This is a genomic window from Psychrobacter communis (genome assembly GCF_014836505.1).
Classification (GTDB): Bacteria; Pseudomonadota; Gammaproteobacteria; order Pseudomonadales; family Moraxellaceae; genus Psychrobacter; species Psychrobacter faecalis.
In genome coordinates, this window is sequence record NZ_JACSQR010000012.1 from 1 (window position 1) to 57,671 (window position 57,671).

Sequence of the window (57,671 nt, forward strand, 5' to 3'; positions counted from 1 at the left end):
TGCTCAGCCAGTTTCTTGATGTCAGATTGGTTAGTCATTGCTTATTCTCCTGTTAGTGGATTATAAGCAGTTACACAGAGTTTGGGAAACTCCCAAAGAATAAGCTAGAACGCTTGTTATGCTTACCCTAGCCAGCTTTCCTAACTATCTAATCACTAGGCAAGTGAGGAAAGTGAATGGCTATAGAGCTGCTAACTTTCCTTGATTGCCTTTCTACCCTTGAAAGGGTAAAGCGCTATAAGTCACATATATCATGACTTGCATAACTTACTTTCCTATTTTCCCTATTTTCCTAAATGATTAGATTTGGGTTCTACAAATGCTAAACAGAAAACATTACTGCACTCCAGGTTCCTCACGATTAAACCATAAATCATTCCCTTCAATACCATTCTCAGTCAATGTATAAAACCCACTAAAAACCAATCTCCCGAAGAAGTTAGAAACACTTCCTGTAAATAGCTGTTTCTCACCACCTACTAGCCAAATAAGTTGTAGATCGTTCTCTTCTAGCCACTCGAACAATATATTAGTTTGGATCAATGCAGACGGAGAACCTTTTTCATTCATGCTTGGATCAAAAAATACTAACTCTTTATTACCGTTAATCCAATGACCATATTGTTCTAAATTCGGAGAAAGACTTAACCCTGTCACGATCTCTTTAGCGGGTGCATAAATTGATATTGAATCTGATAAGGACTGCTCCCTACCACCCATTTCCCACTCGTATTCTGAAATAGGCATCAGATACTTAAGATTTGAAGTAATTTCATCATCAATTGTAGCTTTCCAGTTATTAAAATCATTATAAACGCAATGCCACGGATACTCTCTGAAGAACGATTGATGTGACGAGTCATGTTCTAGTATGGAGGGACTGCATAAAAGCCTATTACTCATCATTTCTCTAAATTTTTTGACGTCAGTTTTTTTGACGATACAGCTGTTAATCCTATACCATACGTCCTGATAAGGAATCGTATTGTTGTCTTCAAGTGGATCCCTACGTTGATGCGTTTCGTTTTTCAAAACTAACCACTGTATATTACTAAAATCTGTAACTTCCAATAAATTTTTAAAATCAGGTAGATTATTATCAGACCACAACCAATCTTGCAGTTCATCTAAGTTGCCACCTTTCAATCTAAAATTATTAGGTTCCCACCAACTGGTGGTCTCTTCATCATTCCAAGTATGCCGATTAGTTTGACGAGGAATAAAAGTTGGGTCGATATCACGTTTGTACAGTTGCCAAGGTCCATAGTATTGAGAATCATCTACATCAGCATAACCCGTACCAATATAGAGACAATTATCAGCTAAATGAGCCAAAAACTCATATAATGCTATCCATTGGTACTTCTTACCAATTCGTTCTACCTTAGACTCCATACGACTACTGTAACCAATATTATCACGCTCAAAATCATCAAAAAGATCCGCTGCCCAACCTAGTTCAAAAGCTCGTTTACAAACCCATCTTTGTGCTGATTTACGACTAAAAGTACCTGTTTGTTCACTTCTACCAAATCCCATTACCCATCTGAAAACTTCAAAATCTTCATTTGAAAGAGATTCTTTAATTTCAATTTTTAATCTATCTAACTCTGTTGGTTCATTATCAGTTGTCCCTTGATCTTTTAAGTTTTTCTGAAAATTTTCTAAATCAAATACGAATGGCGTTTCATCTTTAGTCTTTTTTTTATCTAAATAACCTAATAATTTTTCTTTAAGAGTGGCGTCTTCTATTTTTTCGGCAAACTGTACTTGAAGCTGATAAGCATTTTGAGGTTCATCTGCATTGATTGGTGTTGGACTCCATTTATGAATATCGCTCATAGTATATTTATTAAAATCACCGCTTAATACAGAGCTTTTAATTCTTGAAAAGCCTTGTCCTAAGTATTCGTCTAATTCTCTTTTAGTAGGAATATTTAATGGCCAACTACTAATATATGGTGGACGAAATACCTCAGGCTGAATACTGGTATCTATCTGACCATTATGTAAAGCAAACTCCATAATCCCACGGGCATAATCTCTCAATAGCAAATGTGGGATTGGTTGACCATTCTCAAATTCATTTTTCCATATCCATTGAGCTATCTCTCGCAAATACTGAATATCACTACTGTTGGTGATCGCCCCATAAGCTATTGCATATAAGCGTTCTATAACGTATAGGTCATCAATTCCTTCAAATTTATCAAATAACCCAACAATAAGCTTTGGATACATAGACAATAACCTAACAGCTGACTTAGTGGCTTGATCACGGATGACTCTATTAGACGTAGATGTCATCCAAATGAGTATGACTGCACATAATCGTATACGCTCTTCATCTACATCTGCTAGAGAACCCGAGTATGCCCATTCTATAAGTGCTCTTAGATTAGACTCTTCTCCACTATCATCGTTTTTATCATCTGCAATAGCAATAAAGGTAGACCAAAACCTATCCCTTTCAGGTAAGCTTTTACTTATCAGATTACGATGAATGAGTTCAGCATTCCAAGGATGTGCTGGCTCCGTCGACAGGGCGAGTAATGTATCTAATTGAATAGAGTCATAGCCATGATTAGGTATTTTATTAAAAACCTCAAACGTTCTATGAGTAAATGATTGGGGACTTCTCCACAAAATCGTACCTATAAAAATATCATTTAAAAATGAATGAACTATCATAGAGTCAGTAGGTAGTATGTCTACCATCTCTATGCCATATTTCTCAGGAATAATTGTTGCTAGCGCATTAAGGAGACCCGCATACGCAAAATAGTTCTTAGGAGCTATAATATGTGCAAAAATACCATTTTCAGAAAAAGCGTGTTTTAAGTCTTGCTTATGTACATCTTCTAATAAACTTTTACTTATGAAATAATCACTAAATCTTTCATAAGTAAATCGTATAACAGGTATATCTGCCTTTTGGCTAACCTCATTAAATATCACATCTTCGGATATGACACCTTCGTGAAGTAGTAAGTCAAAAAGCGTATTGTAAGGGTCAGGTCTTGAATCCATTTCGTTGATCAAAGTCATTGCTTCAATTAGCTCTAAACCAAATTGATGGTCTGGATATAGCTTTAATGCTAGTGCATTGAATGTATTATTGACAATACGTTCACCTTTTCTATATCTCTTCACTCTGCATGCAGTTTGCTCTATATTGTTTATATAGAAATTGAGTAAGTCTGTAATCCCTTTTAAACCTTTAGGGAATGAATCCAGCCCTTGATCTTTAATAGCTTTACAACAGATCTTAAGAAATAATGGATTACTAAACTCTGGTGAAAGAATAGGTGCACTAGGCTTCGATATACCTTGTTTGCTTAAGTAGATAGCAGAAGCTTTATGTTCAAAACCCCTAAATCCTTGATGAGTAATCTTCATCAATGTACTACCTATTAGTCCTTCAGGAATCATCCAGTCCAAATATGTACTTCTACAGCTTAATACAATGTTTATGTTAGGAAACTCTGATATTTTAGTTATTAATACAGCAAGATAATTTGACCAATCCTCTCTATTTCTACCTTCGTTAATAGCATCAATAATAATCAGTGCTTTACCGCTTGCACTTTCGCCTGATGCATCTAACGCACCCAAAAAAATATCATCAGAGATATCCGATAAATCCATGCTCTTTTTAAGTGAGGTTACTGGATCTCCACCCTCATAATGTTGACCTAACATAAATACTGTAGGTAAGTTATTTGCTAAACGCCTTAAAGTTATATCGCAAAGTAAATGAGACTTTCCAATACCCGCCTCACCTGCTAATAACAAAGCATTTTGTAAAGAGGCCTTAAAATCACGAGAATTGAAAAAACTTATCAAAGCATTATTTGTTTCTTGTAAATCAACTACATATTCATTAATTGTTATATCAAGTTCACTAATTGGCATTTTACGCTTATTAATTACATCGAAGTAATCCGTTATTTTTGAATCTAATGCGTTTAACTTATTCAGGCATGGCAATATTTTGGTATCAACAAGACCTTCTTTAAGATGCTGTATTAATTCTGACTTTATCGAAAAATAATCATCAACAAAATCAACTTCGTTCAGTCTATCTTGAGGTATCTCTCGTCTTATTGAATCTAATTCTTCAGAAAAACCTTTAATCCATTTGCTAATATTCTTACTGACTATAGCGTGCCAATACTTAGGTTCACCAAGTGCCTTGAATACTTCAGCAATAGGTAAATCTACATGAAATTCTGGTGTATATCGCTCACCTAAAGACTGCGCTGATAGCCGAGTCAGTCTTTCAAAGTCGTCTCTAGTTAAGACAGGCGTTCCAAACCAGTATCTTGCTCGTCCAGCATACTTTGGTTGATCACGTTGTAATTGTATAGATATTTCATGTTTGCCCCATAGGATAAATTCAACTTGCATATCTTTGCTTGAGGCTAAAACGCCCCATCTCTCTACATGTTCGTTCCATATATCAAGCGAGCTTTTAACGACTTTACTGCCCTTTCCTGTTTTACGACTATCATTTAGATCCCTAGGTATACACACATAGTATTTAGTTAGCTTAGGATGCTTCTCTAGGGCAGTCTCGACTGACTCGTTAATTTGTCCCCATTGATTAGTGGAAAGAGGATCTAGGAAATACTTCGCTTGCCAGCCATGTTCTGAAGCATCTTGCAGTTTCCAAAAACACTCAACCCCAGCGTCACCACCACCTCCGTCTTTGCGAACAAAGTAGTCGGCATTGGATGGTTTCTCTAAATGGGCTAATTGACATACTAACTCTTCAAAGCCATTATCTTGGCTACCATCGTGGTTACGTATTGTTCTAAAATCTAGATCTATCATCCAATTAGCCTATTTCCAATAATAGTTAGCCAAACTCAACATTGTTGTGCCTATAAATGAAGTGAATCATATCATTTTTCTTTGACACATATTATAAAGTGAAAATAGTTTGTCAGATATATAAATCTAGAGCTTGAATGGAAAGTAGGGAAAGTAGGAAAAGCCGAGCTGTAGTGGTTATAATTAAAGGATATCTGACTTTTCCGATAATATGCTTCCATAGGAAAGCTAGGAAAGTTGGACTTTAACTGTTTGTTCTATATGCTTAATTTAAGACCTTAAGTATGCGTTTGATGCTTCTAGTCGTTAATACCATATAATTATTTCTTATTTAAATATTTTTTCTACACAATATAATCAACAAATATCCCAAATATTTAAGCACGCCTGATGAAGCGTAGTAGTAATCGGTAATAGCCAAATTCTTATCAGAGTGTCTATCTTTTTTCTGTACCACTCGTACTTCATAACCATGAAAATTTTGACGAGCCCCAGTTCTTATCTGACTATCTAACCCGAGTTGCTTTTTAATATTACGGACTTTTTGCTCATTACTAGAGCGAATTTGCCAGTGTGAGCTATCTACTAGTCTGCATCCTGTTTCTACAAACATTTTTAACAGCTTTAATTGTGAATCTTTTATTCCGAAATGAATAGAAGACGTCAGAGGGTTTTGTTTAACAGTAAATATTTCTACAAACTCTTGAAGCTCATTAGGCTCCTCAATTGACATCGGATACGCACGATCAAGCGCTTTAACTAAAACCTCTTGGTTTTTATGTCCCGTTGGCGCACTTAAAAGCAACCTATCATCAGTAAAAACCTGACTAGCCCTATCGTAAACCTGTCTAGCTTCATGAATAGGAATGCCATGCCGAAGTGCGACCTCTGCCAACCGCCCTGCTCGTTTATCAGCGATTATTTTTTGTAGCTCTTCTAACAGTGCAATAACATCATAAACTTTCGAATGAATGAATATAGACAGCTGAGTATCTACTGTGTCATTTGGTATGTTTTGCTCATAATCTGTATTAGCTGGTGTTCTGTTATCGATAAACAAAGACTCTTTGTTCGCAACCTTGCTAATTAAATAGCCACGCATCTTATCAAGATAAACCTGTTTATTGCTAGGACTATAAGCTCTGCCATCTTGTCTATTCACCGTCTGATAACCAATACCTGTCACCATCTCAAATAAGGTTATAGGCATAGCAAGCTTGGCTTGACTCATTTGCCAGCCAGCCAGCAAGTGAGCGGTATGGATATAATATTCAAACGTAGTATCTAGCGTTAAATGCCCAGCAAAGCTAGCCAGCCCAAACCACATCCCTTTTTCTTTATTATTAGCAAGCACGGCGCTAGCGATAACGTCGCTATGGGCTATATCATAATCTGTCATCACCTGCGCAAGTGGTGAGCCGCTTAACACCAATGCCAGCTGACTAATAGCAGTATGCCGAAAGCTATGAAAGGTAAAGTCATGGGCAATTAGCAATCTATCCCATATTATTTTCATCATATTACTGAAAAACACAGATGGTAGTGGCTGATCGCCTGAGCCTTGTGAGAATAAATAACGGCGCTTTAACCTTTTTTGTTGATAATAGAATGCGATGAACAGCTTTAACTCATCATCCTTGAAAAGACTATCTAGCGGTATAACCCGTTTGGCACTACTGCTTTTGAGCCTACGATAGCGATTGGGTTTGAGGATTATTTTAGGTACTTCAATCACTTGGCCATTGATGATACCTATATCTGTAATGTCGCTAACCTTAATGCCGATGATTTCATTGATACGCATACCAGTGCGATAAGCGAGTGTTAGTACAATCAGGCAAAGCCGCTTTTGATCAACCTCCAACTCTGATGACTGCACATACTCTTTCATCGCATAATAAATACGAGGTGATATTATATTAGCTTTAATAACTTGCCGATTACTCCCCCATGGGAAATAGACATAAGGCGCATCAAAGTGCATACGCTGGTAATCGTGAAATGCTTTTAGACGACCATAAGTAAATTTCTGGCTGTCTTTTAGGCGATCAAGATAGGAGAGCGGTTGACCAGCATTATTATTATCATTATCTATACCACTAGAAATATCATCATCAAACTCTGATGACTTGCTCAGCACAGATACCCTGCGGCCATCTTTTACCTTACTTTGAATAATCTGCTCGTAAACTTCCTCAAAGTCACTGCCCTCCCACTGATCAACATCCTCATCCACCGTCAGCATCAGCCAGTCGCGGCCAATGCAGCCAATATACTTACTGATGGTATTGAGCCGAATGCTATGATCATCCAGTAATGATAACGCCCAACTAAGCAAGCGTTGTGCATTAGGCTGGCTAGCATCCGTCTTTAATATTGTGATAGTGGAAATAGCGGTGTTTCTAGTCAATTTGAGCGTATCTTGCAGCTCTTTGATTAGATTTTTACTAAAACTAGGATAGTTTATGGTACTACTTTGGCTATTCGACTTTATCGATAATTGATAGCTGGCATCAAATAGGTCAGACCACTCGAGTGGCTCAGGACTTGGATTGATGAGCTCTCGGTTATAACTGACTAGTTTATCAGTAGGCAAACCTGTTGTTTTTATATCGCCTTGCTTCACCACGGCTAGTGCACCATCAATCAGGCTACCCTCTAGCTGTCGCCAGTGGTAGTTGGCATATTTGATAAGCAGTGAGTGCTGCGGGCGAGCGATATCTTTATTGGTGAGTTTAAGCGTTTTTGAGATATCGTTGATTATGGTATTAAATGGCTTTATCTTGGCAGTGTTTAACTCTTTATCCTTTAGAGCATATAAAAAACACAGGCTCATATCATCAGGAATATAATCAATAAAGCGCTGCAATTTATCGCTATCATCTAGTTTGCAGCCATAATTATCATCAGGGACGCTAAGCGATATTACGGCTAACTGCTCTACACGATCTTCTTCATAGTTTTCTTGCATACTAATTTTATGAATCTGGTGCTCACCAAACAGCCAATCGTATAGCGCTCTTAACACCTCAATATCATTAATACCACCATACATTATGCTGCAATACAGCACCCCTTCAACCAAGTCATTCACTGAGAAACGCCGTTTTCTTTGCCAAACATCTATCATCATAGAGCTACTATCTGCCACAGCGCGTCCATTCACAAACCAGTCATAGTTAATGGTCAAGCGCTCACGAGTCGCCAGTATCGGTACCACAGGCTCATTAAGGTATATCTGATGAGCTTTATTATAATCACGAACAAACTCTAAAAACCCGCGCCGCGCCAATTGGAAGTTTTGAGCGGTATCGAACTTCTCCTCTAGTAACTGGTTAATTGCTTCGTAATGATGCTGCAGCTCACAAGGAGGTTGCATAGGATATTGATTGATATATTCTTTAATTAGGGCTTTAGCATCACGCTTAACACTTTTTTTAGATTCTTCTCTATTCAGCTGTCGCAGTTTATGAGCGCTAATATTATCCATATAGACGAACCTCAATTTGTTTTAAGTGAAGGTCTGTAGCAATCACATCTAAATGAGGACTGAGCTGGTGCAGCTGATTGATAGAGCTTGATGACATCGGGTGCATGAACTCCTGGTCAGGATGCTCGTGACCGTAAAGCGCGCAAATCAGATAGTCAGACACGCGCCCTGTGAGCATAGACCTCAGCTGATGACGCAGCCAGTTATCCTGATGACTAAAAAAGTCTTGCAACTGGTAGCGAACTTGGCTTGGCGTAATGCTAGTAAAGCCCTTTGGGTTCTTTTTATAGAGCTGAATTAGAGGACGCTCAGATTGCAAGATGTCATTGATGGGATAAGGCGCTGCTGGACATAATGAATTATAGATAGCGGCAAATTGCTTAATATAAATAATGTAGTTTTGAATAGCCTTTATCAAAAAACTGCTAAGAGGAATGAGCCTGCCATCAGACTGTGCATGACGCTCTTCTTTATCAGATACCCATAGCATGCGCCGCTGAAAGTCAAATTGGTGTAGCAATCCTGGTGCGTGCTTGACTGGGCGAATACCGGTTTGGATCATAACAATATGCCATAGCCAAATGCTATAACTATTGAACTGCGCAATATAGCGATCTATGTGGGATTTTAGCTTGCCATTGAAGCTCTCGGCACTGACAGCCAGTTGATTAAAGAACTGCTGGCACATTGTGGTCTTTAGTGCCATATCACTACCAATGTGGCTTCTATGCCCGTTCAGCGGTACGCTACACTCATTTATTAAAAGTGCTTTTTGCTCATCATTGCAGTATTCAGTTATCAGCTCTACTGCTTTTATATAGGTTTGCTCTAGCTCTACCGTTTTAGTACTAGTGTAATACAGCGCAGAGCTATGCCTTACATCAACGCCTGTGATCAGGTCAGCATGCAAGGGCTTATTAAGTTCGTTTTTGATAAGGATAAATAGCCCTGCTTCAATATACTGGGGACTCAGTGCTGGCAGGTTCAATATATCTTTAGTGTCAGAGATGGCGGCTTTAACAGTATCGGATGAAACGGTAATTTTATCCTCAAGCATAATCTGTAAAGCTTCAGGCAGTGCGCGATAAAAGGTACTGCCATAGCTTTGTCTGTGCGCAAGCAGATGACTTCGAGTATTGGTGGTCACATCAATCGTGATGGCGATACTACTGATTTTACGGATCCGGTCATAGATGAAATACTGACGTTGACTGAGACTGCATTGCCAATCAGCAATGATGCTACCCATACTAAGACCGCTTAGCAGTGATAGCAGTAATACCGCATATCCAGTCCTATCTTCTGTATTTTCGCTAATAAAGCGCTGCCAAAGCGTGGCAAATAGTATCTGGTATCCGGTAATGCTTAGCTGACGATGATTGGTTGGAAAATGAAATTGGTTACGACGGGCGTGTTGATGGTTGTTTTTCAATCGCCATTGCTGCAGCTCAGAAGATTTAGCAATTTGCAGAGCTGGCTTAAAATCATTATCTAGCAATGGTATTTCGTCGTCGTCGGCAATATTTTCAGCAGTTGCTATATTACTATTCTTTTTTGATTGTTTCGTAACAAACACTATTCTTTGTAATGGCTCATTATCAGTATTGACCACTGTCTTGATGACCGCTTGAGCCGACTTTACGCGTTTAGTATTCTCAGTATAGGTTTTACCAATAAAAGCCTTATTATCAATCGCTACCTCATAAGCCAACCTAATTTGACCAATTTTACTACCAAGATATTGGTTCGCTGTTTCACCTGTTGCCTCTTCCTGTTTGACACTTGCTTCATATTGTCTGATATGAGATAAGCATGAGGACAAGCTATCACACTGCGCATGAATACCGATTAACTGGTCAAGAATGTCACGTTGTGGGTCTGCAGATCTTAGCGCCATACGAACACGCACACCAAGCTTATCTATTTTGGCAAAGTGCTTGTCATGGCGTGCTGTGATCATAATTATCACTTTTAAGTAGCCGCTCATAAATCGCCAAGCATTATTATTGATATCAACTTCGCCATACACTTGATAAAAGGCAATCAGCATGTAGCTGACCGCCCACTCTACTGTTTTACCTTGCCGAATGATTTGTTTAATCACACCTTCACAGTCTATCCCAGTAAAGTCTACAGAATTAGATTCTAGTATTGAGTGTAATAAATCAATGTCATCATCTGGCACCAAACTAATCACATCAATCACAAGCTGAGACATTTGTATGTGATGGGGTGAATCTGTTGGGATAAGCTTGTCCAACGCTCGCCTGTCGATCACATCATTAAATAACTTAGTGTGACCCATAAGATGTGTCCATCCAATTCAGGTTTTTGGGCAGCCCCAGCATCGCCTCATCATTGGCTACCTTACACTGCTGATACTCATAAGCACTTTGGCTGATACCAGCGAACTGACAATAACTGGCGACCGTTAAGCGGTTCACGCCCATTAGCTCACAGATAAGCTGCTTTGGCGAATTCTGATATATCGCTTTAAACAGCATGGGATGATCCACACCATTAAACCTAGATAAACTAAGCACCTCACACCAAGCCAAGCGTTTAATGTCTTGTAAGCTTTCAGCCGTAATCAAGCAAGGCTGACGCAAACTAACCTCTTCTGTAAGAATCCTATCAATACGTCTAAATTCATTAAAAAAATAGTAAGCGCCGTTTGGTTTAGATACTAAGCGTAGCGGTGGTCGATAATAATCATCCAAGCTAGCCATATTTATACTAGCTATTCTTGGCCTAAATTGATGCCATATCAACAATGCCTTTTGCGCATCTTGATGAACAACCAAATTATATTTACTGAAAGTTATAAACTTCTGAGTAGGCTTTAGATGAATACTATTCATTTTAATATTACTAATAGTGAATTATACTAATTATGATATGTTATAACTTATCGATTGTAAAGCCTTTAATATTACTGTTATATTTTTATCTCTGGACAACTAAAATACTGATTCATAAATATTTTTTATGATAAAAAAATACTCTTCAGCCCATTTTTATAAAGGCATGAAGAGTATTTAAACATTTCAATTTTAGTTGGGTGAGGAGGTTAATGTATTATATCAGTCGATCTTCCTATCAAGCTTAGTTTTCTTCATTCTCATCGGGAACATACTTTAAAACATCCCCTGGGGTGACTTTCAATACCTGGCATAACTTACTCAGGGTATCGAATTCTATGCGAGTTGTCTCATCGTTATAAATTCTATGAAGCGTTGATTTGCTGATGTCTGTCATTCTTACTAAATCTGCAACTCGCAATCTTCTTTCCGCTAAAAGCACTGGTAGGTTACATGAAATCACAATAAAATCCTTATTGGTAAGTAAAAAATACTTGCCAGTGACTACTTTTCTGTTAAAATAATACTCGTTGGCAATAACTAAGTTTCCGTCAAAAACTATTTTGTGCTGACTAACGCTTTATTATGTCATAGACTCATCTTGCTGCTCAATAGCTGGCTAACTATGATGGGGGCGACTTGTTCGATAGATATAATTACTATAAAAATGTGACACTAATCATAGTAATTCTGCCATTAAAAAGGAGTATATTGTGGGCATCAAGATTGAATGGAGCATGACACAAAATGCTTGGGACAAACGGGTCTGTGAGGATTATTGGGCCTATAATCATAAAATCAGCTATATAGATTATGTCCATCTGCTTTGTCAAAAATATAATATTAGCTCGCAAACATTGTTTGAAACTATAAGCCAATGCTATGCTTGCTTAGATGATGTGTGCTGTGAATATTGCGGGAGCGCCTGTCCCATTGATGTACCTGCTGATATCGCCTATATGCGGGCAAAAGTGAGTTGGTTTTGTGCAGTATGTGAGCATGCCATGTGGAGAGGTGACTTTATTAGCAGATGAGATTCTAAGCTATATAAGCTCAGCTATCCTATATTGATTAGCTTTTATAAAAATACGCAGTTTCGGGGGAGATTCATTAAATATAAAGCCGTAATATAACGTTTGTAGTCAGTAATCCACTAATTACATATATTAAATAAATCTTTCAAAGGAGCTATAACAATGGGTATTTTCATGAATAATGGTCAAGGTGCAGGCTGGCCAAGCCAGACAGGTAATCCATCAGGTGGTGGACGCGATAATAATCCGCCGGGTAAATAATAGTCTTAATTGATGGCACGAAAATCAAGTCATGCGTTCAGTACGTGTGGCTTGTTTTTTTAGATACTCTGGCCACTCAATACGTTCAGCTTTTATACCCTCACTTACCTTAGACTCATAATAGGCAGTCATAGATTCCCATAAGTCGTAGTAATCATCATAGATCACACAGTTTTGTTTTTTATCAATCTTATTTTGCTTATCTGTTTGCTCATAGATGTTCTGAAAAAAAGCATAGATGAACCAGATGATAGCTTCTGCACTAGGCGGTAGTCCTTTTAAATCATTGATATATTCAGTCTTTATATACTTAACAAATGATTGTTGCCAATTAATCAACACTTCATTGGGTTCGTCCTTTGTAGAATTCTCCATACCAACTAGCCAAAAAACGTCTTCAAGACTGAGCCAATTTCTTTTACTGTCGCGCTCACTTTTTTTATAAATAAACTCATCTAGCCTGCCCTCTTCATCTTCTACCTTCCAATCAATTTCATTCCGAATGCCATACAAACTGGTAGGCATTTTCTTATGCTTTTGAAAGTAGAAAACAGTCAGTAATAAGTGAATAAAAGAGCGCGACGTACAAGTAAAAGGGCTGCCATTCTTGTTAATTAAACTATACTTTTTTCTGGCTGAATCATAACGCCATTTATCTGGATGCAGCTTTTGCATAAACAGCCAGCCCAAACTAATAGGTGCAACATCTTTTGAATAGGCAGCATGGTGAATACAAGCATCAAAATGAGCGATAAAGCTCAGAACTAAGTGTAGATAGAACTCGTCTGCTGGCATGTCAGCGCTGAGCGCGTCATCCTCATAATTGAATGTATCAGACAGGTAGTTCTTGAAGTTAATAATAAGCTGAGCATTGAGTGGTTGGCTTAAACATAAATCTATGACCTTGGTGTGTTCAAGTAAATCGTTAGCGGTCTCAGCGCCAAAAGAACGCAATAAAGACTCATAAGGGTGAATGAGCGACTCATCCTCTACAATTTTTATATCTTCTTTAGTAATACTACCTTTTTCCTGTGTAGTAGCTAAATCATCAAAAACACTCGCTACTTGAGCTTGTCGTTTTTTTGGTATCTTAGAGAGTTTTTTAGTTAGCTTTTTAACTAAGTCCTTACCTTCCGGTGTACCTTTTATTAATAACTGAGTCGGTAGCATACCGATAATATACCGTTGTTCTTCAGCTTTAGTCTCATGTAAATTAAGATTGTTATTTGGCATAATCAACTTCTATTTGTTTATAACACTATTGCTATCTTACGCCCTCATCTTAGAATTAAGAAAAAATCGAGTGAATTGATTTAAGCGCTTAGAGTCTGACAGTGATGTTTGACAATTTCTTGATAAGTTTTTTTGGTTGTCGAATCTACCATTTAGCACTACATACTCTCTATTCAATACTTGAATTAAGCTAGACGCCTAATGTTGCGGGTTATTTTACGAGAACTATAGGTATATGTATGTTATATAATAAATAACGAAATAATTTACTTTTGTCTATATTCATAGATTAAGTAAACTCTACTGCTCAGATGACAATATCAGCGTTTTCTTGGGTATACTATTATCAACTTCAATAAAACACAGAACCGTGTATTCAACGCAACCTAACACATGAAAGTGCTGCTAAACGCCTTCTGATATGACTCAGCAGAATTTTTAATATTTTACGGAGTATTAGGTGGCTTTGCAAAAATTGAGGTTTGTTCTTATGGCTTCTAATTACCTTGCTTATTACTTTCCTAATTGTTAACATCATTAACAAATCATAATACTTTAAAGACTATATCTATGAACTTCAAAAACGTATCAACTTTAGTGTTCGCATTACTGCTAAGTAGCCCTGCATTATCTGCTATTTGTCCAGATGGTAGCTATGTATCAGGAAATAGTTGCACTATGGCACCTAATGGTCAATACGTAGGAGGAAGAAATGCCACCTTAGCGCCAAATGGCTCTTATGTTGGAGGCAGTCGCGCTATCTTAGCACCAAACGGTTCTTACGTTGGAAGTGGTAATTCAAACTCTAATAGAACGACCATATGTCCAGATGGTAGTTATGTGGGCGGTAGTTCTTGTCAACTACAACCTGACGGCAGCTATACAGGCAAATAAGTATTACTGAACTCTAAAAGACTCATAGTTTATTTGTGAGTCTTTTTTCTATATACCTCTATAAAAGCAGCTAACGCTATTCAAACATACTCAAAAAGGGATAACATAGTGCCATTACAAACATTTGAGGATGCATTTGACAAATTAGAGCCTGGAGAAAAACCATCTATTTTATTAGCTAATGGCTTTTCTCAAGCGTGGGACCACAATATTTTTAATTACCAGAACTTACTTCAAAAGGCAAGCTTTGGAAGTCGTGACACGCTCATAAAAGAGATTTTCAATAATTTTAGTACCTATGATTTTGAAAAGATAATGCGCGCACTTGAAGCAGCTGAGTCTGTTTGTGTAAGCTATGGATTTGATCAGACTAAGATTGATAATATCAAAGCTGATCAACAAATTTTGAAAGACTCACTGGTTGATGTTATTTCACAAACTCACCCTGCTAGATCTAGCGGGGTAACAACTAAACAATATGAACGCGCAAAGCTCTTTATTAAAAGATTTAAGAATACATTTACTCTAAATTATGACTTATTACTTTACTGGATTGTCAATAAGGATGACGTCAATCCACAGGGATACTTTACAGATGACGGTTTTCGTGGAAAAATCTGGACAAACGAGATAAGTCAAGACGTGTATTTTCTACATGGAGGGCTTCATATTTATGACGATGGATCTTCTATTAATAAGCACACATTCAGAAAAGATGCTGATACCAGCATAGTTGAACAAGTTCGAAGTAATTTGAATCAAGGAAAATTTCCGTTATTTGTCTCGGAGCCTACACATGATAAAAAGCTAGCGCGTATTAAACATAACCCCTATCTGAACTACTGTTTTGGCGCCTTAAAAAACCTAAGAGAGCCGTTATTTATTCATGGACATTCGATGTCCGAAAATGATGCGCATATTTTCGATCAAATAAAAGAAAGCGATGTAAGTAAGGTATTTATCAGCATATTTGGAGATTGCAATTCTTCAGAAAATAGAGAAACCATAGCGAACGCTAGACGATTTATTGAGACAGAAAACATAAGCGTCGAGTTCTATGACGCCTCTAGCGCACCAATTTGGCTTTGAATAATCGAACTGATAAAACCTTTTATCAGGTGTCCTAAGTTAGTTGACCACTACACTTTCAGGCGGTACAACACAGGTAGCACCCCAGCTAAGAGATGGCATCATAAGTAGTACCAGTAGTTTTTTCAGCATATTTTTCCTACTGTGATTATTTTATTGCACACCCAATGCTTTATAAACAGCATCGACTGGGTCCGCATAAAAGCTGATCTGAAACTTTGAAAAAAGCTCTGACGGTACAGTTGGTATATCTGAAGCAGATGCCATTGGTAAGAGTACTTTTTTAGCCCCACTATCCATGGCTAGTTGTAAACTTTCAGCTAAATTCTGTACCGGGTTAATCACCCCACCAAGTGTCATTTCACCCAATACAACCATCTGCTCTTGTATTGATCTTCCCATTAGAATAGAACAAAAAGCAATTAAGGAAGCCAATGATGACTTAGTATTTGGCCCAGTATTATGAAGCTCAACAACATGCAAATGAAATTCATATTCAGAGAATTTTGAAGATGCGCTAATACGCTTTAAATTCCCTTTGAAATAGTCAAAACCAATACGTATAGCCTCTTTTGCAGCCGTGTTAGAGCCCAATCCAGATACGGAATGTTTGCCTGAACCTGGCATCATTTGAGTCTCATAGCGATAAAGCCCTAACTTGTCAGTGCTTCCCTGAGTGACTAAGTGTACGACGCCTGGTCTAGGTACTCCCTCAGCAATTAATTTACTGCCACCTTGTTCGGGAACGTTTACAAAGAACTCTTCTAGAGAATCATTATCAATATAACTAAAGTGAACGTCAAAAAACTCCATGCCGCCTAATTTCTTTAGTTGCTCTTTGATACGACGTCTCGACTCTAAAGCATAAACCAAGCAATCACGCACATCATCCTTTGTGTACTTACTATCAGGATGTAAGAGCTTTAATAATCCTGAAACTGTACGTTTTACAGCAATAACATCTCGTTGATTGAGATTATTACCTAATTTAAAAAACTTATCAATCGCATCGGAAAACCCATACTTACGCATTTCACGCATGTATTCCGCTAGATAGTCAGTGATTAAGCCATAGCTATTGGTAAAAAACTCTGGTCGCATTTTTGGTACTTCCCACCCAGGTATATAGCAGTGGAATCGATCAAAAAATGCTGTATCAATCATTGCTTCAGGAAAGGGAGCTAAAAGATGACTTGTCTTCACAAGAGTTTCAACACTTTGGTTAATATTACCAACGAACACCATAGAAGCCTTAGCCTCGACAGAGTCTCGACCTCGAGCAAAAGAACCAGAGGCCATATAGTCCTTCATGATCTGAATACCGTCTTTATCTTTAAACCTTATACCAGCAACTTCATCAAAAGCGACTAAATCCCACATGCCCACAAGGCCTACCTGTCGTGAACTCATGTTATAAAATAAATTAGCTACTGTGGTTTGACCACCTGACACTAATAGTGAGTTTGGAGAGCACTCTTTATATACATGACTTTTACCCGTACCACGAGGACCAAGCTCACAGACGTTATAATTATTTTCGACAAATGGAATCATTCGAGCGATAAGATGCCACTTAACCCGCTCCTCTAGATTGGTTGGTTCCATCCCTACTGAACGCAGAATAACATCCATCCACTGCTCATTTGTGAAATGCTCTCTTGCAGAGAATATTTCATCCATATTCATTGAAGGCATTTGAATGGGTTTCAGATTCATGATCGAAAAAGGTGACGTCTTTTGCCCCTCTTCGAAGAAGTATTGGACGGTGATAATGGACCAAATACCACCAGTCAGTAGCTTTTCGTTTTCCTTAACTATGTTGGTAGGTACTAACGCATCATTGATACCTAAGTTAGAAAGAAATGCTTCATAGACATCCTTTCTTTGATTTAATTTAACGCTTACTTTGTCAATAATTTTAAATGTGCCACGCTCACGAATTAATGATTTAATTTTTTCAGCTTCATCAGGCCTTACATAGTTTTCAGCAAGAATCTTTTTAACACTTTCAAGACCTCTTAGGACTATCTCATCATCGTTAGAGGCACAGTACATACCTAATAAATATTCGAGCACATAAACCGGTACGTTGGCACCTTCTTTGAGCTTTTTGGTCAAGTCTTTACGAACGACTCTGCCTTTAAAATGCTGGTTTAATAAGTCATCTAAATCCGTACTTTGAACAGCATTATTATCTATATTGCCATTCAGTTCATTATTCACTGTCATATTCTTATCCAAATATATTTAGAAAAACTCATCCTGAATAGCAAGGTCAATGGTCACATCATAACGTGCATACTCTGTATTAGTATCTGCGTCTAATAAAATCAGTGTATATTTATTATTTCTACTAAAGCTTGATCCAATTAAACTTAGTGTCGCCTCTTGCTTACGCTCATCCATATTACTACTTGAGCTGCCAAACACTAATGTTTCTTTGCTAGAGACCTCAAGACCGTTACTATCAACGATATAGATATGAAGTTTTCTTGGATTATATTCAGCATTCACAGCATCTGTTTGGATGAATGAGACTTTATCGATATTATTGACAAACTTAATCGACTGCTTGGCAGAAATAACCCCTACTGGCATCTTCTCATATTTTGCAACCTGCTCTTTTTGTAGCTCACGCACGGTAATAATTGGCACACAAATTTCTTGTAGCATTGCGCCACCATGCACAAACTGAGCACCACCTGAAAAGTGAAACCTTTGAGAAGACTTTGGTATCATAAACTCAACTTCTTTACCCTCACCTGAAATACCGTTCGCTGTATTAGAAATCAAACCCTTCCAGTGCGGATCATTAGAGCTCAAGTCTCTTCCAACAATATAGCGTTTCTTATTTTCATTGGTCATAGTGCTCTTAACATCAATACCCGTTTTATCCGTGGTAGTCAGCTTCTTATTTTGGAATAAAAAGCCATGATCAGCGGTAATAATCACTCGACTACCATTGAGCCTGTTAATAATTCGATTCACTAAGCTCTTAAGCTCATTAATAGCATCACGGCAGGCTTCGAAAGTCTTATGCTCAGAGCCCTGCTTATCTCCTATAGCGTCAATCGTGTCATGATAAATATAAACAACACTAGCGTTACTTACTTTTTCTCTTCCTTCTTCGTTATTCCAGTTCATCAGATCTTTAGAGGTTACGGCAACACCGCCTACGCTTTGCAATATTTTTTGACGCTGCACACTGCCCTGTGACGATACACCATCTACATATACTGCAGAGTTACCTTTGTTGTCATACTCTAGGGTTTTATGTGGTAGTAACGATGCCATACCAAGTTGTGTATAGCTTGGCAAGACGCCCAACTGTGTTGATAAGTCCGACTTGAAGCGTTTTTCATTATTAATGATTGAGTCAAGCTCGTTGGCTATCTCATATCTAAAGGCGTCCGATATAATGACGAAAACCCTTTTAATTTGGGTGCCTGCCAATATTGATTGGACTTGTTGATTATAAAAATCATATTGATTTGGAATATCTTTAATTTTCCAGTTATCTAAAAGCTGCTCTTCACCAAGGTGTTTATCCCACGCCAAACCCAACTGGTGCAGATACCAGTTTATATATAAATTTTCCACTTCTTCTTTTAAGCTTCTAAGAATCTCCCAACCCTTACTCAACGTAAAGTTGACCTTTTCACTAAATAAGCGATAGGCTTGATCAAATTTATATATATTATCCACATATTCGGTATACATCTCTTTGGCACTCTCGAAATGAAAGCCACCCGCATACTTACTACGTAATTGCATTAATTCTTTAGCATTACCAAGTGCACTATAGATTGATTCATAGTCTGTTTTAAGCTTGGCCCAATAGCCATATGAGCGGCGTGACACAATGGCATCAAATTGTGCTGAATCAATATCAGTACTATTTTCGATTAAGCTATTCACTAAGCCAACAATAATGTTTTGCTCTATCTCTTCGAATGTCTGACAATCCACCATTTGGACAGGTTGATAGCTAGAAGTCTTAGCTTTAATATCCAGTTTATGTGCCAATAAGCGTGCAATTTGTTCATAACATTCTGCGTGTTTTCTACTGTCGCGCCAACTACTCATAAAAGCCATGGCATTCGCTTGACCTGACATGGTCTGAAGCAAATTATTATTTAACCAGTTTTTATCATCAGTATTTGTTTGACGCCAAAAATCAGTACAAAAAAGCTTTAAAACGAAGTCTGTTAAGGATGGCTCCTCAGTAATATAACCATAAGCCTTTTCTAATAAAACCCACAATGAATCACTGAGATCGTATTTACTTAAATTTTTCAATAAAGACGACTCATCGATTCCTTCATCAATATTTTGAGCGTATTCATTTAGCAGACTGAGTAACATACTATCCAGCTCCGCAGATTCTGAGCTCACCACAACGGCGATCATCTTACGATCTAGACTTAGCTCATCCTCGTTTTCACTTACCCACTTCTTCAGACTTGCAGTGCGTTTTTTACTTCCAAAAAAAGCATTGCGCTGTCTAATATGCTCACGAAGTGACATTTTTGGAATACCCAACTCATTAAGCAACATAGAGCTACGATCGGCAAAAAATGGCTCACTATATAAACGAATATCTAGCAACCAATCACGCTCTGGCGTTGGTTCAGCTTCAGAGAAATAAAGTAGAAAACTCTGCTGAGGCTCATCGATCTCTATGCGTTTTTTGACTGCTAATACAGATTCATCAGCCATTTTTAACACAGTAATACTATCAGGCAATATATTCGTATTTTTTAGCTTATCGCTATCACTCCCACTCAAAGAAGCAGTAATTTGATCAATATCTTCCTGAAAGCTATGTTCTGGGTCATGCCAAAACACAATTCTACTTTGCCCAAGCTTAGATTTAATGCCTTCAATCAACTCATTAATTTGCATTAATCGTCTCCGGTTTTTTACCTGTTATTTTTTTCACTTCAGCAAGTAGATCGCCAAATTTTCCGTAGTTTTCTTTAACCCCATCATCTAAATCAATCGAAATACGCATGTCGGCATAGTGTTTGAGCTTGTCATCAAACTCACGTAATTCACTTTGCTTCTTATCCATAATTTTCAGCTCTCTTTCAAGTCGCTTTTTATCTTGTGTCGATTCAGCCATTTCGAGCTGTTTGTCTAACTGTTCTGCATAAGCTTGGTACTTACCAAGTAGTGGCGTGACGTATTCGGTACGCATACGAGATAGCGTGCTTTCATTGTAGCGGTGCAAATATACCAAACATTCAAAGGCTTTTTCTTTGCCTGAGCTAAACAGCCAGTAGATAGGTCTGTTCTTATAAGTCTGCATGTGGTCTTTGTAGAACTGCGTCGATAGATAACGACGTATGGTAGCTGCGGCAGATTCTGAATTCCTAGGTTTAATGGCGTCTAGACATAGTGAGTCTGCTATAAACTGCAGGTTCTCAGTTAGATTATCTTCACCCCATACTGTTTTAACGAATTCAACCACTCGGTTGCTAACATCGTCTTTAAACCATTCCTCATCGGTTATTGGGATAATGCCATCACTATCTGCTGGGAAGCTTTTATAGAGACTGGCATCAAATCCTTCGTTGCCTGCATGGGCATACACTAGTCCTTCTTGGTCTAGTGAGTAACGTCCCATCATGCAGCCTATCGTATAAGAAACTAACTCGGTCATGGTGTCTGATCTAAAGCGGGCGTTACGTTCTTGCTCGGTGCGTTTTATGCCGTAGCGATAGGCAGGGTTGACCGTAAGAGTGATTTTTTCAATCGGCACTTCTGGGGTGAGTTCATCTTGCAATCCGTAGGCTTCGATGAAAATTCGGTTATTTTCTTCCTCTAGGTGCTGCATCTCGGCGATGGTGTCTTTATTTTGGTTGATCCAATTGGTGTAACTGGCTTCTAGGGTTTGAGTGAGTTCAGATATATTCGACAACAAGGGAAAGGAATGGAAGTCCCAAGAGCGTTCGTAGGCGTCCCAGTCAATTTTCGACCTATTAACACTTTCCTTGACGCACGAAGTTACATCTTTTAGGTTACCAAAAGCCGGTAACTGAGAGACTGTCCCTGTCGTCATATTAAGCGTTGGGTTAAGAACCTGAAGTGCATAAACCGCCGATTTACTATTGAGGTGACCAAGAAGTTGAAGCGCTTCTCCACCGCTCTTAGCAAAGGCCGACGGGGCTGAGTTATCAAAAATAAAGCCTTCCGGCATTGCTCTGAATGAAGACTCACCAGAAGTGACCATTCCCCATGTAACACCTGGTTGAAAGTAGTATTCGACGTTCTGCGGTCTCGCCCCTGGGCACGCTCGAACTAAACAACCATCGGACTCCCAGTTAACTACATATAAGTAGTTACCAAACCACTTTCTAAAATCACCCGCTTTGTTGCAGGGAAACCATCTTCGACTGTGCAGCAGCCGCCGACTTTCTTTGGGCTTTGCGAGATTTAATTGTCCAACCTCCCACCAACATCGCAAAAACTGGTTTGTATCACCGGTCTGTAATCCATTCTTCAATATGAAGGCTTCTGAAATAGGCGTGCATCCATCGAATGCATTGATGAACTCCTTAGTAACCCAATAAGCAACGGGGCTGCCAGGAATTTTCAGGAACTCTTCGTAACAAGTCTCATATATCGGAAACTCCTCACTACCATTAATCGCAGAAAGTAGCCTACTAGACTGCTCATCACCGCGCCCTAAGTAACCGAGCCCAGTATATTTACCCCGGAGATTCTCTGCGCAGTTGGTGACTATGAATGTCACAAGTGGAACAATTGCAGATTCAAAAAAGCTAGTATACGAAGGTTTGACTAAACTACTGATTGATCTACCAGAGAACAACAAGGACCGGAATGCTTCGTGTGTGGATAAAAACATCCAAGTATACGGTGTAACAAAAGCACATGAACCTGAACTCTTGACCGTCTCGACATACCGCTCAACAAACATTGCATAGGTGTCTGACTTGCTGGTGGGATAGTTGCTTTTTGCAAATTCTCTGACGCTAGGGTTCATGCCCTTGCTCCCCATATAAGGAGGATTAGCCACAACCGTATCATACTGCGCTCCCAGTATTTCAGCCTGCATCACCAAGGGCACTAAATGCTCCAATGTTTCTTTCACAAACATATCTTGGCTGTTTGTTTCACTTAACTGTTTTAGTGCGGGTAGTTTTCCTGCCAATGTTTGCGGTACTTGAATAAGCGAACCAAAGGTTGTGGCGTGTTCAAATAAGTCTTTGAGTGCGGTTAGGTCTTCTACATTTAAATCGTGCTGAGATAGCTTAATGCCGTGTACTAAGGTGTCGACTTCCAAGCTTGTGCTATCGACCATGGCCATCACATTCAGCTTTACGCCTCGTTCGAACAAACGGCGATCGTCTTCTCGGCCTTTCATCATCAAGGCAAAGCCAGTTAGCTGGGCGGCACGTTGGTCGATGTCTAAACCAAATAGATTTTTTTCTAATATTAGCTGGGCAATATCACGCTGGCGGTAACCGCGCTCTAGGTAGATGGCTTTAAATAGATCGTAGGCTTCTACCAATATGTGGCCCGAACCGCTGGCAGGGTCGATGAGGGTGAGTTCTTCTGGGTTCAGGCTTTCTGGGGTAATCGCCTTCAGCTGGGCGTTGACTTCATCGGTTTGCTTGGCAGGCTCGATGTAGTATTCCATCTGCGCTTTTAAGGGTGAATCTGGGTAGGTAGCCAACCATTGTGCGCCAAGGGAGTTTTGCACCATGTATTTTACAATCCAGTTGGGAGTAAATAACTGGGTGGCGGCGGGTATGTCTTCGGTTTTAACCACTTTGCCGATGACTTGGTCTTTTTTCTCGGAGATATAAAACTGATATAACCAACCAATGACTTCTACTTGCTGCCAGTCCTCTTCAGGAATGCTATCGACTAGCCCACGAAGGATAGAGTCGGTACGGGTTAGGTTGTCTGGTAACAGCAGCTCAGTTTCATCATTCAAAGACTCAAATAAGAACGGCATGGCTTCATGCAGCTTATGACACTGACCTAATAGTAGCTCACGGTACAGCTCTTCGTTTTTATCACCCGCGAGCATGAGGTCAATGATGCGGTCTCTATCTAGCCCAAGATCTTCTGCAGCATCTTGCGCATGATCGAGTATTTCAAATCGCTTGTCGCCATTTGGGTGAGAGAGTACTCGAAAACCATGACCCAAATAACCATGTATTTCCATGTAGCGAATGGCACATAGACGGTTAAACCAGGTATAGGCGACTTGCTCTACCAGCTGTGCATAGCCTAGCTGTTCACTTTTTTGAACCAGACGCTGTCTAGCAGGGGCAAGCTTGCTATCAAAGTTATTATCACCAATTTGTAAGACGGATCCTTGTATTATGGCTTCAGTAACTTGGAGCTCCCCTTTTTTATTGGCACTGATACCAAAGGTGTTGAGGCGTTTGGCGACTGCGTCCATAAACTCAAGACGGGCTTTAGGGGCATAACTCTTTATGTTACTGGTTTCCATGAAATATCTTCTTGTCTTTGTTGTTTGTTTGAGGGATTAGATGTGGGAAAAATTATAAGCTAGTAGATATTTATACCCTACTAGCTTACTTAACCGTTTTCCTACTTAAATACCCTGATGCATAGATACTTACAACTATACTTTTTAAATTTATTTAATTCTTATCCTGTCACCAGCTTCTACCGACTTTATTAGCTGCTCTCTTAACAAAGATAAACAGTCATCAATCTCTTGAACCGTTTCGATTATCCCATTTGAGACTGATTTTCTAATTAAGTCACTAGGACTAATAGGAACTGTTTTTCTAGGAATTATAGTATTTTGTTTATTGGTATCTATGTTGGTGTTGGTGGTAGCAGCGTTATCAGTAATATCACTTACAGATTCAGATTCAATAATACTGCTTTTTTTCTCTAACGCTGCCTGCTTATGTTGCTCTTCGACATACGCATTTATCAAATCATAAGCCTTATCTTCAAAGCTCATAGACTCACCTTGCTCACTAAGTATTTGGTGAATGGAGTCTGTATTTTCTATACGCTCACGACACTTTCTTAATGGATATAAGGCTTCGTTACTTATATTAGCGGGAGCAGATGCTACATCCAGAGCTTTTTTCACTCTTTCAACTTTTGAATCCACTTTGCGAAGAGCATCTTCTTTTTTCTCTTTAACAATGCTGTCATTAACAGCTTTTATTTTCTCAATAAGTGGGTTTATGAAGCGAACTTTACTATAAGGATCTTCCATGCTGTGTATGGATTCAAGCTCTTCAAGGGCTTTGGCAGCTTCTGGGCTCTCCATCAACTTTGATTTGTTCGCTTTGAACCTTTGATTCAATGCCACATCAAGCTGCAACCAGGTATCCACTTGATTTTCATAAAAATCTTCTAAATCCTCAAAGTCTTCATAAAAATCTTCCAAGCTTGTTTTTTCTTTCACAAAGCGTTCAATTAGCAAATAGCTAGTACTTTCCTCTAACACTCCACTGACTAAAACCAAACCTGCTTCAATTTTTTGCTTACCAGGAAACTTTCCACTCTGTGATCTATTCTGGAACGCCTTTAAATCATCTCGCCAGCTTTTTAGTTCAGAAACGATCAATGCATACAATTCTTTTTCTTCAGATCCTGTAAAGGTTTTGCCAAATAAATCTTTAACTAATGCAGATGCGTTTTTAATGTCTGACTCACCATGCCGGCGAACGGTACTTATTCGAATATCAGGACGCTTACGCCCATTCGTAAATGAATCATAAGCTTTATTGAGCGGTAGGCTGTCTCTGCCGATATCAAATGAAAGCTTGCCTGCCAGCCCAAGTCTAGCAACCACAAGTAATATTTCATTATCAGGCCAACCATAAGGACGCTTGCTAAAATGTGCCACTACGTCACGTAAGCTGACTGGGATATTACGTTCGAAATTGAGTGAAATATAATTATCCACTTCTTGTAACGCTGCAGGATTATTTTCTTCAGTTTGAAGATCCAAGCCAGCTTGAGCCATATCATCTGCTGTCAGAACAGCCTTGAGCTCTCTTAGAACATCACCCTGCGAAGCTTTAAGCATGTTCAACTTTTCAAAAGTATTTTCAATAACATACTTATAAGACTCTTCTAAAACTGCGATGGGCGTTGAAGGTTTTTTTGGCATTTTTGTACCAATTGCATATACCTCAGCCTCCAAAAACAAGTTCTCAAAATCAGTTTTTAGACGCTTTTCACGCTCAATATTTTCCATTTGCTTTTCTCTTAGCAAATGCTCTTGTTCACGTCGCTGACCTGAATTTTGTTTTAAGAACCTATCTGTTTTAATATAAGTAGTTAATTCCGCCCACAAACGCTGGTTTTCTCCAAGCTTAACTAACATACTACCGTCGTCTTTAAGAGTGTACTCAGTACAATCATAGTCTGTCGAAAAACTATTATAATCTGTGTCCAAAGGTGAGGTGATTTTTAAAACCAAGTCTTCAAGAATAAGTCCATCTTTCGGGTGTCCATTGCAAAATCGGCTAACAGAAAAGTCTTGTTTGTTAACTGGATAACGATAAACCCGGTTGCCTTTTAGAATGTTATCAAACACTATGGAAGATAGCTTGCTAGATAACTCAGATATCTCACAATCTGTATTACGGATCTCGTTTTCTATTTCTTTTTCCTCATTGGTTAGAAATATAAACTCTTCCCCATTTCTAGCAATAAGAAGTTGACGCTCAAGACGCTCAAGACTGTCTTCTATCTTCTTTCGCAACACTATTTTATCTTCATCTATCTTGCTAATAGATAAAGTTACCAGATTGTCTAAAGTGCTTTTGACCGTATCGACATAGCGTATTAGAAATAAGGTTTTTAGAATTTGACCATCAAAATCTGAAAGTGAATCCAACTCTAAAGCTTGATCAATGGTTCTTTTGACCGCTGGTTCCAAGAAACTCTCTATAGGGGCATAAAAGCTATGAAAAGGAACTAAGACATTCAACTCTTCATTTTTAATTTGCTTTGCTGCATTTTGGAACGCGTCTAGCAGCGAGCGCTCTCCCATCGCCAAGTGCTTCCCTGTCGCACCTTTAGTTCTTATAGATTCAAATACTTTTTGAACAAGCAAGTAGTGATAAGGTATAAATGGATAGTTGGCTACAAAGCTTTTGCCATCGGTATAACCTTTTAACTCAGCTGTAGTCGTCTTATCAAATGACAATTGATGTCTAAGAATATCTCCTTCTGCAGAAAATATCTTAAGCAAAGCCTCTTCCGCTTTATCTGTTTTTGCCAACAGCCTTTTTTGAATAACTTCTGACGTATTACTACTCGAGAGAGCCAACCGTGTTTTGAAACGACCTTGAATTTTAGAAAAATCCTGACTCTCTCCTCGATTCATACTACCAATAGCAGCATCAATATCAGCTTGTGATGTAACAATCACCCATGCTCTACCATTACAGTAAGTCCCTAGGTTCTCTGTAATAGTCTGCAACTTCAGCATCATTTGCGTATTTTTGCCTATAAACTGCCCTACTTCATCAACTAAAAAAAGTATGTTCTTATCACCTGATGAGTCTAAATAGTCTTTTACCCAAGTACAAAAATTATGAATATCTAGCGGAAAATTATCTTCCACATTTTCAATCATCTGTTTGGCAGACTCTGCGGACTGTTTAGTAGCATAGCTTAATGCTTCAGCTATCTCGTCTCTATAAAAATCATACGCATCTCTCTCATCTTCCCATGTAGAGTCTGCAAGCTCGGCAAATTTACTCTTAAAAGCCTCGTACTGCTTACGCTCATCCAACTCCCTCTCTAAATGTGCAATATGAGGAAAATCAGCACAATAGCCCAAGCGCTCATTAAATACCTTCAAAAAAACCTTTAGAATCGCATTCTCACGATCTTCAGTGTTGGCCCTTGAATCAATATTAAATAAAATTACATCTGTATTTTTTGATCCAGCATTTTGAATATTGGCCCATAGCTCGTTATCGTTAATTTTATTTTCGAAAAAGTCTACGGCTCTACGACTGTTGCCCTCATACTCGACCACGTTATTTTCTAATAAGTACGACAGGATTTTTAAAAAATGTGACTTACCTGAACCAAAAAAACCCGATATCCAAACACCGTTATTCCCTGATGATGCAACGCCTTGATAGTTCACTGTTGGAGAATATACTTCAAAAAAATCATTGAAATGCTTGTGTAACTCTCGTGTTACTACATACTCATCTAGCTCAACGAATATATTTTCGTTATCTTTTTCTTCTGCTTTTACAACACCATTAATATTACGTGTTAATTTTTTTGAAAAAATACTTTCAATATTCATCTCAATCTCTCTATTTTTTATTAATTATTAATATTTGTTTCGTTACCACTTTCAGGCACTAACTTGAAAGCACGATAATAATTTTGTGAATCGATTAGCCCGAAGGGATGCAGATCCCTACCGCTGTAACCTCCAGGGTAGAATAAAATCAGCGGTGTACTACCCATAACATCCTGTAAGGCACTAAGTAGCTCATGACCTCTTATAAGAGGCCATGCATTGCCTAGACCAGACAAGATTAAAAAGTCTAACTCATCAAGCTTGTATTTACTGGCAATAAACTTTGCAACTTTCTCTTGGCTAAGCGGTCCAGATAGCGTCTTCTTGATAGCCTCTACGCCTACTTTTTTCTCGCGCTGGCATGCACGATCAAAAATTCCACGCTCCTCTAATATAGATATAAGAACTTCAAATATATTTAAGTGCTCAAATTTGTACTTACGACTCTCTAGCTTTCTCGTTATTGACTCTAAATTTTCACGAACCAGTATTTCATGCTTGGCTGGGTAGTCAAAAACCCAAAACCCGATTTCATTACCTAAGCCATCATTCTTTAAAAATTTAGGACTTTCAATCCTATCAAATATCAAATCTAATCGACGTTGTAATGCCTTCATACAGTACACTCCATAACCTCTATCAAATCACCTCTATTGAGGCGTAGAAGCCACTCTTTTACTTCTGGGAGTAGATATACAGGATATATCTCGCGTTTACGACTATCGCTTAGATAGTCACTATCAACTAATATTTTTATTACATTACTACCCAATTTTTTTATAGTTGATTCTGAGTATCTACGCAAATCTGGATACTTTAAAACCTGTGTATCAATAAACTCACTCCAGGCATCGCTGGGTAAGTTTGGTTTATAGGTTCTTTTCGCCTCTGCTAGACTTAATTTCATAAAGTCTTCAACTATTGGAGAGTTGATCATTACAGCAACCAATAACAGTTGAATATAAGCTCTATCTGCCGCAGTCAACAACGACTGCATGAACTCATCACCCAATCCCTCAATTCGCTTTCGGATTGCACTCGCATAGCGGCTAGATGTTTTATCAGACTTCTTCTGTAGAATATTTTGCTCTACTATCAAAGCTCTCAACTCATCTTCAGGTAGTTTTTTAAGAAGAGATTCTGCAATAACTCTTGTTTCTGTAATCAGTAGGCTACCTCCAATCAGGTCGCCTAGATAGTCTTGCATATCTACTGCACGCCTAGCATTATCAGTCATTTTATTAACTGCCTCCAATAAGATCAGTAAATTTTGTAATCATATCAAAATAAGGCGCTACTCTGTCATATGTTTTAAATATGTGACAAGCATTTAATAATACATCTTAAGAAAAAGCATAATCATGGTTGATATACTTCCCTTTTTGATTTTGAAAATCGCTATTATGACAATTTTAAACCATAACTTTATCAGCCTAACTCACGCAAGTTTCTATGCATGGTTGTAATAACTCCACATTAATTATCAACAAGCGATTATTCATAAAATAGATATATTTAAAGTACTACCCCCTTCAATCTGGGTAACAGCTCAGGGTTGATAGTACGTAGCCTCATATTTGACTCTGGTGACCAGACTAGGTCTTCATGCTCTACAGCTATTTGGTAGGCCCATTGACTAATAGTTTCTGAACGCTTCTGATTGCTTATAAAGCCAATACCATCTGTTTCTTGTTCAATAGTCTGCCCATATTGTTGGTTACGCCTCAACCACTTTTCATAAAACTTCTCTTCAGCAAGATAGTCACGTTTACTGTTATTACATTTATGATCAGTCAGTACAAAATTATGAGTCGTATCATTGGGATATTTTGACCAAGGTACAAAATGATCAACTTCGATGTCTTTCTTTAATGGTTTTTGACAGTAGAAGCACTGACCATGCTGTGTATCATTTAGTATAGGTACTAACAAGCTTAGATCTTGGCGTGTTTGGTTAAACAAAAAACCTTGTAAATCAATATCATCACTAAAGTATGGTTGGTTGTGACGATTGTTACGTACAAACTCTGTCCAGTATTGCTGGCAAAGCTTATGGATTATCTGACTAAACCGCGCAAAACAGTAAGCGATCCCAGACTTTAATATGATTGCGTTTTCTCTTGAGTTATAGATATAAAAGAATTCACGGCTAACTTTATCTTCTGCACTTTGTAGATACTTGGCAGGGTTGTTTTTAATCGTTCGGGCTATTTCTTTAATTGTCGATTGCCACTTTTTGATATTACGTATCCGAGCTATATTTAAGTTGGTCGTCTTAGTTTCTTCTTGCAGGGTTAAGATACTAGTGATGACCTTAGCTTGGCCTGTTGTACTGCTTTGCTTCAGTATAGATTCACCATATTGATCTGAGAATGGTAATGCTTGTGTCCAATAAAGCTGAATAAACTTCTCTGCCAACTGATCATAAGAAATAATGCATTTACTGTTATCACTAGTCCCAGACTCTATAGAAAGGTTGGTTACTGCGATTAATAATGCAAATTTATAGGTCGAGGTATAAGAGCTAGACTCAAGTAACCATTGAATACGTCTTAAGAAGTTAAGCTGAAATTCTGCTGTAGGCACTATGAGAATCCTTAGAGGTATGATTAATTAACTTACTGTAATTCAGACTTATTCCACTAAGCCTTTCATTATGTAATGCTGTGCCTAGAAATGAAGCTGTTTTATTGATTTAACCAGCCCTGATAGATTGACTTGTCATGCCAATCAACTTCAAACGAATCACATCTTTTTAGTTATTACGTTCAGCTAGTGCTCATTCTAAGGTAGCTAGAACCATATTTTCACTCAATAGCTTTTCTATTTTTCATGCTAAGCGTTCCCCAATTTTGTTATTAATCCACTCGGCTATTTCACTCGCTACCCACACTACTCTGACTTTTGTAAGTTGTACCTTTTTTGGGAACGTTGGATCGTAGCGATCAGACTCCTCATTAATCATCTCATAGATGGTAGAACGACTAAGGCTAGTATAATTAACGACATCCTTAATGCTAATAAGTTGGGGGATGTTATTACATCGTTCGAGTATTGGTTTTTGTGGATATGAATTTTGCATGATTGGATCCTTAGTCTAGTCTGTATATATAGTTTCATCGATTGGCGATTATTTAATCAAGAAATCTGATAAATTATAGCTATTACCAATTTATATGTTAATTTATCACTTACTACTAGCCCTCTAAGCCGATGCTAATCACATCAAATATTTCACTATTTTAAATCTCATCCTCAAATAAGAACTACAAATAAAATTATGACTACTTATATACTCGACACAGAAACGACAGGACTTATTGAACCGCACATGACTGAAGCGGCCTATTCTATTATTGAAATAAACGATGGCAAGGTATTCGTATTACAAGCTCCGCGAGCTAAGCGCTTTAATCCTCTCAAAGAAATCACCCTTGGCTCTATGGCGATATCACATATCTGTGATGAGGATGTTGCGGATGAGCCACCTCATACAGACTTCAGATTACCTAGTAGTGTTGAGTATTTAATTGGCCACAATATTGATTTTGACATGGCTGTTCTTAAAAATGCTGGCGTGACCCATGAGCCTAAGTTGATATGTACCAATGCGATGGCTAACTTCCTGCTTCCGACGCTTGAAAGCCATAAGCTAGTATCCCTCCTCTATCACTTTCACCGAGATATAGCCCGTGCTCAAGCAAGGAACGCGCATGCTGCCATTGCTGACATTTACTTCACTGAGCTAGTGCTTGGTAGTCTGATTGATTTAGCTAATAGCCAAGGTCATGAGATAAGTGATATAGAAAGCTTGTATGAATTTAGCCAAATGGCGCGTATACCCACGCATTTAAGTTTTGGCAAACATAAAGGGGAGGCTATTACAGATTTAGCTGCAAGCTCTGAAGGTGCTGGCTATATCAAATGGCTGCTTAAACAGGACAGTGTAGACCCTTATTTAGCTCAAGCATGCCAGCAAGCATTAGAGTCGGTATAAATACACTGATGTAGTCAGTTTTATAGTCGAGCTATGCTGAAAATTGAGATCGATACTAGAAATAGGTAACGCTAAAGTAGATTAAGTTCTTATTAAAACTATAACTGATTAGGTAGTAAATCCCTCAATATTATGGTGTTTAAAATATCATCAATATCTGCATATGTCATGGATCAATCTTACTCCGGCAATTCGGAAGAGCTCTATATACTATTATTTATATAGTGTAGATGACTGGGGTATGAAACTTATTTTTCTTAGGTGACGCTATTCATATCGGGGTTTGATGTGGTAAGAAGCTATTTAATCCCTACTCCTACTTATAAGGAACAACCTGCCATCGCAATCCTCCTCTTCGATATGCACATAGAAATCTAAGCGCTATAAACGAGACTTGCTAAAACGCAGGATATTAAGAAGCAGTTGCTGACTGGCAAGATATGATTACTACATTCACTATTGAAAACTGAGGAATCACAATGCAAGATAATGCATTAATGCTAAAGCCAATCAATGATTTACTTGACAAAGAGTTTTACATACCAGCGTATCAACGGGGTTACCGTTGGACTAAGAGACAAGTAACTGACCTACTTGAGGATATTAAAGAATTCCAACAGCAAGTCGAAAATAGTACGAATGCTAAAGATAAATTTTATTGCTTACAGCCCATAGTAGTTAAAGAGAATGGCGACAAATGGGAAATTGTAGATGGTCAACAGCGCTTAACCACAATCCATATTATCTTAACCTGCCTTAAGGAAATTCTTCCCTTAGTTGGAAAATCTCGATATCAAATCAGTTATGAGACTAGAACTGACTCTTCTGAGTTCTTAGCTAGTATCAACGAGGATCAAGCCGAAGACAACATCGATTTCTTTCATATTGTAGAGGCCAAAAAGGCCGTCGATGAGTGGTTTAAAGATAAAGGCAATTATCGAATACAGCTTATTCAAACTCTGCTTAATGAAGATGAGATTGGCAAAAATGTTAAAGTTATCTGGTATGAGCTTGGTGAAAATGAAAATGCTACTGAAGTATTTACTCGATTAAATATGGGTAAAATTCCATTGGTGAACGCTGAACTTGTGAAAGCATTGTTTTTAAAATCTAGCAATTTTATTGATAATAATCAAAGTATAAAAGAACAAAATAAATCTATAAGATTAGAACAAGTGAAGATATCTCAAGAATGGGATTCAATTGAAAAAAGCCTGCAAGATGATGCGTTTTGGTATTTTATAAGTAACGAGAACATCAAAACCAACCGTATTGAGTTTATTTTACAGCTTAGAGCATTAGAATTTAAAAACAGTCAAAATATTATCGATAACGATAAGTTTAAAACTTTTATCCAATTCAATGAATGGTTTGTTAATGACCAAGTCGATATAAGCAATGAATGGCTCAAAGTCAAAAAAGTATTTATGACTTTAGAAGAATGGTTTAACGACCGTACGTTATTCCACCTAATCGGCTACCTCGTATCTCAAAATATCAGTATTTCCGAAATATTTAAGCTGAGTAGTAATAGCAAAGGTAAAAAATATTTTCATCAGCGCTTAATCAAGCGCATCCTTCATCTGATATTTAACGTGAAGATAGATAAGGTTCTATCTCATAGTAATCTAAGGAATACAATAGATAACTACCTAGCTGAGCTGAGCTACGAAACTAGTACGACAAACAAACTACGCCAAATACTACTGCTATTTAATATTGCAAGTCTACTAAACAATCCAGACTCTAATGCTCGCTTTCAGTTTGAAAAATTCAAACTGGATCAGTGGGACATAGAGCACATCCGCTCTGTTAGCTCAGAAATTCCAGAAAGTAAAGAAAGGCAAGAACAGTGGCTTGAGCAGGTTATTGAGTATATTTCTGATAACAACACACTAGCTGAGCCAGACCTCCTACCACCTAACAACTTGGCTGAAGCACAGCTTATCAAAATTCAGGCCATAAACCTTTGTTATACATCCTTTACTAAGGATCAGTTTAAAGATATATACGACCGTGTCATCAAATTATATGATCCCAACAGTAATGATGAAGTAGACAGTTCTATAGGCAACTTAACCTTGCTTGATAGCTCTACCAATCGCAGCTACAAAAATGCCATCTTCCCTATCAAACGAAAACGGATAATCGAGCTGGATAAACAAGCTACCTATGTACCTTTATGCACTAAAAACGTGTTTTTGAAGTATTACAGTAAAAACGTAGACAAGATGCTGTACTGGGAAACTAAAGATAGTGAAGACTATCAAGAAGCTATGCTAGATATCATGACTGACTTTTTTACTGAAACGGGAGCTCAATAATGAATATGGGAGAAAAACTGACCTTTAATGGGTTATTTTATCGAGTCGAATTTGTTGAGATTCCAATCATCCAACGCGACTATGCTCAAGGTAGAAAAGACGAGTATGAAGTTAGAAATACGTTCCTAGATGCTTTATACCTGGCATTAACTACTGATCGTACTAATACCAATCAATCTCTAGATTTAGACTTTATTTATGGAAATATTGACTATGGTATATTTTCGGTACTTGATGGCCAGCAACGACTGACCACCCTATTTTTATTACACTGGTTTTTAGCAGTTAAAAACCATCGAACTGCTGAATTTAGAGAACGTTTCACAATAAATAATAAATCACGCTTCACTTATAAAACCCGTCCCAGCTCAACTGAGTTTTTTGATGCCTTGACTGCAGATGATAACTTTGAAAACAAGCTCACTCAACCAGAGACAGAAGGCTTAAACACTTATTCAGTAAGTGAGCTAATTAGCGACAGTAATTGGTTCTATCTATCATGGAAACAAGACCCCACTGTTCAAGCCTGCTTGCATATGCTTGACGCCATTCAGAAGAAATTCTCGGTATATGAAGGTGACTTATACCAGAGACTAATAAATACAGAAACTCCTTACATCACATTTCAGTTTTTGCGTTTAGAGTCTTTTGGTTTATCCGACGAGCTTTATATTAAAATGAATGCACGTGGTAAACCTCTGACTTCGTTTGAAAACTTCAAGGCCAAACTTGAGCAAATCATAGAATCGTACACTGACGGCTGGCCGGACTATAAATTGGATATTACAGGGTTTAATGATAACCGTGTAGATGGCTATAAATATTTTATCCATAAAATCGATACCCATTGGGCAGATTTATTTTGGCCTTATAGAAACCTATTCTCACAGGACAATACTTACGATGATGAGCTTATGAACTTCATTCGCTTAATCATCTTATATCAATATCTGCTAGATAATAAAGACTCCTCTAAAGCACCAGAAAAAGATGATTTAAGCGTGCTTATGGGTACAGGATCTAAGCTATCGCCTACTACAATATCTGAATACGAAATCCTAAGCTGCTTAAACCAAAAATTTATTATTCGTTTAATCAGGATTTTTGACTTAATCGAGGACCAAGATTCTACTCAAAAAATAAAAACATACCTTCCTAATCAAAAATACTATACCGAAGAAGAGACATTCAAAAAAGTTCTATTGAATGAAACAAGCTATGTCGACAAACTTAGATTTTTTGCGTTTTACTCTTACCTGTCAAAGCATGATTCGTCATTAGATCAGTCTGAACTGAGGAATTGGACGCGCGTTATCTCCAACCTAACTGAAAATACTATCGTCGACGGTTCAGACGACTTTTATCGTGCCTTACATTCAATTGAGGCATTAAGTGAGCTTAATGAGCCAATTCTAGATACCCTAGTGAAAAACACTAATATAACTGGATTTTTAGGCGAACAAGTTCTAGAAGAAAGAATAAAGGCTCATTTACTATTAAAGTCAGAAGAATGGCAATCGGCAATTTATACGGCAGAGAATCACCCATTTTTTAAAGGTCAAATTGGTTTTCTGTTGAATTTTTCGGGAATTTTAGCATTTTATCGTGAACATAAGGATTGCAATTGGAATGAAGTAGATAACAATCAATACCTTACTCAATTCAATAAATATTCGGAATCAGCGGGTAGAATATTTAGCTTGATTGAAGATAGCACTATTAATCTCGATTACCGTTGGGAACGAGCTGTACTTAGTAAAGGGTTCTACTTTACCAAAAGAGATACTCGTTTTAATATGCTACACACACGTTCAACTAAAGATAATATTAGTCGAGATCACAGTTGGAAACGTCTATTACGTATCGGTTCTAATGAGATGGAAACTAAGCAAGCATATATTAAAGCCGTATTAGATGATAAAAATTATGATAATGAGGATATCACTAATTCACTAGAGAAAATCTATCATCAGACTTTAGAAAAAGATCAGGTTGAATATTGGCGTAAAATGCTCATTGAGCACTTTAATATTTTTGAATATAGCAAAAGAGGATTTATAGAACTTGAAGGTTCTCAGATCACAATTCTTGGAAAATCCCAAAGAAATCATTATCACTCTGAGTTTTATACTAAAGTTATTGAAAGTAAATTGCGAAAATCCGAAGACTCCTTCCCTTCTTTACTAAAACCTTTTACCAATTTACATTATCACGAAGTTAAATCCAGATATGAGTCAGCAGGCTTACACGTAAAAGGCTGGGACTTTGATGATCAGCTATTTTCTATTGAAATAACAAAAGCAGATGACCATTTTAACATCATCTTTAAAAACAACACTCTCAACCCTTATCCCGAACTAATTAAAGGCTTATTACTAGATTCAGGATTTGAACGCATAAGTCCAAAACAAGAGCTAGATAAAGTAGCTCATCCTTCTTACTTCATTAACACCGAACAAACTACTGTAGAAGATGTTATTGCTAATCTAGAAAGATTATGTGAAAAGTTAAGGAATATTAATGATGAGTAACGCCAATCAACGGGAACGCATAAGAAAAGTTAGTTTATAGGCTGGCTTGAGATTTGTCAGACGCCAACTACTTCATTAATGAGGTTATAAGGATTGTAGTGGCATAATAAAATAGGTCAGCGTATAAGAGTATATATGTTTGCTGAGTAGCTAGATTTGAATCAAGTTAAAGATTCAGTTCCGAATTTGAGATCGATATTAGAGATCAGTTAACCTACAACAATCTACACTATAACTTATTAGGTAATGGATCCCTCAATATTATGGTGTTTAAAATATCATCAATATCTGCATATACCATGGATCAATCTTACTCTGACAATTCGGAAAAGCTCTATATGCTATTATTTATATAATGTAGAGAGCTGAGGTATGAAACTCACTTTTCTTAGGTGACGCTATTAATATCGGGGTTTGATTATTATCGTCAGGCTGCGTAATCAAAATCTCCCAAGTTTATATATACGGGATTGACGGCAGGGGTCAACCTTCCTAAAAAAACATACTATGTTATGATCTACTCATATTGCTATAACGAGCTTTCAATAAAGATATCAGGCAAATTATGACTCAAAAAGATGATCCAAAACCTATAGAATCCAACGCTCTAGTTAAGCGTACTAGTAAGGGGTTGATGACTAATAAAGGTCGTAGAAGCCAAATCAGCCTAACCTCTGATATTATCAAAGCGGCGGCAATAGCAAGAACTTCGAGTCAAGCTTTGGTTGATGAAAGTTGGATGCAAGAAATATGGGATTGGGCTGATAATTATGAACTTCCTGAAGATGTTATCCCTCGTAATGGTGTAGATTTATTAGCGTTAGAGAACCTTTCTATTTTTGGTGACGATATTGATTTTTTACCCGAGAATATAGGTAACCTTATCAATCTCACGTCTCTTGAGATTTCAGCTACCAAGCTTATTTCACTACCTGAAAGCATAAGTAATCTTGTCAATCTAACGCATCTTGATATTAATTATAGCGACTTCACATCACTGCCTGAGAATATAGGAAATTTAATTAATCTTGAATTACTTAAAGCTACACATAATAAGCTTAACTCATTGCCTGAGAGTATAGGAAACCTAAGTAACCTTGAAGAACTTCATGTTAATCACAATAATCTTATGTTATTACCTGAGAGCATAGGAAGTCTAGTCAATCTTAAAAAACTTCATGTTCATCGTAACATCATCACATCACTACCTGAGGGTGTGGGAAAACTATATAATCTTGAATCACTTACTGCTGGTAGTAACAAAATTATCTCACTGCCCGAGAGCATAGGAAATCTAAGTAAGCTTGAAATACTTAAGGTTAATGTTTTCCATCATTATCGCTTGACTAAAACTATAGAAAACTCAAAGGCTTCTAAATCAGCCTATGTTAAGAGTAACAATATTACGTCACTACCTGAGAGTATAGGAAGTCTAGTCAGTCTTAAAGAGCTTAATGTTGAAGGCAATAATCTTACGTTACTACCTGAGAGCATAGGAGGTCTAGTCAATCTTAAAGGACTTAATGTGGTAGGCAATAATCTTACTTCACTACCTGAAAGTATAGGCAGTCTAAGTAGTCTCAATTCACTTTGTGTTCGTGATAACAAACTTACGTCATTACCTAAGAGCATAGGGGACCTAGTTAATCTTAAAGGACTCAGTGCCAGTATTAACAAACTTACGTCACTACCTGAAAGCATAGGAGAGCTAAGTAATCTTAAATCACTTAGTCTCGGTAGTAATAGCCTCACGTCATTACCTGAGAGTATAGGAAATTTAATTAATCTTGAAATATTTAATATTGATAACAATAACCTTACTTCACTACCTGAAAGTACAGGAAATCTAAGTAATGTTGAATCCATTGACCTTAGTAATAACAACTTCACATCGTTACCTGAAAGTATAGAAAGTTTAATCAATCTTCAATCAATTATTATTGATTATAGCGAATTTACGTCATTACCTGAGAGTGTAGGAAACTTAAGTAACCTTAGTTATATTAGTATTGTTGATACCAATATTACGTCACTCCCTCAAACTATTGATAAAACAAAGGTTCATATATATAGAGAATAGGATTACCTTTAAATATAATATTAAATACTAAAGTTAATCTAACATGCAAACAGAAGCTATCTTCGAATTTATCTCGCTTGAGCTTGAAAAAGTACAAAACAATATTTACATTGTCGTTGCTTGGTTCGCCAATAAAAAACTATTTAATGGAGTGCAACAAAGAGCTCAGTAAGGCACTACCGTTCAATTCAATACGTTTAAATGACCGTATAAATCAACAAAGTCGTATTAACTATGATTCATTGATATAACTATAAATAAGACACGTAAACTATGACTCAAAAAGATGATTTAGAATCCAACGCTCTAGTTGAGCGCACTAGCAAAGGGTTAATAATTAGCAAGGGTCGCAGGAGCCAAATCAGCCTAACGTCTGATATTATCAGAGCCGCGGCAATAGCAAGAACCTCGAGTCAAGCTTTGGGTGATGAAAGCTGGATGCAAGAGATTTGGGAATGGGCAGACAATTTCGGAATTGACGAAGATACTATTCCTCGCAATAGATTAGCTTTATCAGCATTAGTAGCTATGGAATTTATATATAAGACGTTTGATTCGCTACCTGAGAGCATAGGCAACCTAAGCAATCTTAAAACACTTTCTATTAGTGCAGACCTTAAATGCCTACCTGAGAGTATAGGCAACTTAAGCAATCTTAAATCACTTGATATTTATAGTGGAAGCCTTATATGCCTACCTGAGAGCATAGGCAACCTAAGCAATCTTAAATCACTTAATATCCATGGTAAAAACCTTAATTCGCTACCTGAGAGCATAGGCAACTTAAGCAATCTTAAATCACTTAATATCCATGGTAAAAACCTTAATTCGCTACCTGAGAGCATAGGCAACCTAAGCAAGCTTAGAACACTTTCTATTAGTGCAGACCTTACTTTGCTATCTAAGAGCATAGGCAACCTAAGCAAGCTTAAAACACTTTCTATTAGTGCAGACCTTACTTTGCTACCTGAGAGCATAGGCAACCTAAGCAATCTTAAATCACTTGATATTTATAGTGGAAGCCTTACTCTGCTACCTGAGAGCATAGGCAACCTAAGCAATCTTAAATCACTTGATATTTATAGTGGAAGCCTTACTTTGCTACCTGAGAGCATAGGCAAACTAAACAAGCTTAAATCATTTGAATTAGATGTTGAGAACCTTAGATCCTTACCTAATAGCATAGGGAGACTGGTTAACCTTACTTGTCTTAAAGTTCACAAACATAATATTATCTCTTTACCTGAAAGTATAGGAAACCTACACAACCTAAAAATACTTGATTTCTTTTCCGGTGGGAGTGCTGATTTTAGTGAGGAAAGTTTTAGTAGTCTTATGTCATTACCTGAGAGCATAGGCAACCTAAGCAAACTTAAAATACTTGATATTGGTAAAAACAATGTCACATCATTACCTGAAAGCATAGGAAACCTAGGTAATCTCAAATCATTTAATATTAGTGATAATAACCTTACTTCACTACCTAAAAGCATATCAAATTTAAGTAATCTTGAAGCACTTGATATTAGCGGTAACTATATTATCTCCCTACCTGAAAGCATAGCAAACCTTAGCAAGCTTGAGTGGCTTAACATAGCTGGTAATGATTTTATGTCAATACCTGATAGTATAGGAGATCTAAGTAATCTTGAGTCACTTAATATTCAAGGAGAAAATCTTACCTCACTGCCTGAGAGTATAGGCAACTTAAGTAAACTTCAATCATTGTATCTTTATGGCAGTAACATTACCTCACTGCCTGAGAGTATAGGCAACCTAAGTAGTCTTGAATTATTTTATTTCAATGGTCTCAACCTTGATTTCTTACCTGCGAGTATAGGCAACCTAGGTAATCTTAAAGAACTTCGCATTAGTGATAAACATCTTACGTTACTGTCTGATATCATAGGTAACTTCAATAATCTCAAGCAGCTTTTTATACATGGTAATACCATTACGCCACTACCTGAAACTATTGATCAAACAAAGGTTTGCGTAGATTGGCTCAGTTTTTCTTAGATAGTTGTTTAACTGTTGTTTTTTTGAAGGTGATTGAACTTGCAAACTGAAGCCGTTTTTGAATGTATCGCTGATCGTATCTCGCTTGAACTTAAAACAGCGCAAAGCAGTATTTATATTGCCGTTGCTTGGTTCACTAATCAAAAATTATTTAACGTCATGCTCCAAAAAGCGCAGCAAGGTGTCACCGTCCAGCTAATGCTATCAAACGACCATATAAACCAACAAAGTCGTATTGACTATGATCAATTAAATATTGGTAGCTCTTCCGCCTATCTTATTGGTGATGGTAAGCAAGACCTTATGCATAATAAGTTCTGTATTATTGATAACGATACTGTGATTAATGGCTCCTATAACTGGAGCTATAAAGCTGAGAAGAATCATGAGAATATACTTATTACTAAAGGCGATGAGGTTTTAGCAGATCAATTCATCAAACAATTCAAAAAAATTCGTAATACCTACTTTGATCATCAAGAAGACACTCCAGAGCTACCGCTCAATAAAATTATTAAACGCCTTGAGATCATCAAAAACTACGTTGTTTTAGAAGACATAGAAGACATCACTCGTGAAAATGGCAAGCTAAAAGTATATGCTTTTCAGCAAGATATCGCTGCCATCACTCAAGCACTACAGCAGCATAGCTTTGAAACTGCAATAACGCTTATTGATCTATTTATCAAAAACCATCATGCCTTAGTTATCTATAATGATATTGATATTAGCGCTTTAAAGCTAGAAATCCGCCAGCTCGAGCATCAGCTCAACGCCTATGACAATGAAAAAATAGAGTTAGAGCAACTATGCTCAGAGTTTTATCATCGTCATACACAGGAGCTAGGCGGTTACATCAAACGCTTATTAGAGCTGCGTAAAATATCTACTGAAGATGATCCAGAAGAGTACGCAGAAGCGGTGAAAGATGAAGAAGACTATAACGAGCAGTTTGAACTTGAATCCGAAAAAGAAATCTACGAGCTAGATAATGAGCAACGTTTAGAGATAAAAAAAGCCTATCGACAAGCCAGTCAAATTTGCCATCCTGATCGTGTTAATGAAAAGATGAAAGACATCGCACAAGAGATTTTTATTAAGCTTAATGAGGCTTATAAGAAAAACGATGTGGACGAAGTGAAGCAGATTTTATCTGAATTAAGACAAGACATATTCAAGCCACGTTCAGAAACGGTCAGCGAGTCAGATCAGCTAAAAGTCATTATTAAGACGCTCAAACATAAGATAAAAAATCTTGAAGACGAAATATTTATAATCAAAGATAGTGAAGACTATCAAACTATTAGTAGTATTGACGATTGGAATAGCTATTTTGAAGACGTAAAGGCACAGTTGATTGAAGAAATTGATTATCTTGAACCTAATACGGGTCCAGTTGATGATGACATACAATTTTAAATCATACGATGAGCAATGCTTTTCCTTAATTTACTTAATAAGTAAAACTGAGCTCATCATAAAATAAAAAATAGGTGAATAATGCCACTCTGCCAAATGCATAAAAATATTGAAGATGAAGTAGTTGATTTTACTGCTCATGTACCATCAGCAGGAGAAGAGTCAATAACTGATTACCTGTTTTGGAGATGGTCTTTACTCAACCAAAAAAATTCACACCTTGTAGCTAAGTCATTTACTAAACATGAAGAAAGCAAAACTACTGGTGCAGACTTTGAGATGGAAATATGGTTTATAGGCGATAGCTATAGTCTACCTTTAGCAATACAGGCCAAAAAAATATCCAATGAGCATAAGGCCTATCGTAGTGCCTTTAGTTACCCAAATGACACTAAACAACAAATTAATACTTTGCTAAATTATACGAAGCAGAATAAGCGTGTTCCTCTCTATATGTTATATAGCCAATCAGCGGTATACCCTTACTCAAAAACGCCAGATTGCGGCGTCTATATTGCTAGTGCTTTCGATATTGAAAACTTTGCAAACTTACCGAAAGGAATAAAATTATCTAAGTCAAAAATCTTAGAGAGATGCATTCATTTTTATCAGTTATTTTGTGACTTAAAACAAGACTCTATGAATGACTATATGTCTATTGAGACTATTACAAATAGATTAAAAGAGTTGTTCTCAAAAAAGAGTGCATTAAAGAGTAAGCTTACTGAGCAAATTGAAAACAATAAAACAGAGATACTACCCAATTATGTGCAACTAATATTAGAAAACAGTCAACAGCATCTTAATAGCGATAAAAAGCTAAAGCAGAATATTCAAAAAATGATTAAAAACCATCATTCAATAGAGCCAAGAAAAATTATCGTAGTTGATATTCGCTAGAAGATATTGATGTTATTTAAAAGAAACTTCAAAAGCTTGTCTTAACTATTTTCTGTTACCTATGCCTCTAATAATCTAACTACTCCTTATTAAGATGTCTCTAGTCATAAGAAGGCGCTATATTAACAATAGATAACAATAATATTTTAGGTCAAGTTCTTTGCCATATTGATTGATCACTGAGCATATATCCTAACTCATTTGTTGGTATAATAGTTGGTATAAGTAATAATAATTTTAAATAAACCTAGTTAAATCAACATTTTACTTCTGTTATATGGTTGATACTGGGCCCACCACATTTTAAATCAGGCTTGTTCGCAGCGATGCGGCAAGCCTTTTTTATGGAGTTTTTTAGGACTTTCAGAAGATATAGAAATAGGGCGGACTATATAGAAATAGTTGATTTTGCTAATATTGCCGATATCATCTCTAAATACATTACTGAAGAGGCTTAATGCTCCTACGTCTGAACAGTACCCATACTGATGCACATATGAGGCTTATTATGGGTTTGAACCATAAGCTTAAGCTACCTAGGAAATCAAAAAGCCCTCTACGCTATTTTATATAGCGTAGAGGGCTTTTACGGTTTTAATGAATGAACAATTGATAACTATAAAAAGACGCCGATGTGCCTGCTGAACTAATGGCTGTTTTTATGCTAAATCAAATCAGCCACAACCGACAAACTGTACTTAGCAAATTTCAGTTAGCGTTCAAGCAAGGACATGCCCTAGCCTAGAACCAGCTATCTACTATTTATTTATTATTTACCTATAAACACCTTCTAAAAACTAGAAAGAAGTACGACGATAATTGCGATATTCAGGCAACCAAAAATTCGCTTCCAATCGGCGCTGTAGGTTCTCATCCGTGATAGGTAGTGCCAGCTTATCTTGAACCGCTTGCAGTGCCACTTCATAGGCTATTTTTTTACTGATCTCTTTAATAACTTTAATTGGCGGTAGTATGGCACCGGGCACTTTTTCGTACTCCATTGATATATCTGCAAGCGCTTGGCTTGCCGCCATTAACATATTGTCGCTGATACCTCTCGCCCGTGCTGCGAGAACACCAAGACCAATACCAGGAAATATATAGCTGTTATTACATTGAGAAACCTCAAAAGACTGACCGTTAAAAGTGGTATGAGCAAAAGGACTACCCGTTGCGATAATGGCGCGACCACGGCTCCAGTTCATCACTTCTTGCGGTGTGGCTTCCACACGAGAGGTCGGGTTTGAAAGCGGTAGTACAATTGGGTGTTCAGTATTAGCACATAAGGACTCGATCACCTCTTGAGTAAACAAACCTTTTTGTCCACTCACGCCGAACAATACCGTTATTTTTGCTTGTTTCACCACTTGCGCTAAACCGAGTTTTTGACTCTTATCCCAATGTTCAATTGCTGATTGTTTTTGCACCAGTGGCTCTTGGAATTTTTGTAGCTCTGTCATGCTATCGATGAGCAAACCGTAACGGTCAACCATAAATACTTGGCTGCGTGCTTGCTCTTCGGTTAAGCCTTCGCGCTGCATTTGGCGAATGATATGCTCAGCAATACCGCAGCCCGCAGAACCTGCCCCTAAGAAAGCTATTTTTTGCTGACTAAGTTTTTGCCCTTTATTGAGGCACGCGGCAATCAAAGCACCGACCGAAACCGCAGCAGTCCCTTGAATATCATCATTGAAACAGCATAACTGGTCACGATAACGATTTAATAACGGCGTGGCGTTTCCTTGAGCAAAATCTTCAAATTGTAATAAAACCTCTGGCCAACGACGCTTAACGGCTTGAATAAATAAATCGACAAATTCACTGTATTCATCGCCAGAGATGCGTGGATTTCTCCAACCCATATACATAGGATCGTCAAGTAGCTGTTGGTTATTGGTACCGACATCTAACAAAATAGGCAGACAGTAAGCGGGACTAATGCCACCGCAAGCTGTGTACAACGCTAATTTGCCAATTGGAATGCCCATACCACCAATACCTTGGTCGCCAAGACCCAATATACGCTCACCATCAGTGACAACGATTACTTTAACATTCTGTTTGGTGGCGTTTTGCAGCATATCGTCGATTTTATGACGCTCAGGGTAGGAGATAAATAAGCCCCGTTTCCGGCGATAAATTTGTGAGAACTTTTCACAAGCTTGACCAACCGTTGGCGTGTAGATGAGCGGCATGACTTCCTCAATATGCTGCTCAACCAGATGATGAAACAAGGTCTCATTGGTATCTTGTATATTACGCAAATAAATGTGCTTATCCATCGTATTGGTAAATGAACGCAGTTGGTGATAAGCCCGCAGAGACTGCTCTTCAATCGTCTCAATGTTGTGTGGTAATAGCCCTGTTAAATTAAAGCTATCGCGTTCTTCTGATGAAAAAGCACTACCTTTATTCAATAAAGAGGTTTCTAATAGCGCGGGGCCAGCAATAGGAATATATAAGGGACGCTTGTTTGACATAATAAAATCTTCTTATTAAGGACGTATGAGTGAAAACGATGCTAGGGCTGCATTATACCTAGCATCCGCTCATGTTTAACAATAGATAACAAATCATTTTGAGTCAGTACGGCTTTAAACTTGATTGCTTATACATTTGCCTAGAAATACTGCCGTTTTCTCTAAAATTGCATGCAATAAGTCGATTACCGCGCCAATAGTGATAAGTTCATAAAGGGGTTAACGCAAAAAAGGAGTGTTTTTTCAGTCGCTTAAGAATGCCGTAGATGCTAAAAATATAATGGCTAAGAGATTAAGTGGCTAAATGATTAAGCTATTAACTGATTCACTAACAATGCTGTTACTTCAGCTTCATTACCTTACTGCCAACCCAGTGTCGCCCCATACTCATCTTGATGGGCAAATAAAGGATGTGCTCTTGCCTCCTCTAAACTCAATACTGGCGTGACGCACACATCGGTAGATGCAAAAACCTGCTGCCAATGGCTTAAAGGCTGATTGGCAAAGGTATCAGCAACCATTTGTGCTGCCTCTTGGCTGCTCTTGGTATTGGGCATAATCCCACGCTGCCAATGCACATCTTTAATTTCAGCCAATTTTAATATTTCACACAGCCCTTGCCAGAATTTTAGCTCTAGTGAACCCACCGCCATATGGCGATCATCGGAAGTTCTATACAACCGATAACAAGGTAATAAACCGCCTAAGAAATCCTGTTGCGGCTCTGGGTTTTTGCCAGAAAAGCTGGCAACCAGTTTTCCAGTCGCTTTTGGCATGACCAGATGCTGATACAAGCTGTGCGTCATACTGACCGCAACGTGGCGACCTTTCCCCGTACGCTGGGCTGCAAATACAGCCGCTAATAGAGCAATCACCGCCGTGTCACTGCCGCCTGCTAAGTCTGCAAACTGAACATTGGGCATTGCCTGCTCGCCATCTGCCGTCTTGAGCTGGTCAAGCACCCCGCTCATCGCCATAAAATTGATATCATGACCGGCTTTATGCGCCCAATCATGAGTGATGCCATCGCTATTAGCCATGCCATAGCCCGTAATCGATACCATGACCAGCTTTGGATTAATGGCATGCAAGGTTTTGGCATCAAGCCCCATGCCTTCTAATACCTCAGGGCGAAAGCTATCGAGCATCACGTCGCTATCCTTGATTTGCGCTTTGATAGTCTCAATACCTTGCGAGTCACGAAAGTCAACTTTTAAAGTGGTTTTGCCATGATTAAGGGCGGTAAACAAATCCCCAAAAGCGCGGGCTGGATCGCCATTGAGTGGTTCAATCTTAATAATGTCCGCGCCTAAGTCCGCAAGCAATCTGGTCGCAAATGGCCCAGGCAGATTGCGCGTTAAATCAATGACGCGCAGCCCTTGTAAGCAGTCTTTCATAGCATCCGCTTGATTAACCATCGATTCAGTCATCTGAGAAAACCTCGCCTTTTGCCGCCATTGCCACTAGTATCTGCGCAGGCTCAAAACGTGCGCCATATTTCTGTACCAGCTCACGACTACGCGCGACAAATTTATCGACGCCTACTGAGTTGATAAACTGTAGCGTCCCCCCTTGGTTTGGCGCAAAACCCCAACCAAAGATAGAGCCGATGTTGGCATCGGCCACCGTACGCACGACGTTTTCTTCATAGCATTTGGCAGTCTCATTGGCTTGCACGTAAAGTAGACGGTCTACCAAGTCTTGCTGCGAGGGCTGCTCATCTGTCGTTTGATATAATTCAGTGAGATCAGACCATAGATGTTTTTCACCATTCTCTGGATAATCATAAAAACCTTTAGACACCTTTTTACCTTCGCGGCCAAATTCTTTGACCATTTTTTCTACTACTGACATCGCAGGATGCGGCGTAAAAGTCTTACCTTCTGCCTCCATTGCCTTTTTAGTCTGCTCCATCACGTGTAGTGACAGGCTGAGTGACACCTCATCTTGCAGTGCCAGCGGCGGCATCGGCATACCAGACTTCATACCAGCCACTTCTATACTGCGAGGATGAACACCTTCAGCTAACATGGCAATGCCTTCTGACACATAAGTGCCAAAAACACGTGATGTATAAAATCCGCGGCTGTCATTGACAACGATGGGCGTCTTGCCAATTTGGCCAACATAATCAAAACCTGTTGCTAGCGTGGCATCGTCGGTTTTTTCACCAACGATAATCTCAACGAGTGGCATCTTATCAACCGGTGAGAAGAAATGTAAACCGATAAACTGGTTCGGGCGTTTGCTGGCTTTAGCAAGCTCAGTGACTGGCAAGGTTGAGGTGTTAGAAGCATAAACGGCAGTCTCTGGAATAACGTCTTCAGATTGTCGCGTACATTCTGCTTTAATATCTACATCTTCAAAAACAGCTTCAATGATTAAATCACAGCCTTCTAAATCATCATAAGACGTGGTGGTCTTGATAAGGTCTAATAATGCTTGTTTTTTGTCCTTTGTTGAACGCCCTCGGCTGATGGCTTTGTCTAGCAGCTTAGTAGAGTAGCTTTTGCCTTTTTCGGCACCTTCAATCGCCGTATCGAGCAATACCACTTCCATACCCGCTTTAGCTGAAACGTAAGCGATACCAGCGCCCATCATGCCAGCGCCTAAAATACCGACTTTGCTGACTTTAGATCGCTCAAACCCTTGCGGGCGTGATTGTCCTTTTTTAATACTATTGAGCTGCGTCCAAAGGCTATTAATCATGTTTTTGGATACGTCTGATAACACGCAGGCGACAAAAAAACGCGACTCGATTTTAAGGCCGTTGTCGATATCGGTTAAGCAGCCTTCAAACACGCTAGATAAAATATGGGTAATCGCAGGATAGTTGCCGTGGGATTTTTGATTGGCCATCGCTGGGGCCATAGAAAATACTTGCACCACTTTTAGATGATTGCTGTCACCGCCTGGGATTTTAAAGCCTTTTTTGTCCCATGGTTGCTGCGCTTTTGGATTGTCATTAAGCCACGCTTTTGCTTTACTGATAAGCTCGTCATTGTCATGAGCCACGTCATCAATAAAGCCAATTTCTAGCGCTTGCCGTGGACGCAGCTCTTTGCCTTGGGTCATCAGCTCAAGGGCTTTTTGAATACCGATCAGACGTGGCAAACGCTGCGTACCACCGCCGCCGGGTAGCAATCCAAGCTTAACTTCAGGCAAACCCAGCTTGGTTGTAGACGAGGTTTTTGGTGAATCGATAGCAATACGATAATGACAGGCTAAAGCAAGCTCAAGACCGCCGCCAAGCGCCGTACCCGTAATGGCAGCAACGACTGGCTTGCCAGAAGTTTCAAGCCTGCGTAGGCTGCCTTTTAGGTCTTCAACCAAAGCAAACGCTTGCTCGGCCGTTTCAATAGTAGCCAATTGGTCAATATCTGCGCCAACCACAAAGGTTGATTTACCAGACGTTAGAATTAGGCCTTTTGCGTCCTGGTCATTGATAAAAGCATCCGTTATTGTAGCAAAGGCTTCATTAAAGCCCTCTCCAATGACATTCATCTTACGCTCGGTTTGGTCGATAGTGACGGTGATAATTCCATTATCAGATTGGGCAGAAAAATTCTTTAATGCATTGATGGCATCTACGCTATTGGTGCTCATTTTAAATCCTTGTTAATCATCCATAATCATTTTTATAATCGTTTTTGCTAAATGTTTTTATACACGCTCAATGATAGTTGCAATCCCCATACCGCCGCCGACGCATAGCGTAACCATGGCGGTTTTTAAATCGCAGCGCTCAAGCTCATCAAGCACCGTCGTCATTAGCATCGCACCTGTTGCGCCGAGTGGGTGACCCATCGCAATCGCGCCGCCATTAACATTGACTTTATCTAATGAAATACCAAAGTCGCTAGCGGTATTCATCGGAACAGCAGCAAAGGCTTCATTTATCTCCCATAGGTCGATATCAGACGCTTGCATACCTGCTTTATCTAGCGCTTTTTTACAAGCTGGTGTCGGACCTGTCAGCATAATAGAAGGCTCTGAGCCAATGACCGCTGCCATAGTAATCTTCGCTCGCGGCTTAAGTCCAGCTTTGTCCCCAGCGGCCGCACTACCGATAAGACATATCGCAGCACCATCGACGATACCTGATGAGTTGCCAGCATGATGCACATGGTTTACTTTTTCAATCGTGGTGTATTTATCCAAAATAACGCTATCAAAACCCATCTGACCGGGCATAGCAAAAGACGGATTGAGCTTTGCTAAAGTGGCAACATCAGTATTTGGACGAATGGTTTCGTCTTTGTCTAATAGTAATAAACCATTAATATCCTTAACAGGCACCACTGATTTATCAAAATAGCCTTTTTCCCAAGCGGCGGCGGCTCTTCTATGTGATTCAGTGGCAAACTCATCAACATCGCTGCGACTAAAGCCCTTTAGGGTCGCGATAGTATCAGCGCCAACCCCTTGTGGGACAAAACCAGTAGCATCATTAACGCGTGGATCCATATACCAAGCACCGCCATCTGAGCCCATCGGTACGCGGCTCATAGACTCAACGCCGCCCGCTACAACCATGTCCTCCATACCGGACATGACTTTGGCAGCAGCAAGGTTGATAGATTCAAGGCCTGAGGCGCAGTAGCGTGACAATGTCACCCCTGCTACACGTTGATCCCAGCCTGCATCGAGAGCAGCGATACGAGCGATATCTGAGCCTTGCTCACCGACTGGCGTCACACAACCAAGCACGATATCGTCGACGAGGCTGGTATCTAAGTGATAACGCTGCTGCATCTCTTTAAGTAGCGTACGTGTCAACCAAATTGGCGATGCTTGATGCAAAGCGCCATCCTTTTTTCCTTTACCACGTGGAGTGCGGAGCGCATCATAGATATAAGCGGTCTGGGTCATAATAAATCCCTTTAATTTTTAAGTAGCTAGTTTTAAATAAGGAAGTGTTGAGAAGCGCGCATTCTGCTCACTCATAAGCGATTACATAAAGCGCGAGGCCAGCTCTTTCATGATTTCATTAGTGCCGCCGTAGATTTTTTGTACGCGAGCATCGGCATACATACGAGCGATTGGGTACTCTGACATATAACCGTAACCACCAAATAACTGTAAGCATTCATCCATCGTTTTACACTGTTTTTCTGTCACCCAGTACTTGATTAAGGATGCTTGCGCGGCGTCAAGCTTACCCTGTATTTGCGCCTCAACTGCTGAATCACATAAGGCTTTTACCGCTAAATAATCCGCTTGTACCTCAGCGAGCTTAAAGCGCGTGTTTTGGAATTGCCAAATTGGCTTGCCAAAGGCTTCACGCTCTTTGACATATTCAAGCGTCAGCTCTAATGCCAATTTCATCGCGCCGCAGCCACTTAAAGCAATAATCAGGCGCTCTTGCGGCAGCTCTTGCATCATGTGTATAAAGCCGAGCCCCTCGACACCGCCTAGTACGTTTTTTTGTGGCACACGCACATTACTAAAGAAAAGCTCTGAAGTATCTTGTCCAGCAAGACCCGTCTTTTTTAGGTTACGGCCACGTGTAAAGCCTTCTAAATCGTCGGTCTCAACAAGAATCAGCGAGACGCCTTGTGCGCCCTTATCGCGGTCTGTCTTACAAGCTAATAGCACGATATTGGCATGCTGACCATTGGTAATAAAGGTTTTTGAACCATTAATAATATAGTCATCACCCTCTTTTATCGCATAAGTTTTGATGGCCTGCAGATCAGAGCCCGTCGTCGGCTCAGTCATCGCAATAGCGCCAATATATTCGCCCGTCGCCATCTTAGGCAACAATGATTTTTTTTGCTCTTCAGTTCCAAGCTTATAGATATATGGAGCCACGATACCTGAGTGCACCATACCGCCATAACTGGCTCGGTTCGCCTGCGCCTGCGCCAAAAGAATCGCGGCTTCATGACCAAAATCACCGCCGCCGCCGCCGTACGCTTCTGGTATTGACGCACATAAAAAGCCCATCTCGCCGGCCTCTTCCCAAGCCGCGCGGTCAATCATACCGTTTTCTCGCCACTGCTCGTCTTTGTCCTCCCAGCTTTGAAACATTTTTAGCGCACTGTCATATACCATTTCGTGCTCTTCAGTCATCCATTTTGCTGGAAATGCTTTGATACTCATACGGGTCATCCTTGACGTAAATTAACAGACATAAATTAAAAAATAATGAAATTGATACGATTAAAACTAACGTTTATTAGAATAATAGCCAATATACGGTAATCATAATTACCATATATGTTAACTCTCTAAAGCCATATATTTAACAACTCGCAAAAACATACTAAATTAACCAAAAGCTTTGTTCAATAAACTTGTATAAAATCGTGCTGGGTAGATTTGACCACATACCCTAAGACTGTTCCTTATATTTCATAAAAAAAGGCTTGTTCGCAGCGATACGACAAGTCTCTTTTTATGGTATTTTCAAGGTTTTCAGAATGTATAAGACTGTGGCGGACCTTTACTTAGATATCGCTGAGATATGCTGCATCAAGCGCATAACGGAATCTGGTAAACGAATAATCATATTAGGGTAAGTTAGCAAACCCAAGCTTAGCACACTCTTTCAAAGCACTTACTCTTTGATAATTTAAAAATAGTTCAACTTTAGAAGTTGCAGATTTATAATGCTACTTAAGCATGCGTTAAACCTTTATCAGCTCTTTATAGTCAGTCTTCTAGTTCAGAAAAATCGTATTCACGACGATTATAATAAGGGCTACCACAAACGAGCCGTGCTACTTCCGCCGGGCCTGCTTCGGGTTTGTAATGGAATTCTGGCATAAAACTATCCTATTATGAGTTCATATTAAGATTATTAATAAGCAATTGATCTTCTTAAATTTTTTCAGGCTTATAATCAAACCCTTCTTCATCATAAATCTGATAAGTCACGTCCAACAATATTTTTAATAGCTCTGATTTGTCAAAGTGTCTCACACTCATGACGATAGGCGAGGTTAAAAGCCCGTCCTCGAAAGGAATATAAGTCACTTCCTGACTCCGCAGAGGCTCAAGCGTTTTTGGTACGATAGTCAAGCCCTCGCCTGCTGCTACCAACCCTAACGCAACATGCAGCTCACGTACCTCAGTAAAATAGTTTGCTTTTAGATTGCGTGACTCAAAGAGCTCTAAGACAAAATCGATAAAGCTAGGACGAGGTGCCATTGGATATAACAATAAATTTTCATTGGTTAAATCCATTAAACGAATACTCTTTTGTTGCTCTTTTGCCAATCGATGCTTGTTAGGAACCGCAACCACTAAACGCTCCTGTCTCAGTAATAATCGCCTAATAGAAGCGTCTTCAAATATAAGCCTTCCAAAACCGACATCTATTTTGCCTTCTACTAAGCTTTGCGTTTGCTGCCAAGAGTTCAATTCATATAATTTAATCTCTATATTTGGATAGACCTCTCTGAAGCGCGCAATCACTTTCGGCAATATGCCATACAGTATCGACGACACAAAACCTATCGATAATGTGTTGTCAAAGCTGCCTTTACGAAAGGTCATCGCCCGCAGATCATCTGATTTTTTTATTATCTCAAGCGCATGATCATAAAAAAAGTCGCCAGCTTCAGTAAGCTTTAAAGGGCGATTGTCCCTATCAATGAGCGTGACGCCGATCTCTTCTTCCAACTGTTTTATCTGACGGCTCAGTGGGGGCTGTGAAATAAACAAACGCTCTGCTGCCTTATTAAAACTTTTTTCCTCTGCTACCGCTACAAAATAGCGTAAATGTCTCAATTCCATTGAACATTATTCCTTGAGTGACCTATAAGCCTATCGATACCTAAAGAACATAACACGGTGAAGGTTGATTATCAAAATACCCAAAAGGTATCAATATCAGACCAAATAGGTCTTAGACATGTCGTTATACAGCAACTATAGTTCTTATTAAGCATAAGGAAGCAGCATTAACTTAATAGGGACTGTTATGATTCGTTCAATTAATACTTTATTGGTACCGATACCTACTATAAGAGCTCATAAGCTCGCTTGTACCGTTATGAACGAACAAGTTTTGGTGTTGGTGCACATTCAAACAGAAGATGGCTATGAAGGTTGGGGTGAAGCAACCACCATTGGCGGTCTAAGCTACGCAGAAGAAAGCCCTCATAGCATCAAGACCAATATCGACACCTACTTTACCCCTCTTTTATTAAAAGAGCAGCCGACTAGTCCAGCAAAAGCCATGCAGCTGCTAAGTCTTCATATCAATGGCAACCGCTTTGCAAAGTGTGCCATCGAAACCGCCCTACTCGACATTGAAGGTAAACGCCTAAACCTACCAGTAAGTGAGCTGATTGGTGGTCGTGTTCGTGACCGTATCGAAGTGGCTTGGACGCTTGCCAGCGGCAATACAGCGACCGATATCGCCGAAGCTAAGCGCATGATTGAGCAAAAGCGCCATCGCATTTTTAAATTAAAAATCGGTAGCAATCCGATTACTGATGATGTGGCCCACGTATTAGCCATAAAAGCAGCCTTGCCTAATTGCCGCATTACCGTTGATGTCAATCAGGCTTGGACAGAACTTGAGGCAATACAAGGTATTAGCCTATTACAAGCTGGAGGCATTGATTTAATAGAACAACCTATATCAATGCGTAATAAAGCCGCCCTAAAACGTTTAACTGATCGCTTTGATGTGGCGATTATGGCGGATGAAATTGTCCAAGATCCTCAGAATGCCTTTCATTTAGCAGCAGATCATTATGCTGATGTCTTTGCGGTAAAAATTAATCAAGCAGGCGGATTGAGAGCAGCTTGTCTTATTGGACAAATGGCACATCTAGCAGGTATCGAGCTGTATGGCGGCACTATGCTTGAAGGGCCTATCGGTACGGTGGCCTCAGCTCATGTATTCTCAACCTATCCCAGTCTAAATTTTGACACCGAACTGTTTGGTCCGTTGTTATTAACCGACGATGTTTTAGCACAGCCTCTTGATTATCAAAATTTTGGGTTAAATGTACCTACGGGCGCAGGTCTTGGTATCGAAGTAGATAGCGATAAAGTCTATCACTACGCCAAACAAGCAATCAATAATTCACTTAAATCATCGAAGCCGCAATTTGCCACTAATGCTCAAACTGAAATGCTGTAACAGCTAAAAAAATTACCCGTCATCAAATATAAGGAAATAATTATGTTATACCACGTCAGAATGGATGTCTTAATCCCAACAGATATGGACGCCGACAAGGTCAACGAGCTTAAAGCCACCGAAAAAGCGCTGTCACAAAAGCTCCAAGAGCAAGGTAAATGGCGTCATATTTGGCGCATAGCCGGTCAGTACTCTAACTTCAGTATCTTTGATGTTGAGAGTAATGAAGAGCTACATGACATTATGATGTCATTACCGCTCTATCCGTATATGAAGGTTGAAGTGACACCATTGTTACGTCATCCATCATCTGTTCGTAGTGATGACAGCTAAAGCAAGCCAGTACAGCTGATATCAGAATCCATAAAAATTTGAGTAAGAATACTCACTATAACAACCCCTTAACAAAACAGTCCTCAACAAGGAGAGAGACATGGAACGCAGCCAAATTGAAACATTAGCTACGCAGTTCATCAAAGGTAAAATCGATTACCCAGAGCAAGTCAATCCACGCGTACAAGAGATTGTCTTGCGTATCGTGACCGACCTTATGCAAACCATTAACGACTTAAAAATCACTGCCGATGAATATTGGTCTGGCGTTGAGTTTATCGGTGATTTGGGCAAAGAAGCTGGTTTATTATCACCAGGCTTGGGTTTCGATCACTTCATGGATTTAATGATTGAAGAGGATTTAAAAGCAGCCGGTCTTGACGGTGGTACTGTACGTACTATTGAAGGTCCACTCTATGTCGCTGGTGCGCCAGAAGAAAAGGGCTTTGCGCGTCTAGATGATGGCACTGACCTTGATAATGGCACCGTGCTATTTATGCAAGGCACTGTTTATGGTGAAGATGGAAAGCCTCTTCCAAACGCAAAAGTTGAAGTGTGGCATGCCAACAGCTTAGGTAACTACTCTTTCTTTGATGAGTCACAGTCTCATTTCAACTTACGTCGTAGCATCATTACCGATGAAAACGGAAATTATGCATTCCGCAGCATCGTGCCGCTAGGTTACTCGGTACCACCAGAAGGAATGACGCAAAAAGTATTGGGCGCGCTAGGACGTCACGGTCATCGCCCAGCTCACATTCATTTCTTTGCCAGTGCCGACGGGCATCGTAAATTGACCACACAAATTAACATCGATGGCGATGAGTACTTATGGGATGACTTTGCCTTTGCCAGCCGCGAAGGCTTGGTACCAGAGGTAACGATGGTCGAAGATGCGGACAAGCTAAAAGAAAAAGCGCTTGATAAGCCTTACGCAAGTATCGACTTTGACTTTCATTTAGTAAAAGATATCGACCAAAACGTCCAAGGCAGCGAAGTAGAACGCCGCCGTGCTCAAGGTTAATGAGCACTCATATTAAATAGCATTCATTAATAACGATTAGCGACTTACGTTTGATATGTCCTTAGTTGTCGTATCAAACGTTAGCTTCTAATCTCATTTTATACCGTCATTATACAAGGAAGGCAGCCATGAGCGAGCGTATCAATCTAGTACCTGAAGGATCAGACATCACTATTGATGATTTTTTAGAAGAGAACAGTGAAAAAGGGATTTATCGCCTGCATCGTAGCGCCTTCACTAACGAAGAGTTGTTCGAGCTTGAGATGAAGTACATCTTTGAAAACAATTGGGTGTATTTGGCTCATGAATCTCAAGTTCCTGATAACAACGACTACTACACCTCATACATTGGTCGTCAGCCTGTTATTCTTGCCCGCAATAAAGAAGGCGAGCTGCACTGCATGATTAACTCATGCTCACATCGTGGTGCACAGCTCTGCCGACATAAAAAAGGCAATAAAGCCACTTACACCTGCCCATTCCACGGTTGGACCTTTAACAACTCAGGTAAGCTGCTTAAAGTTAAAGACCCAAGACATGCAGGCTATCCAGAATGCTTCAATAAAGAAGGCTCACACGACTTAAAACAAGTGAAGATGGCCAATTATAAAGGCTTTATCTTTGCCAGCTTAAATGATGATGTTCAGCCAATCGGAGACTGGCTTGGTGGCTCTACCAAAATTCTTGACATGATTGTCAATCAATCGCCAGAAGGTCTAGAAGTGTTACGCGGCACCTCAACCTATACCTTTGATGGTAACTGGAAGCTGCAAGCTGAAAACGGTGCCGACGGCTATCACGTATCAGCCGTCCATTGGAACTATGCGGCTACCACTGCCCGCCGTAAAGAAACTGAAGCAGTCAAAGAAGACAATATCAAAGCCATGAACGCTGGCAAATGGGGTCGACAAGGCGGTGGGTTTTACTCTTTTGAAAACGGACACATGCTGTTATGGACACAATGGGAAAACCCACAAGACCGTCCAAACTACGCTTATCGCGATGAGTATGTCGCCAGCTACGGTGAAGCCATGGCGGACTGGATGATTGAACGCTCACGTAACTTATGCCTATATCCAAACGTCTACATCATGGATCAGTTCGGCTCACAAATTCGTATGCTCCGCCCTATCGCGGTTGACAAAACTGAAGTTAGCATCTGGTGTATCGCACCAAAAGGCGAAAGCGATGAGTCACGTGCACGCCGTATCCGTCAGTATGAAGATTTCTTTAACGTTACTGGTATGGCAACCCCTGATGACTTAGAAGAGTTCCGCTCATGCCAAGAAGGTTATAACGGTATCAAGCTTGAATGGAATGATATGTGCCGAGGCTCCGAGCACTGGATTCAAGGTGCAGATGAAGGCGCTGCCGCTATTGACCTCAAACCTTTAATGAGTGGTGTTAAGACTGAAGATGAAGGACTATATACCGTCCAACATCGCTACTGGCA

34 protein-coding genes (1 of these 34 running past the window's edge) are annotated in these 57,671 nt (G+C 39.0%); 14 read left to right on the forward strand and 20 right to left on the reverse strand.

What is annotated here, in order from left to right:
- Positions 1-336: 336 nt before the first annotated feature.
- The 5 genes from avs2 to H9653_RS05950 form a co-directional block, all read right to left on the reverse strand.
- On the reverse strand, positions 337-4,836 hold the full coding sequence (gene avs2, locus H9653_RS05930) for an AVAST type 2 anti-phage system protein Avs2 (protein WP_191691173.1): 4,500 nt from the start codon (positions 4,834-4,836) through the stop codon (positions 337-339).
- A gap of 331 nt (positions 4,837-5,167) precedes the next feature.
- Entirely contained in the window at positions 5,168-8,326 is a 3,159-nt protein-coding gene (locus tag H9653_RS05935; RefSeq protein WP_191691175.1) for a site-specific integrase, read from the reverse strand.
- The gene (locus H9653_RS05940; RefSeq protein WP_191691177.1) at positions 8,319-10,631 is read right to left on the reverse strand and encodes a hypothetical protein; all 2,313 of its coding nucleotides are present in this window, start codon (positions 10,629-10,631) and stop codon (positions 8,319-8,321) included. Before H9653_RS05940 ends, H9653_RS05935 begins: the two co-directional genes overlap by 8 nt.
- Positions 10,618-11,055 carry a hypothetical protein gene (locus H9653_RS05945; protein WP_191691179.1) on the reverse strand — a complete coding sequence of 146 codons (438 nt, stop codon included), beginning with the start codon at positions 11,053-11,055 and terminating at the stop codon, positions 10,618-10,620. Before H9653_RS05945 ends, H9653_RS05940 begins: the two co-directional genes overlap by 14 nt.
- Before the next feature lie 376 nt (positions 11,056-11,431).
- Positions 11,432-11,650, reverse strand: a complete 219-nt coding sequence (locus H9653_RS05950; protein WP_102077899.1) for a helix-turn-helix domain-containing protein — start codon at positions 11,648-11,650, stop codon at positions 11,432-11,434.
- A gap of 250 nt (positions 11,651-11,900) precedes the next feature.
- Between H9653_RS05950 and H9653_RS05955 the strand changes: the two genes are divergently transcribed.
- Positions 11,901-12,221 carry a hypothetical protein gene (locus H9653_RS05955; protein WP_318242155.1) on the forward strand — a complete coding sequence of 107 codons (321 nt, stop codon included), beginning with the start codon at positions 11,901-11,903 and terminating at the stop codon, positions 12,219-12,221.
- A 285-nt stretch (positions 12,222-12,506) separates the two neighbouring features.
- Here H9653_RS05955 and H9653_RS05960 read toward each other — a convergent pair whose 3' ends face one another.
- Positions 12,507-13,715: a hypothetical protein gene (locus tag H9653_RS05960; protein ID WP_191691181.1), complete on the reverse strand. Its 1,209-nt coding sequence runs from the start codon at positions 13,713-13,715 to the stop codon at positions 12,507-12,509.
- A 678-nt stretch (positions 13,716-14,393) separates the two neighbouring features.
- On the opposite strand from H9653_RS05960, the gene H9653_RS05965 reads away from it, so the two are divergent.
- Positions 14,394-14,609 carry a hypothetical protein gene (locus tag H9653_RS05965; RefSeq protein ID WP_191691183.1) on the forward strand — a complete coding sequence of 72 codons (216 nt, stop codon included), beginning with the start codon at positions 14,394-14,396 and terminating at the stop codon, positions 14,607-14,609.
- A gap of 108 nt (positions 14,610-14,717) precedes the next feature.
- Positions 14,718-15,698, forward strand: a complete 981-nt coding sequence (locus H9653_RS05970; protein ID WP_191691185.1) for a DUF4917 family protein — start codon at positions 14,718-14,720, stop codon at positions 15,696-15,698.
- A 153-nt stretch (positions 15,699-15,851) separates the two neighbouring features.
- On the opposite strand, the gene brxL is transcribed toward H9653_RS05970, so the two are convergent.
- The 8 genes from brxL to H9653_RS06010 all read right to left on the reverse strand — a co-directional run bounded on the left by brxL (position 15,852) and on the right by H9653_RS06010 (position 31,090).
- A complete protein-coding gene (gene brxL, locus H9653_RS05975; protein WP_191691187.1) occupies positions 15,852-17,927 on the reverse strand; it encodes a protease Lon-related BREX system protein BrxL in 2,076 nt (691 codons plus the stop codon).
- A gap of 18 nt (positions 17,928-17,945) precedes the next feature.
- Positions 17,946-20,603: a BREX-1 system phosphatase PglZ type A gene (pglZ, locus tag H9653_RS05980; RefSeq protein ID WP_191691189.1), complete on the reverse strand. Its 2,658-nt coding sequence runs from the start codon at positions 20,601-20,603 to the stop codon at positions 17,946-17,948.
- Positions 20,593-24,189: a BREX-1 system adenine-specific DNA-methyltransferase PglX gene (gene pglX, locus H9653_RS05985; RefSeq protein WP_191691191.1), complete on the reverse strand. Its 3,597-nt coding sequence runs from the start codon at positions 24,187-24,189 to the stop codon at positions 20,593-20,595. The genes pglZ and pglX overlap by 11 nt, the downstream gene beginning before the upstream one ends.
- Before the next feature lie 150 nt (positions 24,190-24,339).
- Positions 24,340-28,008: a BREX system P-loop protein BrxC gene (brxC, locus tag H9653_RS05990; protein WP_191691193.1), complete on the reverse strand. Its 3,669-nt coding sequence runs from the start codon at positions 28,006-28,008 to the stop codon at positions 24,340-24,342.
- Between the two features lie 20 nt (positions 28,009-28,028).
- A complete protein-coding gene (locus H9653_RS05995) occupies positions 28,029-28,625 on the reverse strand; it encodes a DUF1788 domain-containing protein (protein ID WP_191691195.1) in 597 nt (198 codons plus the stop codon).
- Positions 28,622-29,245, reverse strand: coding sequence for a DUF1819 family protein (locus tag H9653_RS06000; RefSeq protein WP_191691197.1), 624 nt, complete (start codon positions 29,243-29,245; stop codon positions 28,622-28,624). Before H9653_RS06000 ends, H9653_RS05995 begins: the two co-directional genes overlap by 4 nt.
- Positions 29,246-29,523: 278 nt before the next feature.
- Positions 29,524-30,594 (reverse strand): HNH endonuclease domain-containing protein, encoded by a 1,071-nt coding sequence (locus tag H9653_RS12650; RefSeq protein ID WP_191691199.1) that lies wholly within the window; start codon positions 30,592-30,594, stop codon positions 29,524-29,526.
- 244 nt (positions 30,595-30,838) lie between these two features.
- Positions 30,839-31,090 carry a helix-turn-helix transcriptional regulator gene (locus H9653_RS06010; protein ID WP_191691201.1) on the reverse strand — a complete coding sequence of 84 codons (252 nt, stop codon included), beginning with the start codon at positions 31,088-31,090 and terminating at the stop codon, positions 30,839-30,841.
- A gap of 249 nt (positions 31,091-31,339) precedes the next feature.
- Between H9653_RS06010 and H9653_RS06015 the strand changes: the two genes are divergently transcribed.
- The 7 genes from H9653_RS06015 (at position 31,340) to H9653_RS06045 (ending at position 43,278) form a co-directional block, all read left to right on the forward strand.
- A complete protein-coding gene (locus H9653_RS06015) occupies positions 31,340-32,005 on the forward strand; it encodes a 3'-5' exonuclease (RefSeq protein WP_225211633.1) in 666 nt (221 codons plus the stop codon).
- Positions 32,006-32,484: 479 nt separating this feature from the next.
- Positions 32,485-34,329 carry a DUF262 domain-containing protein gene (locus H9653_RS06020; protein WP_191691205.1) on the forward strand — a complete coding sequence of 615 codons (1,845 nt, stop codon included), beginning with the start codon at positions 32,485-32,487 and terminating at the stop codon, positions 34,327-34,329.
- Positions 34,329-36,860, forward strand: a complete 2,532-nt coding sequence (locus H9653_RS06025) for a DUF262 domain-containing protein (protein WP_191691207.1) — start codon at positions 34,329-34,331, stop codon at positions 36,858-36,860. The genes H9653_RS06020 and H9653_RS06025 overlap by 1 nt, the downstream gene beginning before the upstream one ends.
- Before the next feature lie 565 nt (positions 36,861-37,425).
- The gene (locus tag H9653_RS06030; RefSeq protein WP_191691209.1) at positions 37,426-38,940 is read left to right on the forward strand and encodes a leucine-rich repeat domain-containing protein; all 1,515 of its coding nucleotides are present in this window, start codon (positions 37,426-37,428) and stop codon (positions 38,938-38,940) included.
- A gap of 273 nt (positions 38,941-39,213) precedes the next feature.
- Positions 39,214-40,959, forward strand: a complete 1,746-nt coding sequence (locus H9653_RS06035) for a leucine-rich repeat domain-containing protein (protein WP_191691211.1) — start codon at positions 39,214-39,216, stop codon at positions 40,957-40,959.
- A gap of 39 nt (positions 40,960-40,998) precedes the next feature.
- On the forward strand, positions 40,999-42,378 hold the full coding sequence (locus tag H9653_RS06040; RefSeq protein ID WP_191691213.1) for a phospholipase D-like domain-containing protein: 1,380 nt from the start codon (positions 40,999-41,001) through the stop codon (positions 42,376-42,378).
- Between the two features lie 81 nt (positions 42,379-42,459).
- Positions 42,460-43,278 carry a DUF6615 family protein gene (locus H9653_RS06045; RefSeq protein WP_191691215.1) on the forward strand — a complete coding sequence of 273 codons (819 nt, stop codon included), beginning with the start codon at positions 42,460-42,462 and terminating at the stop codon, positions 43,276-43,278.
- Positions 43,279-44,075: 797 nt separating this feature from the next.
- On the opposite strand, the gene H9653_RS06050 is transcribed toward H9653_RS06045, so the two are convergent.
- The 6 genes from H9653_RS06050 to H9653_RS06075 all read right to left on the reverse strand — a co-directional run bounded on the left by H9653_RS06050 (position 44,076) and on the right by H9653_RS06075 (position 53,501).
- Entirely contained in the window at positions 44,076-45,758 is a 1,683-nt protein-coding gene (locus tag H9653_RS06050) for an NAD-dependent malic enzyme (protein WP_191691217.1), read from the reverse strand.
- Between the two features lie 359 nt (positions 45,759-46,117).
- Complete coding sequence (locus H9653_RS06055; RefSeq protein WP_191691250.1) at positions 46,118-47,176, reverse strand: CaiB/BaiF CoA transferase family protein; 1,059 nt, start codon at positions 47,174-47,176, stop codon at positions 46,118-46,120.
- Between the two features lie 4 nt (positions 47,177-47,180).
- Entirely contained in the window at positions 47,181-49,364 is a 2,184-nt protein-coding gene (locus H9653_RS06060; RefSeq protein WP_191691219.1) for a 3-hydroxyacyl-CoA dehydrogenase NAD-binding domain-containing protein, read from the reverse strand.
- Positions 49,365-49,421: 57 nt separating this feature from the next.
- On the reverse strand, positions 49,422-50,630 hold the full coding sequence (locus H9653_RS06065; RefSeq protein WP_191691221.1) for an acetyl-CoA C-acetyltransferase: 1,209 nt from the start codon (positions 50,628-50,630) through the stop codon (positions 49,422-49,424).
- An 81-nt stretch (positions 50,631-50,711) separates the two neighbouring features.
- Positions 50,712-51,863 carry an acyl-CoA dehydrogenase family protein gene (locus H9653_RS06070; protein WP_144296321.1) on the reverse strand — a complete coding sequence of 384 codons (1,152 nt, stop codon included), beginning with the start codon at positions 51,861-51,863 and terminating at the stop codon, positions 50,712-50,714.
- 720 nt (positions 51,864-52,583) lie between these two features.
- Positions 52,584-53,501: a LysR family transcriptional regulator gene (locus H9653_RS06075; protein ID WP_191691223.1), complete on the reverse strand. Its 918-nt coding sequence runs from the start codon at positions 53,499-53,501 to the stop codon at positions 52,584-52,586.
- A gap of 187 nt (positions 53,502-53,688) precedes the next feature.
- Between H9653_RS06075 and H9653_RS06080 the strand changes: the two genes are divergently transcribed.
- The 4 genes from H9653_RS06080 to benA form a co-directional block, all read left to right on the forward strand.
- Positions 53,689-54,861 carry a muconate/chloromuconate family cycloisomerase gene (locus tag H9653_RS06080; RefSeq protein ID WP_191691225.1) on the forward strand — a complete coding sequence of 391 codons (1,173 nt, stop codon included), beginning with the start codon at positions 53,689-53,691 and terminating at the stop codon, positions 54,859-54,861.
- 42 nt (positions 54,862-54,903) lie between these two features.
- The gene (gene catC / locus H9653_RS06085; protein WP_011513602.1) at positions 54,904-55,194 is read left to right on the forward strand and encodes a muconolactone Delta-isomerase; all 291 of its coding nucleotides are present in this window, start codon (positions 54,904-54,906) and stop codon (positions 55,192-55,194) included.
- Positions 55,195-55,294: 100 nt separating this feature from the next.
- Positions 55,295-56,218 (forward strand): catechol 1,2-dioxygenase, encoded by a 924-nt coding sequence (gene catA, locus H9653_RS06090; RefSeq protein ID WP_191691227.1) that lies wholly within the window; start codon positions 55,295-55,297, stop codon positions 56,216-56,218.
- A gap of 128 nt (positions 56,219-56,346) precedes the next feature.
- Positions 56,347-57,671 carry the 5' portion of a benzoate 1,2-dioxygenase large subunit gene (benA, locus tag H9653_RS06095; protein ID WP_191691229.1) on the forward strand. Its footprint extends 61 nt past the window's final position, so the window shows 1,325 of its 1,386 coding nt (coding positions 1-1,325); it begins with the start codon at positions 56,347-56,349; its stop codon lies off the right edge, out of view.

Coding starts and splice junctions, on each gene's coding strand:
- H9653_RS05965 (WP_191691183.1), top strand. CDS start 14,394: ATGGCACCTAATGGTCAATACGTAGGAGGAAGAAATGCCACCTTAGCG.
- H9653_RS06055 (WP_191691250.1), bottom strand. CDS start 47,176: ATGGTTAATCAAGCGGATGCTATGAAAGACTGCTTACAAGGGCTGCGC.
- H9653_RS05995 (WP_191691195.1), bottom strand. CDS start 28,625: ATGAAGGCATTACAACGTCGATTAGATTTGATATTTGATAGGATTGAA.
- H9653_RS06010 (WP_191691201.1), bottom strand. CDS start 31,090: ATGCAAAATTCATATCCACAAAAACCAATACTCGAACGATGTAATAAC.
- avs2 (WP_191691173.1), bottom strand. CDS start 4,836: ATGATAGATCTAGATTTTAGAACAATACGTAACCACGATGGTAGCCAA.
- pglZ (WP_191691189.1), bottom strand. CDS start 20,603: ATGCAAATTAATGAGTTGATTGAAGGCATTAAATCTAAGCTTGGGCAA.
- H9653_RS05935 (WP_191691175.1), bottom strand. CDS start 8,326: ATGGATAATATTAGCGCTCATAAACTGCGACAGCTGAATAGAGAAGAA.
- H9653_RS06000 (WP_191691197.1), bottom strand. CDS start 29,245: ATGACTGATAATGCTAGGCGTGCAGTAGATATGCAAGACTATCTAGGC.
- H9653_RS06020 (WP_191691205.1), top strand. CDS start 32,485: ATGCAAGATAATGCATTAATGCTAAAGCCAATCAATGATTTACTTGAC.
- brxL (WP_191691187.1), bottom strand. CDS start 17,927: ATGACAGTGAATAATGAACTGAATGGCAATATAGATAATAATGCTGTT.
- H9653_RS06035 (WP_191691211.1), top strand. CDS start 39,214: ATGACTCAAAAAGATGATTTAGAATCCAACGCTCTAGTTGAGCGCACT.
- H9653_RS06070 (WP_144296321.1), bottom strand. CDS start 51,863: ATGAGTATCAAAGCATTTCCAGCAAAATGGATGACTGAAGAGCACGAA.
- H9653_RS06080 (WP_191691225.1), top strand. CDS start 53,689: ATGATTCGTTCAATTAATACTTTATTGGTACCGATACCTACTATAAGA.
- H9653_RS05940 (WP_191691177.1), bottom strand. CDS start 10,631: ATGGGTCACACTAAGTTATTTAATGATGTGATCGACAGGCGAGCGTTG.
- catC (WP_011513602.1), top strand. CDS start 54,904: ATGTTATACCACGTCAGAATGGATGTCTTAATCCCAACAGATATGGAC.
- catA (WP_191691227.1), top strand. CDS start 55,295: ATGGAACGCAGCCAAATTGAAACATTAGCTACGCAGTTCATCAAAGGT.
- brxC (WP_191691193.1), bottom strand. CDS start 28,008: ATGAATATTGAAAGTATTTTTTCAAAAAAATTAACACGTAATATTAAT.
- H9653_RS05945 (WP_191691179.1), bottom strand. CDS start 11,055: ATGGCTAGCTTGGATGATTATTATCGACCACCGCTACGCTTAGTATCT.
- H9653_RS06075 (WP_191691223.1), bottom strand. CDS start 53,501: ATGGAATTGAGACATTTACGCTATTTTGTAGCGGTAGCAGAGGAAAAA.
- H9653_RS06030 (WP_191691209.1), top strand. CDS start 37,426: ATGACTCAAAAAGATGATCCAAAACCTATAGAATCCAACGCTCTAGTT.
- pglX (WP_191691191.1), bottom strand. CDS start 24,189: ATGGAAACCAGTAACATAAAGAGTTATGCCCCTAAAGCCCGTCTTGAG.
- H9653_RS06065 (WP_191691221.1), bottom strand. CDS start 50,630: ATGACCCAGACCGCTTATATCTATGATGCGCTCCGCACTCCACGTGGT.
- H9653_RS06045 (WP_191691215.1), top strand. CDS start 42,460: ATGCCACTCTGCCAAATGCATAAAAATATTGAAGATGAAGTAGTTGAT.
- H9653_RS06060 (WP_191691219.1), bottom strand. CDS start 49,364: ATGAGCACCAATAGCGTAGATGCCATCAATGCATTAAAGAATTTTTCT.
- H9653_RS06050 (WP_191691217.1), bottom strand. CDS start 45,758: ATGTCAAACAAGCGTCCCTTATATATTCCTATTGCTGGCCCCGCGCTA.
- H9653_RS05960 (WP_191691181.1), bottom strand. CDS start 13,715: ATGCCAAATAACAATCTTAATTTACATGAGACTAAAGCTGAAGAACAA.
- H9653_RS06025 (WP_191691207.1), top strand. CDS start 34,329: ATGAATATGGGAGAAAAACTGACCTTTAATGGGTTATTTTATCGAGTC.
- H9653_RS06015 (WP_225211633.1), top strand. CDS start 31,340: ATGACTGAAGCGGCCTATTCTATTATTGAAATAAACGATGGCAAGGTA.